Source organism: Bacteroidales bacterium (assembly GCA_012519055.1).
Lineage (GTDB): Bacteria > Bacteroidota > Bacteroidia > Bacteroidales > Salinivirgaceae > JAAYQU01.
Window position 1 is genome coordinate 57672 of the sequence record JAAYQU010000016.1, and the last position, 50939, is coordinate 108610.

Annotated in this window: 43 protein-coding genes (1 of these 43 only partly in view); 26 read left to right on the forward strand and 17 right to left on the reverse strand. The window is 34.2% G+C overall.

Annotated features, from left to right (window positions below; translation table 11 throughout):
- Positions 1-1521, reverse strand: partial view of a hypothetical protein gene (locus GX311_03445; protein ID NLK15432.1) — the 5' portion only. It extends 852 nt beyond the left edge of the window; 1521 of the gene's 2373 nt are visible here — the first part of the coding sequence; its start codon is at positions 1519-1521; the stop codon falls past the left edge of the window.
- Between the two features lie 246 nt (positions 1522-1767).
- Here GX311_03445 and GX311_03450 point away from each other — a divergent pair, with 246 nt between their 5' ends.
- Positions 1768-2151 carry an RNA-binding S4 domain-containing protein gene (locus GX311_03450; protein NLK15433.1) on the forward strand — a complete coding sequence of 128 codons (384 nt, stop codon included), beginning with the start codon at positions 1768-1770 and terminating at the stop codon, positions 2149-2151.
- A 17-nt stretch (positions 2152-2168) separates the two neighbouring features.
- Here the strand turns inward: GX311_03450 and GX311_03455 are convergent, their stop codons facing one another.
- The 5 genes from GX311_03455 to GX311_03475 form a co-directional block, all read right to left on the reverse strand.
- Positions 2169-2555, reverse strand: coding sequence for a DUF1987 domain-containing protein (locus GX311_03455; GenBank protein ID NLK15434.1), 387 nt, complete (start codon positions 2553-2555; stop codon positions 2169-2171).
- 22 nt (positions 2556-2577) lie between these two features.
- Positions 2578-3744 carry a sigma-54-dependent Fis family transcriptional regulator gene (locus GX311_03460; GenBank protein ID NLK15435.1) on the reverse strand — a complete coding sequence of 389 codons (1167 nt, stop codon included), beginning with the start codon at positions 3742-3744 and terminating at the stop codon, positions 2578-2580.
- Between the two features lie 189 nt (positions 3745-3933).
- Positions 3934-4926, reverse strand: coding sequence for an FAD:protein FMN transferase (locus GX311_03465; GenBank protein ID NLK15436.1), 993 nt, complete (start codon positions 4924-4926; stop codon positions 3934-3936).
- Between the two features lie 15 nt (positions 4927-4941).
- The gene (locus GX311_03470) at positions 4942-6270 is read right to left on the reverse strand and encodes a UDP-N-acetylmuramoyl-tripeptide--D-alanyl-D-alanine ligase (GenBank protein ID NLK15437.1); all 1329 of its coding nucleotides are present in this window, start codon (positions 6268-6270) and stop codon (positions 4942-4944) included.
- A gap of 37 nt (positions 6271-6307) precedes the next feature.
- Positions 6308-6763 carry a hypothetical protein gene (locus GX311_03475; GenBank protein ID NLK15438.1) on the reverse strand — a complete coding sequence of 152 codons (456 nt, stop codon included), beginning with the start codon at positions 6761-6763 and terminating at the stop codon, positions 6308-6310.
- 201 nt (positions 6764-6964) lie between these two features.
- Here GX311_03475 and GX311_03480 point away from each other — a divergent pair, with 201 nt between their 5' ends.
- Genes GX311_03480 through lpdA form a run of 4 tightly spaced genes read left to right on the forward strand, consistent with a single transcriptional unit; the run spans position 6965 to position 10897 of the window.
- Positions 6965-7897, forward strand: a complete 933-nt coding sequence (locus GX311_03480; GenBank protein NLK15439.1) for a zinc ABC transporter solute-binding protein — start codon at positions 6965-6967, stop codon at positions 7895-7897.
- A gap of 6 nt (positions 7898-7903) precedes the next feature.
- Positions 7904-8647, forward strand: a complete 744-nt coding sequence (locus GX311_03485; GenBank protein ID NLK15440.1) for an ABC transporter ATP-binding protein — start codon at positions 7904-7906, stop codon at positions 8645-8647.
- The gene (locus tag GX311_03490) at positions 8644-9456 is read left to right on the forward strand and encodes a metal ABC transporter permease (protein NLK15441.1); all 813 of its coding nucleotides are present in this window, start codon (positions 8644-8646) and stop codon (positions 9454-9456) included. The genes GX311_03485 and GX311_03490 overlap by 4 nt, the downstream gene beginning before the upstream one ends.
- Positions 9457-9505: 49 nt before the next feature.
- Positions 9506-10897 carry a dihydrolipoyl dehydrogenase gene (gene lpdA, locus GX311_03495; protein ID NLK15442.1) on the forward strand — a complete coding sequence of 464 codons (1392 nt, stop codon included), beginning with the start codon at positions 9506-9508 and terminating at the stop codon, positions 10895-10897.
- A gap of 92 nt (positions 10898-10989) precedes the next feature.
- On the opposite strand, the gene GX311_03500 is transcribed toward lpdA, so the two are convergent.
- Positions 10990-11502, reverse strand: coding sequence for a sigma-70 family RNA polymerase sigma factor (locus tag GX311_03500; protein ID NLK15443.1), 513 nt, complete (start codon positions 11500-11502; stop codon positions 10990-10992).
- Between the two features lie 265 nt (positions 11503-11767).
- Here GX311_03500 and GX311_03505 point away from each other — a divergent pair, with 265 nt between their 5' ends.
- From GX311_03505 to buk, 16 genes are all read left to right on the forward strand, one after another.
- Positions 11768-14572: a hypothetical protein gene (locus GX311_03505; GenBank protein ID NLK15444.1), complete on the forward strand. Its 2805-nt coding sequence runs from the start codon at positions 11768-11770 to the stop codon at positions 14570-14572.
- 513 nt (positions 14573-15085) lie between these two features.
- Positions 15086-15292 carry an rSAM-modified peptide gene (locus GX311_03510; protein ID NLK15445.1) on the forward strand — a complete coding sequence of 69 codons (207 nt, stop codon included), beginning with the start codon at positions 15086-15088 and terminating at the stop codon, positions 15290-15292.
- 892 nt (positions 15293-16184) lie between these two features.
- Positions 16185-17441: a radical SAM peptide maturase gene (locus GX311_03515; GenBank protein NLK15446.1), complete on the forward strand. Its 1257-nt coding sequence runs from the start codon at positions 16185-16187 to the stop codon at positions 17439-17441.
- 11 nt (positions 17442-17452) lie between these two features.
- Positions 17453-18697 carry a TIGR04150 pseudo-rSAM protein gene (locus GX311_03520; protein NLK15447.1) on the forward strand — a complete coding sequence of 415 codons (1245 nt, stop codon included), beginning with the start codon at positions 17453-17455 and terminating at the stop codon, positions 18695-18697.
- A 214-nt stretch (positions 18698-18911) separates the two neighbouring features.
- Positions 18912-21128 carry a peptidase domain-containing ABC transporter gene (locus GX311_03525; GenBank protein NLK15448.1) on the forward strand — a complete coding sequence of 739 codons (2217 nt, stop codon included), beginning with the start codon at positions 18912-18914 and terminating at the stop codon, positions 21126-21128.
- 15 nt (positions 21129-21143) lie between these two features.
- Positions 21144-22463: an HlyD family efflux transporter periplasmic adaptor subunit gene (locus GX311_03530; GenBank protein NLK15449.1), complete on the forward strand. Its 1320-nt coding sequence runs from the start codon at positions 21144-21146 to the stop codon at positions 22461-22463.
- A gap of 168 nt (positions 22464-22631) precedes the next feature.
- Positions 22632-24380, forward strand: a complete 1749-nt coding sequence (locus tag GX311_03535) for a hypothetical protein (GenBank protein NLK15450.1) — start codon at positions 22632-22634, stop codon at positions 24378-24380.
- Positions 24381-24407: 27 nt separating this feature from the next.
- Positions 24408-26204, forward strand: coding sequence for a SpoIIE family protein phosphatase (locus GX311_03540; protein NLK15451.1), 1797 nt, complete (start codon positions 24408-24410; stop codon positions 26202-26204).
- An 87-nt stretch (positions 26205-26291) separates the two neighbouring features.
- A complete protein-coding gene (locus tag GX311_03545) occupies positions 26292-26849 on the forward strand; it encodes a hypothetical protein (GenBank protein NLK15452.1) in 558 nt (185 codons plus the stop codon).
- Positions 26850-26895: 46 nt separating this feature from the next.
- Complete coding sequence (gene ppk1, locus GX311_03550; protein ID NLK15453.1) at positions 26896-28965, forward strand: polyphosphate kinase 1; 2070 nt, start codon at positions 26896-26898, stop codon at positions 28963-28965.
- Between the two features lie 21 nt (positions 28966-28986).
- Positions 28987-29898 carry an exopolyphosphatase gene (locus GX311_03555; GenBank protein NLK15454.1) on the forward strand — a complete coding sequence of 304 codons (912 nt, stop codon included), beginning with the start codon at positions 28987-28989 and terminating at the stop codon, positions 29896-29898.
- On the forward strand, positions 29882-30661 hold the full coding sequence (locus GX311_03560; protein ID NLK15455.1) for a class I SAM-dependent methyltransferase: 780 nt from the start codon (positions 29882-29884) through the stop codon (positions 30659-30661). The genes GX311_03555 and GX311_03560 overlap by 17 nt, the downstream gene beginning before the upstream one ends.
- Positions 30662-30952: 291 nt before the next feature.
- Positions 30953-32158: an acetate kinase gene (locus GX311_03565; GenBank protein NLK15456.1), complete on the forward strand. Its 1206-nt coding sequence runs from the start codon at positions 30953-30955 to the stop codon at positions 32156-32158.
- 25 nt (positions 32159-32183) lie between these two features.
- Positions 32184-33086: a phosphate butyryltransferase gene (locus tag GX311_03570; protein NLK15457.1), complete on the forward strand. Its 903-nt coding sequence runs from the start codon at positions 32184-32186 to the stop codon at positions 33084-33086.
- Positions 33087-33230: 144 nt separating this feature from the next.
- Entirely contained in the window at positions 33231-34139 is a 909-nt protein-coding gene (locus GX311_03575; GenBank protein ID NLK15458.1) for a phosphate acetyltransferase, read from the forward strand.
- A 37-nt stretch (positions 34140-34176) separates the two neighbouring features.
- The gene (gene buk / locus GX311_03580) at positions 34177-35253 is read left to right on the forward strand and encodes a butyrate kinase (protein ID NLK15459.1); all 1077 of its coding nucleotides are present in this window, start codon (positions 34177-34179) and stop codon (positions 35251-35253) included.
- 111 nt (positions 35254-35364) lie between these two features.
- Here the strand turns inward: buk and asnB are convergent, their stop codons facing one another.
- The 6 genes from asnB to GX311_03610 form a co-directional block, all read right to left on the reverse strand.
- Positions 35365-37221, reverse strand: coding sequence for an asparagine synthase (glutamine-hydrolyzing) (gene asnB / locus GX311_03585; protein ID NLK15460.1), 1857 nt, complete (start codon positions 37219-37221; stop codon positions 35365-35367).
- A gap of 165 nt (positions 37222-37386) precedes the next feature.
- The gene (locus GX311_03590) at positions 37387-38106 is read right to left on the reverse strand and encodes a 3'-5' exonuclease (protein ID NLK15461.1); all 720 of its coding nucleotides are present in this window, start codon (positions 38104-38106) and stop codon (positions 37387-37389) included.
- Positions 38107-38269: 163 nt separating this feature from the next.
- On the reverse strand, positions 38270-38824 hold the full coding sequence (rfbC, locus tag GX311_03595) for a dTDP-4-dehydrorhamnose 3,5-epimerase (GenBank protein NLK15462.1): 555 nt from the start codon (positions 38822-38824) through the stop codon (positions 38270-38272).
- Between the two features lie 27 nt (positions 38825-38851).
- Complete coding sequence (gene rfbA / locus GX311_03600; protein NLK15463.1) at positions 38852-39718, reverse strand: glucose-1-phosphate thymidylyltransferase RfbA; 867 nt, start codon at positions 39716-39718, stop codon at positions 38852-38854.
- A 98-nt stretch (positions 39719-39816) separates the two neighbouring features.
- The gene (locus tag GX311_03605) at positions 39817-40788 is read right to left on the reverse strand and encodes an SDR family oxidoreductase (GenBank protein ID NLK15464.1); all 972 of its coding nucleotides are present in this window, start codon (positions 40786-40788) and stop codon (positions 39817-39819) included.
- A gap of 86 nt (positions 40789-40874) precedes the next feature.
- The gene (locus GX311_03610; GenBank protein NLK15465.1) at positions 40875-42311 is read right to left on the reverse strand and encodes an AAA family ATPase; all 1437 of its coding nucleotides are present in this window, start codon (positions 42309-42311) and stop codon (positions 40875-40877) included.
- A 191-nt stretch (positions 42312-42502) separates the two neighbouring features.
- On the opposite strand from GX311_03610, the gene GX311_03615 reads away from it, so the two are divergent.
- The 3 genes from GX311_03615 to rsmD are packed head-to-tail and all read left to right on the forward strand — an operon-like array spanning position 42503 to position 44533.
- Complete coding sequence (locus tag GX311_03615; GenBank protein ID NLK15466.1) at positions 42503-43132, forward strand: hypothetical protein; 630 nt, start codon at positions 42503-42505, stop codon at positions 43130-43132.
- A gap of 4 nt (positions 43133-43136) precedes the next feature.
- Complete coding sequence (locus GX311_03620) at positions 43137-44000, forward strand: DUF3822 family protein (protein NLK15467.1); 864 nt, start codon at positions 43137-43139, stop codon at positions 43998-44000.
- Positions 43991-44533: a 16S rRNA (guanine(966)-N(2))-methyltransferase RsmD gene (gene rsmD / locus GX311_03625; protein NLK15468.1), complete on the forward strand. Its 543-nt coding sequence runs from the start codon at positions 43991-43993 to the stop codon at positions 44531-44533. The genes GX311_03620 and rsmD overlap by 10 nt, the downstream gene beginning before the upstream one ends.
- 120 nt (positions 44534-44653) lie before the next feature.
- On the opposite strand, the gene GX311_03630 is transcribed toward rsmD, so the two are convergent.
- Genes GX311_03630 through ribD form a run of 3 tightly spaced genes read right to left on the reverse strand, consistent with a single transcriptional unit; the run spans position 44654 to position 47342 of the window.
- Entirely contained in the window at positions 44654-45610 is a 957-nt protein-coding gene (locus GX311_03630; GenBank protein ID NLK15469.1) for a glycosyltransferase family 2 protein, read from the reverse strand.
- 21 nt (positions 45611-45631) lie between these two features.
- Positions 45632-46207, reverse strand: coding sequence for a DUF4199 domain-containing protein (locus GX311_03635; GenBank protein NLK15470.1), 576 nt, complete (start codon positions 46205-46207; stop codon positions 45632-45634).
- Positions 46208-46256: 49 nt separating this feature from the next.
- Complete coding sequence (gene ribD / locus GX311_03640) at positions 46257-47342, reverse strand: bifunctional diaminohydroxyphosphoribosylaminopyrimidine deaminase/5-amino-6-(5-phosphoribosylamino)uracil reductase RibD (GenBank protein ID NLK15471.1); 1086 nt, start codon at positions 47340-47342, stop codon at positions 46257-46259.
- On the opposite strand from ribD, the gene prmC reads away from it, so the two are divergent.
- Positions 47341-48195, forward strand: coding sequence for a peptide chain release factor N(5)-glutamine methyltransferase (prmC, locus tag GX311_03645; GenBank protein ID NLK15472.1), 855 nt, complete (start codon positions 47341-47343; stop codon positions 48193-48195). The two genes, ribD and prmC, sit on opposite strands and share 2 nt — an antisense overlap.
- Before the next feature lie 11 nt (positions 48196-48206).
- On the forward strand, positions 48207-48668 hold the full coding sequence (locus GX311_03650; protein NLK15473.1) for a RecX family transcriptional regulator: 462 nt from the start codon (positions 48207-48209) through the stop codon (positions 48666-48668).
- A 94-nt stretch (positions 48669-48762) separates the two neighbouring features.
- Here the strand turns inward: GX311_03650 and GX311_03655 are convergent.
- Positions 48763-50939, reverse strand: a 2177-nt coding sequence (locus tag GX311_03655; protein ID NLK15474.1) for a M6 family metalloprotease domain-containing protein, incomplete at its 5' end; no start/stop codon positions are given.

A 50939-nucleotide genomic window follows, 5' to 3' on the forward strand; every position in this document is an offset into this window, starting at 1 on the left:
TTCGTCGGCAATATCATTGATAACTTCTATATCAATCTGCGCATATCGATGATTTGACAAAATTGGTTCAAGCTCAATATTTAAGTTATGAGTTTTAATGTACTCCTGTGCTGCTTCAAGCGTTTCAGTAGCTAAAAAACTATAGTCGGTCGATAAAATGTCGACTTTAAACTGCTCCCAATTGGCTTTTGTTACTATTTCACTTATCAAGCCCTCTTTTTGTCGCCTCTTTAGTGCATCTACAACCGTTTCGGCACGCTTGCTTTGCAACATTTTATTCTCCTTTACATTGCCCTCTATCGATGAATACGCAGTAACCTTAACCCTTTTAACCACAGTATTAAATTCATCTAAATAGCTTAAGAGTTTGTCAATCTCGTCATCTTCATAGGAATATTCTTTCACTTTAAAAGGTATTCTAATATTACGTACAATTGTGTCAGAGACTGGATTATATGCAAAATCGGCGTTTATCGTTATCGTATCCGCCAAAAGTTGTAATTCCGATTTATAATCCCCTGAAATTTTTTCGATATAATACGGAGGAATAATAGCACAAGCAGTGCCGTTTTGTGTTAGAATAAGATTTAACTCATAGTTTCCACTTGGTAATGAAGGCATTTTCCCAAATGATATTTGCTCCAACACCGGGGGTTGACGCTTTTTTCCTTTTTTACTTGGGGTAGTACTTAGTTTTATCTCTTTCGTAAGATATCCCCTGCCCACTTCGGCGTAATCGACAATATTATATTGCGGATTTAAGAACTGTTCATACATAAAAACATCGACAACAACACCAGATTTTTCGTCACTAGCAAATGACTTAAAGTGTCTATTACTCGGAATATCAAATATTAATTCTCCGTTATCAATTTTCAAACTTTCGTAAATTTCGGGATAATAATCACTTAGCCTTTCTAATCGCTTACACTCCCTACTATCATACGGTTTTAGTTTTACACGATTTTTATATGGTTGATACGACAATTCCGAAATATGATTTACTCCCTTATTCTCAGACAGATAGCCACCTACAACTATGCAGTAAAGCAGTTGATTCCCATCATCTGACAACTCGCAAGCGACACCTGCTAATACGAAAGTTTTTTCTGATAATTGTTTGCTAATATTTGGTTTAATTAACTCTGAAACAACAATATTTGAAGCTAAGTTTTGATACGTTATGACACTGCTTCCTCTGTCAATTGTGGTGATACCACTAATCTCAAATCCAATACCCGACCCTCCATTCTTTATAAGTAAATCCCTTAAAGCTTCTTGTTGATTATAGCTTCTATTTTGTGCATTCTCTCTGTTTTTTTTAAAATTTAACAACTCTGTAGCCGCCGATTTTAAAAATTGGTTTTGCTGCAATGAGTCAAGTCTGCTTTTATTTCTAAATTCATTAAAACCACTTAGGATTAATTCTGATAACAAGCTGTCATTAAACGAATTATACACAACTATATCGTTAACGAGATTAGCTTTTAAAACATCCTGACCCTTAGTTGTAAAGGGCATGAATACAAATAGTAAAAGAACTATATGCCAATAATAATTATTAATAATTGAAGATCTGTTTAAGATATTTAGCATTTCTAAATGTTCAAATAGAGTTTACAAAATTACTTTATTTCAACCACTAATTTTAAGATGTTAAATTAAATTTTTGTTACCAATATGCTTCCAACATGTAACAAATATTTTCAAATCTGATACTTATTAACGATATTAATCAAATGTTATTACTTTTGTAAAAAAACTACCATGACAGAAGGAGTTAGAATAGATAAATGGTTGTGGGCTGTACGTATTTTTAAGACTAGATCCATTGCCATTGAAGAGATAAATAAGAATCGTGTTTTGATTAACGGTTATCCTGTAAAACCATCTAGATTAATAACAATTGGCGAAGAGTTAGAGGTAAAAAAACCTCCTATAATACGTTCCTACAAAGTACTGGGATTAATCGACAAACGCGTAGGAGCCAAATTGGCACCTCAATACGTTGAGGATATAACACCTGTTGAAGAGTTAAATAAATTAGAACTCGCAAGGTATAATAGATCAGGCGTTAGAGACAAAGGCAGCGGACGACCTACCAAAAAAGAGAGACGCGATCTGGACGTTTTTTTTAACGATAACAATTAATTTATCGATTTTATTATCTAATCCATCGCTTCATCTTCAAATACATATACCGGGATATCAAGTTTTGATGCATAAATTTCTCCTGCCTCTTGCATATCCTCATCTTCTGGACGATAATGCCAATGAATTGAAACATCATGTCCCATACGATATATTGCATCAAAATGTAACATCACATCTAACAACATTTTCGAAGATGCTGTGTTAAAATATGATATTTTAAATCTCACTTCTGTTTTAGGGTTGGGAGCCGATCCATATTGCTTAATCCATGCAATAATTGGTTCGTAGAAATGAAACGCATCTTCACACATTGATAATCCTTCAAACAAAAATTCGCCTTTTTCTTTATCTAAGACTACTTTGGGTAGATCAATTGTTGAGTCGCAAATTATTGGGTGCATAATCTCTATTATTTAATTATTTCTATTGAATTAACGGGTGTGCAAATTGAATTACATCACTTGCAGTAATATTTTTGTTGCACAATATAATCAATCTTTCGATTACATTTCTAAATTCGCGAATATTTCCTGTCCAAGGCAACTTTTGTAGTTCCACAATTGCGTCATCAGAAATTGTTACAGCTGGACACTTATACTCGCCACAAATATTTTCAATAAAGTGATTTGCCAACAAAGGGATATCTTCTTTACGTTCTATTAATGAAGGGACTTTTATTAATATTACACTTATGCGATGATATAAATCCTCACGAAAACGATTTTCTGCAATCTCCTTATTCATGTCTTTGTTTGTTGCAGCTAATATGCGGACGTCAACATCAATAAATTTATCAGAGCCAACCCGAGCAATTTTGCTTTCTTGCAAAGCTCTAAGCACTTTACTTTGAGCACTTAGACTCATGTCTCCTATTTCATCTAAAAAAAGAGTACCTCCATGTGCTTGTTCAAATTTTCCTTTCCGTTGTCTAAGAGCAGAAGTAAATGCCCCCTTTTCATGTCCAAACAACTCGCTTTCAATCAGTTCTGATGGTATTGCAGCACAGTTAACCTCAACAAAAGGACCAGAAGCTCTCATACTACCCATATGTAAATGTCTTGCCACTAGCTCCTTACCTGTTCCGTTATCGCCTGTTATTAAAACACGTGCTTCTGTTGGTGCAACCTTCTCTATAATTTCTTTAACGCGCATAATAGCGGGGCTTTCTCCTACTATTTCCCAATTTCTGGCTATCTTCCTTTTTAAAACCTTGGTTTCCTCAATTAAGGTGTTTTTATCTTGAGCATTTCGTATAGTAACCATTAAACGATTCAAATCCAATGGCTTTTCAATAAAATCATATGCACCTTTTTTAATTGCTTCAACCGCAGTATCGATGTTCCCGTGCCCACTTATCATGATAACAGGGACATCTGGATTAATTGCCATTATTTTTTCAAGCACCTCAATACCATCCATTCCCGGCATCTTAATATCACAAAGTATTGCATTGTACGTATTCTTTTCAACTAAATCTATAGCCTGCAAACCTTCTGATGCCAAATCAACTTTAAAATCCTCATATTCAAGGATCTCTTTTAAGGTGTTTCGTATGCTTTGTTCGTCGTCGATTACTAATATTTTTGCCATCACACGTTTAAATGAATATCCCAACAACTACATCTACAAATTTATGAATTATTTTTCACTATTGAGTTATAAAAACGAAATTGTTATGTTCAAAATGGGTTTATCTGTTTTTGAGATTGGTGTTGATCGATAGTTGTTGCTTCAAAAATCCCGCCCCATGTTGAAAGTGGCTTAACATTAGAAGCTATATTACTGCAACATTGCTTCAATGCCATTGGTGTAAAACACTTCGTATTCTTGTGATTTTTCTCCTACAATAAAATAAGCCTCCAACGAATCAGTACTTTCTACTATTCGGAGCGATGCTTCATATCCCAACACCATGAAAGCTGTGGCATAAGCATCAGCGGTCATACAGTCTGGTGCCCAAACTGTTACACTAAGTAAATCTTGTTGTACGGGATATCCAGTTTTGGGGTTAATCGTATGTGCGTATCGTTTGCCGTCTTTTATGTAAAATTGCCTGTAATTTCCACTGGTTGCAATTGAACCATAATTGAGGTGTAATATGGCTTGTAGTTCTCTGTCGTTATTAACAACGTGACTATCAGTTGGTTTATCGATACCTATTTTCCATCTCAGGCTGTCGGGATTGGAGCCTTTAACACGTACTTCTCCTCCTATCTCTACCATATATCGTGTAATGCCTTGTGATTCAAGAAATTGTCCTACACGATCAACGGAAAATCCTTTTGCGATTGCACTTGCATCGAGTTTAATACCACTATGTTTTTTTACAATGGAGGAGCCTGAACGACTGACTTTTTCGAAGCCTACGAAATTCATAATAGAGTCTATCGATTCTTGGGGATCCTCAAACCCTTTATCATAGCCAAATCCCCATGCATTTACCAACGGAGCTACGGTCATATCAAAAGCCCCTGACGTAGCTTCCCAAACCTCTTTACCCTTATCAAAAACTTGTATAAAAAGTGAATCTAGTATAACTGAGTCTTCGTCATTATTTAACCGCGATATTATTGAATTTGGAGAAAATGTTGACAGCGATTTATCTGTTTGATTTATAATCTGTTGTATTTCGTTTTGTAAATCATCTTTAAACAGGTAAGTTATATTATAAAACGTACCGTGAGCCATTCCTTTATTACGTTGCCACGTTTCATCAGATTGAGAACAACCTGAGAGTATAATCATCAAAACTAATACTACTATATTTTTCATATATTAAAATTGGATTTATAAATATGGTATTGCTTTTTCTAACATAATACCTCTCGAGCCTTTTACCAGTATTATGTGATTTTTAATAGGATTAGCTTCTAAGTATTTAATTAACTCATAAACATTTGTAAAATACTTACCATATTTTTTACATCTTTTGCTGAACTCATTACCAACGAAATATACATCTGTCAATCCTGCCCTTTCAATTATTTGCAATAAATACTCATGCTCAATATGGGAGTGTTCACCTAATTCGAGCATGTCACCTAATATCATTGCTTTATCACATTTATCTTTCCTAAATTTTGCAAAATCGGAAATTGCGTGTTTCATTGAAGTTGGATTAGCATTGTAACAATCGATTATTAATTTATTGTTGTCCGTTTTTACGTATTGTGATCTGTTGTTTTGAGGCACATAATTCTCAATAGCCTCCTTGATATAAATATCTTCAATTCCAAAAAAATCGCCAACGCAAATTGCTGCCAAAATATTTTCAAAATTGTATGAACCTACTAAATTAGATTTGATATACTTGTTACTATCTGTCCATATTTTATCACTTGCCTGATTTACAGACGTCTCAACAGAAATCCACGCAAGTTCAACATTGTCTGTGTTTTTAGTTAGTTTTCCTTGACAATGGGTAAATTTAGAAGCTCCATAATAAATCGTTTTCTTTGGCGGATTAAGATCTTCTAACACTTCGTTATCATAGTTGACAAAAGCTATACCATCACTATCATATAAGTATTGATAAAGTTCAGACTTTGCACGTGCAATATTTTCAAAAGATTCAAATGTCTCTAAATGAGCCTTTCCAATATTTGTTATTATACCACAATTTGGTTTCACCATAGAGCAAAGAAAAGCTATTTCGCCTATGGCACTTGCTCCCATTTCGATAACAGCAATTTGATGCTCTTTTCTCAATTCCAGCAGAGAGATTGGAACACCTATGTGATTATTAAGGTTTCCTTTTGTATAATATACATTGTTTTTGGTTGATAAAACTGCTGCAACAAGCTCTTTTGTAGTTGTTTTTCCATTCGTTCCAGTTATAGCAATTATTGGAATATCAAAGTGATCACGATGATACGATGCTAAGTCCTGAAGAGTATTGAGCACACTATCTACCAAAATATATCGATCGTCAATTGCAACTTCGGGATTATCAACAACAGCATAAGCATTTGTTTTAAGTGCAGATTCAGCAAAATTATTTCCGTCGAAATTTGGTCCTTTTAATGCAAAAAAAATCCCGTTTTGTCCGTCAATACGACTATCTGTATTGATCTTTGGATGATTTTCGAAAATTTTATAAAGGGAACGAATGGTCATATTATATTTTGGTTATTTTGTACCTTGTTTATTAATCCTAAGAGTCCTCTTCGTCTTCAAAAATTCCCAACTGTATTTCTGTCAAAAAATCATTTTCAAACCATAGGATTAATCCTAAATCATAAAAGCTCAATAATGTTACAGTTGTATCCTGGTCTTCTTCAACTGTTTCTTCTTCAAAATCGGTTATGTTCATTTTGTTAAGAATTTGAACAACCTCCGACTTTGTTTTATCGATTAATCTCTCGCCATTCAAAAGAGCATCAGGAGAGCTTATAGCGATAGAATCTAAGCTGCTATCCAAGTTTTTTTCAAATGAGATCGAAAAGTCGTATTTGTCGTAGTGCCACGTCTCAACTGTTTCGCCAGAATATGTAAAATCTTCTATCTCATCGGGTTTCCCAGCAACGTTAACAACCTCGTCGCGTGTCATGCTAAAACGTAATTTTCCAAAGCCTTCACCCGGTAAAATTGTTACAAAATCGTTATTCATAATTCTTCTGTTTTTATTTTTATTTACCAAGTCACAATTGTACGAAAAAAAGTTGTAGAACGACCCTTTTTCTACAATAAATTTGACGATAGGCAAGATTAAATATACAACTGAACAACAACCATACCTTATAATGTATGTAGAAGTCCATTTTTTATCTTTTAAACAAAAACTTTCCACAATTTTAATTGTTCAAAGCACATGAAAGCATTAAATTCGCGCGAAAAATATGATTTTATGAGAAATTTTGCAATTGCACTAAGCCTCATGCTGTTAGCTTCTTGCAATAATAATCAAAAAACTGACAAGCCAATTGTAACTGTTAGTTTATTAGCTCAAAAGTATTGGGTTGAACGCTTAGCTTTAGGTTTTGTCGAGGTTAACCCTATGTTAGTAGCTGGTTCAGATCACTCAACTTACGAGCCAGCACCTGAACAGATGCGAAAAATTTCAAAATCGGACATATATTTCAAAATCGGGCATATTGATTTTGAATATGCGTGGATTCCTAAATTTATCAACTCAAATCCAAAGATGAGAGTTGTTGACCTTTCAGAAAAATTAAATTTAACGTTAGCAGACTCCTTTTGCTGTAAACACTCCCTCAACAACGAAAATCACGGACACAAACATACGTCTAGAATTGACCCTCATATTTGGCTAAATCCACCTATGGTAAAAGAGATGGTTATGATAATGGCTGATGAATTATGTAAACTCGTACCTGCAAGTGCCGACTCTATTAGAAAAAACGAGGAACTGTTTTTGAAAGAGATTGACTCGTTGGACAATTATATAACTAAAAAATTATCCGGTTTTCAGAACAGAAAGTTTTTGCTTTTTCACCCTGCGCTGACTTGGTACGCACAGCAATACAACTTACAACAAATTGTTATTGAGATTGATGGCAAAGAACCAAGTCCCTCTAAAATGAAAGATATTATAGACGAGATAAAAAAAGAGAACATTAAAGTTATTTTAATCCAAAACGAGTTCCCTTTCGAAAGGGCTTCTGTTATTGCAAAAGAGACGAATGCAGAAATTGCTCAAATCAAACCATTAGACTACGACTGGTTAAGTATTATGTATGAAATAACAAATATTATAGAAAAGGCACTTAGAAAATCAGAATAATTTAAGATGAATTTACCGTTACTTAGCATAAAGAAACTGACCGTTGGTTATAGTGAAAAACCGATATTATCGGGCATTAACCTTGATGTCTTTATAGACGATTTTATTGGTATTGTTGGACCCAACGGTGGAGGTAAAACCACTCTTCTTAAAGCAATTGTGGGGTTAATAAAACCCATGGAGGGAGAAATAACTTTCAATACAAAAAAAACTATCGGATATTTGCCTCAAATGAACCAACACGACAACAGATTCCCAATACCTGTTAACGAAGTGGTTTTGAGTGGACTGTTTGGTAACAAAGGCATTTTTAAACGATTTACAAAAGCCGATACAGAAAAGGCTGAATATTGGCTAGAATTTGCTGGTGTAAAAGAGTTTACCAAGAAAAAATTCGGTAGCCTGTCTGGAGGAGAACGCCAACGCGTCCTGCTTTGCCGAGCACTTATCAGCGACCCCGATTTGCTGATTTTAGACGAACCCAACACATTTGTTGACAATAAATTTGAAGGCGAACTATACGAACTGCTTAAGCAATTAAATGAGACAAGGGCGATTATGGTTGTCTCGCACGATTTAGGAACTATTTCTGCCTATGTAAAAAGTATTGCATGCGTCAATCGAGATTTGCACCACCATAAATCGAATATCATAACACAAAAGCAGTTAGAGTCGTACAACTGTCCAATTCAACTAATTACCCATGGGACTGTTCCTCATACAGTTCTTTTAAATCACGATGAGTTATGATTAGCGCAATTTTCGAATATCGTTTTCTACTACATGCTGTTATTGCCTCTATATTGTCTGGTGTGGTTTGTGGAATAATAGGAACCTATATAGTAACTAATCGGATAGTTTTTTTAAGTGGGGGAATAGCTCATGCATCATTTGGTGGATTGGGATTAGCATGGTACTTAAACTTTAATCCAATATTAGGAGCCGCAATGTTTTCAGTTATGACAGCATTGGGTATAGAGTTTTTTACTGACAAAACGCGAGTTAGAAACGATTCTATAATCGGGATATGGTGGTCGATGGGAATGGCTCTGGGTATCTTTTTTATATACCTTACTCCCGGATATACGCCAAATCTTATGAACTACCTTTTTGGCTCAATCTTAACCATTGAAACCTTAGATTTATACTTAATTGGAGCATTGGCCCTTGTTACAATCACATTTTTTACAATATTTTACCGACCAATACTCTTTATTTCGTTCGATTCAGAATATGTAAAAACACATAAAATACCTGTAGCACTGTTCAAATATATTCTGATGTCATTAGTAGCGTTAGCAATTGTTTTCTCAATGAAAATAGCTGGTATTGTGCTAATTATATCACTACTAACGATTCCACAAGCTATTGCAAATCAGATTACTAATAATTTTAAACACATTATGTTTTTGTCTATTCTTTTTGCTATTTTAGGATCTTTACTTGGTTTAGCAATATCGTGGTATATCAATGTTCCATCTGGTGCAACCATAATTTTTTCGTTAATAATATTATTTGTATTAGTGAACATTGTTACTAAATTAATTAGAAAATCTTGACTACATTTGTCTTTATCAAAATAATAGATAATCATAAAAACTTAATAAAATGAAGTATCAAGTATTAGTAATTGGAAGCGGTCCGGGCGGATATGTGGCTGCTATCAGAGCATCACAATTGAACTTAAGTGTTGCTATAGTTGAACGCTCAGAGTTGGGCGGGATCTGCTTAAACTGGGGCTGTATCCCTACTAAATCTCTTTTAAAAAGTGGACAGGTGTTTGAATACGCAAAAAAATCTGCCGATTATGGAGTTGAAATAGACGGAGATATAAAACCAAACCTACCAAAAATGGTTGAACGCAGTCGCGGAGTTGCAGCAAATATGAGTAAAGGTGTTCAGTTTTTGCTCAAGAAAAACAAAATAGATGTAATTCAAGGATTTGGCAAACTTGCAGGAAACGGAAAAGTAGAAGTTACAGGCGAAGATGGCACAAAAACTATTATCGAGGCTGACCATATTATCCTTGCAACTGGCGCACGTTCGAAACAACTTCCAAATCTTCCGCAAGATGGTGTCAAAATTATTGGATACCGCAAAGCTTTAACTTTAGACAAACAACCCGAAAGCATGGTAGTTGTGGGCTCGGGAGCAATTGGTAGTGAATTTGCTTATTTTTACAGCTCTATTGGAACAAAGGTAACTTTGGTAGAATTCCTTCCTAACATTGTACCCAACGAAGATGAAGAAGTGTCAAAACAACTAGGCAGATCATTTAAAAGAATGGGTATTGACGTAATGACCGATTCTTCGGTTGAAAAAGTTGATACATCAGGAAATTTGTGCATAGTCATCATAAAAACGCCAAAAGGAGAAAAAACTGTCGAAGCCGAGATTGTTCTTTCTGCAGTCGGCGTAACTCCAAATATTGAGAATATTGGGTTAGAGGAAAATGGAATAGTTCTCGAAAAAGGAAAGATAAAAGTCGATGAATATTACCGCACCAACGTTAAAGGTGTATATGCCATTGGCGATATTGTTCATGGACCGGCTTTAGCGCACGTTTCATCTGCAGAAGCTATATGTTGTGTTGAAAAAATCGCAGGACTCTCGCCCGAACCAATCGACTATACAAATATTCCCGGCTGTACTTATACAACCCCAGAAGTAGCATCTGTTGGACTAACCGAGAAAAAAGCCATTGAGGCTGGATATGAAGTAAAAATCGGGAAGTTCCCATTTACAGCATCAGGGAAGGCTAACTCTGCCGGCAACAACACAGGATTTGTAAAACTGATATTCGATGCCAAAAATGACAAACTACTTGGCGCACACATGATAGGACTTAATGTTACCGAAATGATTGCCGAATTAATAATAGCAAAAAAGCTCGACGCAACAGCAATAGATTTTATAAAATCAATTCACCCACACCCGACCATGTCGGAGGCTGTTATGGAGGCTGCTGCTGCTGCACACGGCGAAGCAATACATACGTAAATCTTGTATAAAAATAAAAACCGAGACCCTAAAAAGTCTCGGTTTTTTCACTACATCTTTGTTTCCCTCAAACTCTCCCTATAAACACAATCTCAACTTCTTAAACTATATTCTTTTAACCTTGTCATTAATTTTCGACGTGCAATAAAAATTCTACTTTTAACAGAACCAATTGGGATATCCAATGCATCGGCTATCTCTTTATACTTATAGCCCTCTGTGTGCATATTAAAAGGAATCTTGTATTCATCGGAAAGTTCTGAAACAGCTTTTTGTATCTCCTTTACAGAATATGCACTATCAGGGTTCATTATTGCAGTCTCAATCTGCCTTTCCAAAAACGTTGTGTCTTTATTGAAATCAAGATTTTTTGCCAATCGTGAGTTTTTGCGATAATTGTTAATAAAAATATTCCTCATAATAGTGAATGTCCAAGAAAGAAGATTGGTATTTTCAGCAAAGCTATCACGATAACGAAGTGCCTTATAAATTGTCTCTTGAAGCAAATCGCCCGCATCATCTTTGTTCATAGTTAAACTTAAAGCGTAACGCTCTAAACTACTTCGTAAATTACATAATTGAGCTTCAAACTCCGCGTGCGACATAACAATTGATTTTACACTATGTAAATATGCAAATAAAAATGCATTTATATACACGTATGTGCATCTAATTTTACATTACCCAATAAAAAAGTTATTTCTATTATACCATGTTACAATAATTTAATCTCAAAAGTAAAAATGAAATTGAAACGAATCACGGTTTTTTGTTAACTTAGCAATTTATATACAGAGATAAAAACAGACCTTAAAGAAACATTTTACAGAAAGATTATCAGCCAGTTAACTGTTTTACAACAAACTACTAATGGTACAATTTTTAAAACTTGTAGCACAAGATATTTACGATAAATTTAAAAACAATTTTGAAGATAAGATAGTTGTTCTCCCTTCAAAACGACCTGAGTATTACCTATATAGGTATTTAAGCCAAATATCATCAAACGAGATATTGGCTCCAAAGGTTACAACACTTAATGAGCTTGTTGAAAGTTGGTCCAACCTAATAACTGTGAGCAATTTAGAATTAGTTTATCATCTGTATATAGTTTATAAAAAACATTTGCCAGGGAGTGAAACATTCGATGATTTCTATTTTTGGGGAGAGGTACTTCTGTCTGATTTTAATGATATCGACAAAGCATTGGCTAAACCCGAAGAAATATTTAGTCTGATAGAAAACATAAAACAGATTGAAGATACTTTCGACGACAAGGAACTTGCAAGTACTATCGAGCGTTTTTGGAAAACATTTTATTCCGATGAAAACACCGAAATAAAAGAGCGTTTTTTGGAATTTTGGAAAAATCTATTGCCTATCTACAAAGATTACAACAAATATTTATCAGAAAAAGGGATAGCATACCACGGGAAAAATATCAAAAACTCATTAGATAACCTGAAAAGTGGTAATGTTACCCTTCCTAACACCGATTTTATATTTGTAGGATTTGACTATCTGACAAATGCCGAGAAGTCAATCTTGCAATTTATAAAAAATAGCGGTAAAGCTCAATTTTATTGGGATTACGACGAGTTATATCTTGATAAAAAATATGAGGCTGGTTACCACATAAGAGAGAATTTAAAGCTATTCCCATCAGCTTTAGATAAATCTAATTTTGAAAATTTTGAGAGAAGTAAAAGTGTTGACATTTATGAAACACCGGGTATGTCGTCAGTAGCACAGTTAGCAATAAATTGTGCGACAGAAAAACATTTGTCTGATAACAGTAATCCCGATTTTACGGCAATTGTTCTAGCAGACACAAATATATTACAACCCATGCTTAGTAAACTGCCAAAATATAATGGCATAAACATAACCACAGGCTGGCCTGTCAAGTATTCAAGTTCAGCTGCTTTTGCTTCAAATTTTCTCAACCTATGGATACAACAAACAAACAGTAAAAACCAAAAAAGATTTTCGGTTGAATTATTACTAAGTTTAGCCAATAGCAAGGGAATTACTCATAACGACTCAGCATTAATAACTGAAAAGTGCAAAGGAAAAATTTTCGTTGATATTGACGAATTTCAATCATCTTCATGGTTATACAAAAGTCTTTTGTTTGAGAATGAAACGGTATCATCAAAACTATCTGATATCCTAAAAAATTATATCGCTGTTTGCAAAGAGAGTTGTGAAAACAAAACTGTACAAAACAGTTTTGATATTGAATCAGCGCAACATATTATTACTCACTTAAATCAATTCTCGAACGTCATTAAAAGCTTTGATATACAGTTAGAAATAAATGTACAAGCAAAGCTAATAGAACGGCTTATTAACAATTTAAGCGTACCCTTTGAGGGGTCTCCTGTTAGTGGCATTCAAATTACAAGCATTGCAGAAACCAAATGCCTTGATTTTGAAAATGTTATAATTGCAGGTGCTAACGAAGGAATGCTTCCGTCAACATCACGGCAAATTTCGCATATCCCCTACTCTATAAGAAAAAGTTACGGGCTTACCACATTTGAAGACAACATTAATATTACAGCCTATCATGTGTATAGACTAATGCAACGCTCGAAAAACATTACATTTATTGTTAATAGCGATGAACAAGAGATTGATAAAGCCGAGCCAACACGATTTCTACAACAGTTTATTGCCGAACAAAAGTGGGATTTTAAGCCAAAAAGAGCACATAGTTTCCAAATAGTTTCAAAACTACCACAACCAACCTTTTTCCCGTGGGACGAAAAGGTGTCGGCATATATGGAGGAAGTTCAAATAAAAGGGCTAAGTCCCACTGTAATAAACACATATATAGACTGCCCGTTGAAGTTTTATTTCAAATATCCGTGTAATTTGGAAGAGCCCGTTACCATTGAAAATGTTATAGATAACAGAGTGTTCGGAAACTTGCTACATAAAGCTATCGAGGATTTATACAAGGGTTTTATCGGTAAAACCATTTCAGCTACACATTTTGACAATCTTTTAAAGTCAAAAACTATTAAAGAGCGAGTTGAAAAAGTTGCTGCAAATCTAGAGGAGTTTAATATCCATTCGGGATATAACAAACTTTTACAGGAAATAGTAATTGAATATATAACCCAGATAATTGAAATTGATAAACTTAATGCACCTATACAAATCATAGACCTTGAAAAAAAGGTAAAAAGTAGTTTTCAAATATTCGAAGGAGAAAAAGCAAAACAAATACAACTAAAAGGAGATATAGATAGAATCGATAAAGTAGGCGACAAAACAAGAATACTTGACTACAAAACCGGAAACCCAAGTATAAACATTGCCAAGGACTTAACCAACTTGTTTGACAGTACCAGAAGCAGAAACAGAGAGGCACTACAAACACTTATCTACGCTATGCTTTATAGTTCTTATCCAAATGCACCAGCGCCAGATGATATCAAAATAGGACTAATAATAAGCAGAAAAATAACAGATAACAATTTCTCTTTTTTCCATCCTAACGGACAATCAAACAGCCCTATACATTTAAGTGATATTATTGAGCCTTTTAAAGAGAATTTAAAAACCGTATTAGAAAATTTGTTTAATGAAAACAACCGCTTTGACCAGACAGAAAATAGTAACACATGTGTATATTGTCCATATAAACAGATATGTCAACGCTGATTTTTGTGAAATATAAATTAACTATTGAATCTACACTGAAAAACTTTTTTAATAGTTTTACGTTTAAAATTATTTTTTTTAGAAAAAAATGTTACATTTGCAGAGTTGAGTTCGTTAGGTGAAAATTATTTGAAGTGCTAAACTACTTTATAAACATAATATTATTGTTTTCAGAAAGAAACATAACTCCCAAAACACTTGACTTCGTAGAGAGAGAGAGAGAGAGAGAGAGAGAGAGAGTAATACTCCACCTATTTTTCTTCACAAACCACAAATAATATACCCGCTTTATACAAGCATAAATATATTATGGTGTAATTACAATTCAATATTATATTTAAAATACAAAACCAACGTATGGTATTTGTGCAAAACAAACTTAAGCTAAAAAGCCTTTGCAGGCTTGAGTGATGTTGTCGGCAAAGGCTAAAGATGTTTGTGCACATATGTTTTATTAAAAACATCACAAATTATAATTTACTCTTTTCTAAACTAATTTAAATAACTAATATTATGAAATCACTTAAATTAAATAAGTTGAATAGTCAACTTTCAAAAGAACAGTTGAATTCGGTTAGAGGTGGAGCTGAACCTAAAAGATGCAGATGCTCGTGTGGCCTTGTGCCTGAAGAAGACTCACTTATTGCCAATGGACGGTCTAATGCAGCAAGAGGATTACGCCCTCCTATAGATGAAGGACCATCTTTTCCATATCCATAATTAAATTACAATAACAAGGTGCATGAACAATAATAATTGTTCATGCACCTTTAGTCAATTTTTAAACACAGTTTTGAGCAAAACTGTCATAAAAAAAATGAAAAATAAACTAACAATTTTTTTTACTTTTTTTAACTTATTTATTTCAAGTTAATTGTTCAGTTTGTGTTTTTTACTACAGTAAATTAGCTGTTATCAAGTGGTGGATTCAGGTAAATATATTATTATAAATATTCGTCTGATTTTGTTAGTGAATTTATAAACTAGCAGAAAAAGAGTCGAACATTATGTTACTTTAATGTGGTTAATAATATTTTAAAAGGACGAAATTACATCCAGTACATATTTGATTCTATCCATACTAATGTATTTAGCAAAGTGATTACTGCATTAGAAAAACACAAAAAATAATACTTCAGTTAGTAGTATTCAAAGACTATCCTAAATGGAAAATATCATTGGTACATTGGTCACCTTTTCACAAAGTTTCGTTTTTATAATGCATATAAGATGAGGCAAATTTTAATTGAACTATATATAAAGATACTAGGTTTATTATGTAAAAAAACACTTTTTAAAAGGTAGGGGGAGGAAAGTTCGATTTTAAGTAAAATCCATATTCTAGATGCTTTTTGTAAATTTCGCACTCTTATCGTGTTAATTCTTAGTATTTTCAATTATTAATGGCACTATTGCAAATGTTTTGGCATCGACTAAAAAAACATATATAAACTTTGGGATTGGAAACCGGAAAACATAACACTTAAAATTATTTTATAGAACCCGACTGGTTACATGAAAGTCACTAAACAAAAAATTACTTTTGTTAATAAATCAGAGGTAGAATCAATGAAAATCTCTTATCCTTTTAATCCTATCAAACTTTAATAAAATGAAAAATAAGGAATATATCAGTACAGAATTGGTAAAACATTCTTTGGCCAATACCCTGCAAATTACTTTTGAAATTACAGATGCATGCAACCTTAATTGCGCATATTGTGGCTATGGAAATCTTTATTCAGACTATGATGAAAGACTAAATAAAGAACTAGAATTTACAAAAGCTAAGTTGTTTCTTGAATACCTTACAGAACTTTGGAATTCATACTTAAATAGGTCTGTAAACAATGTTGTATATCTGAGCTTTTATGGTGGTGAACCTTTGTTAAACGTTCCGTTTATCGAAAAAGTGATTAATCACATTAAACACTCAGAAAAACTTTCAAAAAAATTTGCTTATAGCATGACAACGAACGGGTTACTGTTGGATAAACATATGGATTTTCTTGCCTCGAATGATTTTAGATTATTGATCAGTTTGGATGGAAATAAGTTCAATAATTCCTATAGAGTAAGCAAGTCAGGGCAAAGTAGCTACGATTGCGTTATTTATAACATTGACAAGTTAAAGTCAAGTTATCCTGAATATTTCAATAAAAAGGTAAGCTTCAATGCCGTATTGCATAATAGGAATTCTGTTTCAGAAATTTTTAATTTTTTTAAAAACAGATACAACAAGTTACCCCAAATCGGGGCACTTAATACTTCAGGAATCAAACCTGAAATGCAAAAGGAGTTTTTGAAAATGTATCAAGACGTTACTGATAGTTTATTTAAATCGGAAAACTACGGTGAAATAGAATCTGAAATGTTTTTGGCAGGCCCAACTTATCACTCTGCAACGGTTTTTTTAATGCAACACTCTGAGTTTAGTTATAAAAACTACTATGAACTTATTTATGGTAATTCTAAAAACAAACCTGTTTGCCCAACAGGAACATGCGTTCCATTTTCAAAAAAAGTGTTTATCACAGCAAATGGGAAAATACTTCCGTGCGAAAGAATAGGTCATCAATTTGCTTTGGGCGAAATTTCAGACAGTTCAGTAAATATTGATTTTGAACATATAGCTCAAAAGTATAATCATTACTTTGCCAAGTTGGATTCACAATGTTCACAGTGCTACATTTCAAAAAGTTGCATTCAGTGCATATTTAGTTTACATGATATTGAAAAAGACAAGTGTACATGTGACGGATTTATGAATGAGGAGATGTTCCATTCGCATAAAAATATGCAATTGAATTTTTTAGCACGTCATCCTGAAGCTTATTCTAGAATTATGAAAGAGGTGATGTTTCTATAAAAATATAAATCATGGAAATTAAGAAAAAAGAAATTTGGTTTACATTGTCAAAAGATGTTTACATTTCATTTAATTCACCAGAAAAGTTACTTCTATACAATACCTCAAATGGAAAATTTCTGGTTGTTACAAACTCAAAATGTATTGAACTGATAAATAAGGTATATGAACCATCTAATTTAGGAGTTGTTGATATTGAGACTATTGAACTTGATTCAAATATCTTGGATTTTTTGGACAAAGCTACTAGTTCGGGTATAGGTTTAACGACAAAGAAATCAGTTTGTCCTAATAAACCAATCAATTTATTACCCATATTAAACTTACAAAACGATATTGAAAAATTAAAACTAAACGGTAAAGAACATTTAATGGGGCATTATATTGCCGATTACCTTACCTCTCTCAACATTTTTATCACTACGGATTGCAAGCAAAACTGTGAATATTGCGACAGCTATTTTAAACAAACTTTATTTTGTACAAAATCAACTGAACAGCAGTACATTAAAATTGAAACCTTACAGAAAATTTTCTCTCAATCTGCTTCAACGAACGTAAATAAAATAAACATTCTTGGTGGTAATATAATGCTTTACCCCCAGTGGGATATGTTGATTGATCTTCTTAAAAAACAATCTTTTGATTTTCATTTATGGATTAACTTGGTTAATATTACTGATTATAGTTTTTTCACTAATATTCCATTTCACAAGGAAATATTGGTTAATTGTCCTGTCGATATTGAACGTTTGAAAAAAATAATCTCCTTTGCCGAAACACAAAATGACGTAACATTCAACTTTATTATTGAAAATGAGAACGTGTATGAGGGTGTAGTAAATTTAATCGATGAGTATAAACATTTAAAATATAAGTTAATACCTTTTTATAACGGCTCTAATATTGATTTTTTCAAAACTAATGTTTTTATGGAAGAGAGCGATATTCTCTCTGATTTAATAGAGATGAGAATTATTTTTCGTAATCAAAAACTTAATGCTAACTTCTTTGGACAGTTAACTTTTTTAGTAGACGGACAGGTAAGAGCAAATATGAATACCCTACCTATTGGGTATTTCCCTGATAAATCCATACTTGAATTGACCTATGAGGAGCTTATTCAAAACACTATATGGAGGAAGGTAAGAGATGGTGATACTTGTACCACTTGTATGTATAGATTTTTATGCCCTCCCCCTGGTAATCTTGAAACTGTTTTAGATAAACAAAATTTGTGTCATATTAAACCCTAATCTTGAAAAAACAGGTAAAACAAATTATATAATTGTCTATTTAGCTTGCAATAAGCAAGCCAAACATGGATATTAGTTCAACTCCAATTTTAAACAACTGTTTTCTTACAGGTTATTCTTTAAAAGTAAAATATTTACCATGGTTTAATTTCTTACAAAATGCAAAAAAGGAAGACGAAAACCAGTAGGGAGAACTAAATATGCAATTGTCAACGTGAATAAGTTTAAAACCTACCGTCAATTAGATAGTCGCGACTGTGGTCCTACATGCTTACGCATGATTGCAAAACACTATGGAAAAAACTATAGTTTGCAAGATTTACGACAAAGATGTTTTATTACACGCGAGGGAGTATCATTATTGGGTATCAGTGAAGCAGCTGAACAGATAGGCTTTCGCTCTACAGGAGTTCAAATAACATGGGAACAACTGCAAAATGAAATCACTTATCCGTGTATATTACACTGGAGACAGGATCATTTTGTTGTTCTGTACAAAATAACTAAAAAAAACCAAAAGCAAAAAATTTGGATTGCTGACCCCGCTCACGGTCTCGTAAAATACACTAAAGAGGAGTTTTTAAAAAACTGGATTAGCAATAAAAACCAAGGTAAAGATAGCGGTATTGCCTTATTATTAGAGCCGAGTCCTGATTTTTACTTAGCAGCAGACGAAAAACAAGACAAAACAAAATTCAAATTTTTGCTCAAATATTTAAGTCCGCATACAAGTTTTATTACACAGGTACTGCTTGCTATGTTAGTGGGTAGTTTACTGCAACTTATTGCCCCCTTCCTCACTCAAGCAGTAGTTGACAAAGGTATTAATACACAGAATATAAACTTTGTAACCTTAGTATTAATAGCTCAATTGGTGTTGATAATAAGCCGAACCTCAGTGGATTTTATACGAAACTGGCTATTGTTACATATAAGTACAAGAATAAATATTTCGCTTATTTCCGATTTCTTAATAAAGTTAATGCGGTTACCTATTGGTTTTTTTGACACAAAAATGATTGGAGATATTATGCAACGCATAGGCGACCACTCACGAATAGAGAGCTTTCTTACAGGCTCTTCACTAAACATTCTATTTTCAATGATTAATCTTTTGATATTTAGTATAGTACTGGCACTTTACGATATTAAAATATTGGGTGTTTTCTTGTTGGGTAGTGCTATATATTTTATTTGGGTTTGGCTTTTTCTAAAAAAGAGACGAGAGTTAGACTTCAAACGTTTTGCTCAATTATCGAGCAACCAAAGCAATCTATTCCAGTTAATAACTGGCATGCAAGAAATAAAGCTTAATAATTGTGAACGTCAAAAACGTTGGAAGTGGGAAAATATACAAGCACGCCTTTTTAAAGTTAATATACAGGGGTTAACATTAAGCCAATGGCAACAGGCAGGTGCAGTTTTCTTCAATGAATCGAAAAATATTTTAATAACCTTTATGTCTGCAATGGCAGTAATAAATGGCGATATGACTTTGGGTATGATGATGGCAGTGCAGTATATAATTGGTCAGCTTAACGCTCCTGTAGAACAGATGATAGGTTTTATGCGGGCTGCACAAGATGCTAAAATAAGCATGGAACGGTTGGGCGAAATTCACAACAAAGAGGATGAAGAGCCTGAAACGATGGTAAAAGTTCATAGTTTGCCATCCAATAAAACAATTTCAATAAATAATCTCTCGTTTCAATATGAGGGACCAAACAGCAATATGGTTTTAGAAGATTTAACTGTAACTATACCACAGGGCAAAACTACAGCAATAGTGGGTGAAAGCGGAAGTGGCAAAACAACTTTAGTTAAGCTTTTATTGGGTTTTTATAAACCTGATAAGGGGGAAATAAAAGTTGGCGGAACTTTGCTAAGTAATTATAGTAGCAGTTTTTGGCGTTCGCAATGCGGAGCAGTAATGCAAGACGGTTTTATTTTTTCCGACTCCATAGCAGAAAACATAGCTCCAAGCGATGATAATATTGATTACATAAAACTCAGAAATGCAACGAAAGTTGCTAATATTTCGGATTTTATAGACAATCTGCCATTAGGTTTTAACACTAAAATAGGTCAAGAGGGTAGTGGAATAAGTCAAGGGCAAAAACAGAGAATTTTAATTGCAAGAGCAGTGTATAAAAATCCAGAATATTTTTTCTTTGACGAGGCAACAAATGCCTTAGATGCGTATAACGAAAAGGTAATAGTTGAAAATTTAAACGAGTTTTTTAAAGGAAACGGAACAGATAAAAAAACTGTTGTAATAGTTGCCCATAGACTAAGTACGGTAAAAAATGCAGACCAAATTATTGTACTCGAAAAGGGTAAAATTATTGAAAAAGGAACACACGAAGAACTAACAAAACTAAAAGGTAAATATTACGAATTGGTAAAAAACCAGTTGGAACTAGGAAACTAACAATTGCAGTTAACAGTGGAAGCAAACACAGAGACAGAACGACAACAAGAAGACTCTATAAATATTCGTAGCAACGAAATAGACGATATTTTGGGGCGTAAACCTGCTTGGATTTTACGACGCGGTGTTGTTGTATTAACATTTATTGTTATTAGCTTACTTATTGCCAGTTGGTTATTCAAATATCCTGACATTGTTACTGCAACTGTAGTTATAACAATCTCTAATCCTCCTGAACAGATTATTGCCAAAACAAGCGGAAAAATTCAAACTTTACTTGTTACTGATAATCAGTTTGTAAAAAAAGGAGATTATTTGGCAATAATAGAGAACCCTGCTCAAATAGAAGAGGTAATAAAATTAAGGGAAATTATCGCACAATACGATACACTTGTTGACATTAATCTTATTGATAGCATAGAAATAACCAATATCGCCAACTTGGGTATGCTACAAAGTAATTACCAAGCATTTTTACAAGCAATTATTGATTTGAAACAGTATAACGAACTGTCGTTTAACAAGAAAATAATAGAGAAATTAAAAAATCAAGTTGTTCTAATCAAGGCTTACAATAAAAAGCTAAAAAGTCAAGAAAATTTGCAAAAAGAGATATTAAATATAGCAAATAAACAGTACAAAAGAGACTCTTTTTTGTTAGGTGGTGGGGCGGTGTCAGAGTCTGAATACGAGAATAGCAAAAAAATGATGTTGAGTAGTAAGTCTTCATACGAAGGAGCTTCAATAACATATATTAATTCACAGATACAGTTAAATCAGATAGAGCAACAAATATTAGAACTTAGTCTTACTTATGATCAAGAGGTTAAGCAATATAAAGACAATATCAATACTACTTATCGGCTGTTGCAAGCCTCTTTCAACGAGTGGGAATCGTTGTATGTGTTAAAAAGTAATTATACAGGCAGAGTTTCGTTAGGAAACTACTGGAGTACTGCCCAAAGTGTAAATGTTGGCGATGTTGTTATGAGCATAATAAGTGATGATATAACCCCACCATTTGGAAAAGTTGTTTTGCCTATGCAAAATTCAGGTAAGGTTAAAGTGGGACAAAAAGTGAACATTAAACTATTAAACTATCCCTATACCGAATATGGTGTATTAAAGGCAACTATAAAAAATATATCTCTTGCTCCAGAACAAGGAAACTACTACATAGAATTAAATTTAGATAATGGATTAACAACCTCTTACAATAAAAAATTAGACTTCTTGCAAGAGATGAGCGGTATCGCCGAAATAATAACAGAAGATATGCGCTTGTTAACACGTATCTTTGCTCCGATTAAAACAATAATTAAAGAAAACACGTAGTTAGAGTTGGTTTTAGCCAACAATTACAATTTGATGTTGCAAAAGTTAACTTTAAATTAAAGTTAAACATTTGCACATTTAAAAACGAATATTTATATTTATCGAAGTAATAAAAGCTTTAAAAACACTCATATAGCTAATCTTTCAACACATTAAAACTCACGACTTATGAACTTCTGTATTACAAAAAAAAATATTGCGTTTGTTGCTTTGTTCTCTCTATATTTTAGCACAACACTATTTTCGCAAGAACAGTTAAAGCACACTCCTAAAATGTATAAATCTTCTGATGGTAAATTATACATGAACAAAAGTCAGCCAATGTACCTGTGGATTTCCACCTCACCAGGCAACGAATCAGAAAAAATACGACTTGAAAGCGAAAAACATAAAAAATATAGTAATCCATTTTATTTCGATACAGAAGGATACAATTCAATAAGAACTCCTTGGTGTGTTGACACTACAACCAAACAGGTGATCTATCCATTAGAAGATATTATTTTTGAAGTTTATGCCGATAGTCGTCCCCCTGTATCCAAAATCACTTACGATAAATCAAAGGTATATTACAGAGATAAAAAGGCGTATGTTGCAGGTGAAGTCGTAATTAAAATATCTGCAAATGATGAGTTGTCGGGAGTAGAGAGAACATTGATAAGTATTAATAAAGAGCCTTTTAAAGACTTCACAGGCGAAATTAATTTAAAAGAGGAGAAAGAATATTTTATTCAATACTACTCAGTGGACAATGTTGGAAATATAGAAGAAATTAAAACACAGACAGTTGTGATAGATTTATCAAAACCTAAAACCTATATTGATGTCAAAAAAGATAAATACGAAAATATAGTTTCAGGCAAGACACATATTGAAATACTGGCCGAAGAGTCAGGCTCTGGCATTGAAAAAATATTTTACTCTATTGATAATGAACCAGAGAAAATATACAGCAAGCCCATACCAACAAGTTTACTCTCAGAAGGAGAACACACGATTAAATTCAGAGGGATTGATAGGGTTGGTAATCAGGAAGATAACAATACCTATGAGTTTTATGTTGATAAAACACCTCCACTTATTGTAGAAGAGATAATTGGCAACAAATTTATATCAAATAACATTGAATATAGCTCTGGAAGAAGCAAATATAAAATCAACGCAATGGACAACAAAGCTGGGATTAAAGAGATTTATTACTCCATAAACAACGGCGAAAAAAAGCTTTACACCGAGCCATTTTATCTTGAAGAGGGCAAAGGCAAAATAACTATACGCGCATTTGCCATTGACAATGTCAACAATGAATCTACAAGCGGACAGACAAGTCAAGCAAACTCCAAAATGTATGTTGACCTTGCTGGTCCTTCTCTAATTCATAAATTTGACGGTCCGTTCTTTTCAAATCGAGATACAGTATTTATTAGTGATAAAACAAAAATAACACTACAAGGCACAGATAAAGAGTCAGGTATGGATTATATAGAGTACAGTATCAACAACGAAACTATGAACAGATATACCGAACCATTTTCTATTGAAGATAACGGTTTAACCAACATACATTTCATTGGGTACGACAAGGTTGGCAATTCTAACAATTCAAACTTCTCTTTTTATGTTGACTCAATAGCTCCTGAAATCTTTGTACGATATAGCGTAAATCCAATTGGAAACAAAACAATCCTAGATAAAAAAATGGAAGTGTACCCAAACCATGTAATTGTTTTTCTGTCAGCCACAGACGATAAATCTGGACTAATGAATATCAAGTATAAAATTAATAATAGTGCACAAAAAATATACAGTGAACCAATAAGTAATTTATCGCCGGGAAGGGACTATAAAATAGAAGTTCTAGCTACAGATAAGCTTGGAAATATGAGTAATAAAGAAATAGAGTTTTCTGTTAATTAATTTCAATCACGGCAAACAGGTAATACAATGAGAAGACTTTCCTTTATAATATTGCTGATAATTCTATCGAAACCATTAACAACATTTTCACAGTCATTAAATGAACTTAAACAAAGCTATCAACAGGCTTTAGATGGTGGCGACAGGAACAACGCCATTTTTTATTTAAACAAAATAGCGTTCAACCAGTGGGATAACGGAAATATTTCAGAAGCCATAACATCATTTCAAGAACTATATAAACTTGCCGAATCGAACGGTAATCGCAATGCTATGAGGAATAGTTGTAGCAACTTAGGAATGATTTACTCCGATAAAAGCGAATATGCAAAAGCTGAAGAGTATATTCAAAAGGGATTACAAATAAATCGACAAATGGGAGATAAAGCCGGACAAGCAGCTGCATTAACAAACCTTGCAACGGCACAACAAAATCAAAATAAAAACAACGAAGCATTAAAATCAGCAGAAAGCGCACTTTCCCTGGCAATGGAGCTTAACAACATTTCGCTAATAAGAACATGTTATGGTCTATTATCAGAAATTCACAAAAAGTTAGGAAATAACGAAAAGACTTTAGAATATTTTAATCTTTATGCCTCTTTTGACCAAAAAATCAAACGTGAAGAGATGACACAAGTTCAACTCGAATCACAAAAAAAAGTTAGTGAGGCTGTATCTCAAAAACTATTAACAGAACAAGAGTTACAAGAAAAACATGAAATATTAAAACAAACACAAACTTCATTAGAAGAGGCTGAACAGCTAACAAGAGAACAAAAATATGAGTTAGAAATAGAAAGACTTAAACTAAAAGATGTCGAAGACAAAGCTAAAGCGGAAATCAAGCGACAAGAGATGATCCGAAATTTCATGCTTATAGTTATCGTTATAGTTGTAATGTTTTCGGGACTACTATTTTTCCAAATAGCTAAAACTAAAAAAGCCAACAAACTGTTAGAACAAAAAAACGTAGAAATACAAGAACAAAAGGACGAAATTGAGAAACAGTCTGAAAAAATTAAAGCCAGCATTCAATATGCCCAAAGAATTCAAGCAGCTGTATTGCCACCACAAGAATATATTACAAAGCTTTTACCCGACCACTTCGTGTTTTTTCAACCACGCGATATAGTTAGTGGTGACTTCTATTGGATTTCAGAAAAAGGCAAAAAAACAATTGTCGCAGTCGCTGATTGCACAGGACACGGTGTGCCGGGTGCTTTCATGAGCATGCTCGGAACAGCATTCCTAAATGAAATTATTAATAAAATTGTCGAAAACAATCATATATCTGAACTGCATCCAGGAAACATTCTTACCGAATTACGCAATTATATCATGGACTCACTACATCAGAGAGGTGATACAAGCGAAGCCAGAGATGGAATGGACATTGCACTTATTGTTATTGATTACAAAGAACAGAAAATAGAATACGCAGGAGCCAACAATCCTCTTTACGTTGTCAGCAACGGCGAGTTAACCGTTTATGAGCCTGACAACATGACTGTTAGTTATCAAAAAGAGATGTGTAAACAATTTAAAACAACAACTTTCAATTTTTTACCAGATGACACCCTATACCTGTGTACTGACGGATACGTTGATCAATTTGGTGGGTCACACGGCAGAAAGTTTATGGTTAAAAGATTTAAACAAATGCTTTTAGAAATAAACAAAATGTCAATGAGAAAACAACACGAAGTTTTTAGTAAAACTATTGTAGCTTGGAAAGGTGAACGCTTTCAAGTTGACGATATGTTAATAATGGGAATTAAACTAACTGCAGCCCAACCACAACATGAAAGTAAAGGAAGATAGTTGAAGATACAAATGCCAAATTACTTATATCACGTAATGATAATATTATATGATTATAACACAAGCAAATAGTTAAACAGTTTATCAATGATATTTAAAATTCTTACAATCATTATTATTGTCCTGTTATTTATAATGATAACAATAGTGGTATATTTTGCCAAAAATGGCATTTTTAAACGAATTAAACCCACTATAAAGAACACAGGAGGATTTGCTATAACCAAACAAACCTTTACAGGCAGTCAGGAAGATATTGTAACAGAGTTTGAAAAACAGATAGAGATTCTAAAATCATTCGATATTGGTTATGCACACCCGATATGCTCATACGAAGATATTCCGGGTAAAGACAATGTCCTCACAAATGCAGAAATTGGCTTTGTGTTATATAAGGGTACAGAAGAAAATTTAATTGAGCTTGGGAAACATATACCTCTCGGAACATTTGAAAAAAAAGAGCGCATTGTAGTCTATTTCCCTTTTAAAGGAGGGTTATCAATCCAACTTGGAATCGCAAAAACCTATCCTGCGTTAAAAAAATATGCAAAAAAACATAATATCAAGACAGGGAAAATCACCGAACTATACAATAGCATAAATAAACGCATAGAATATATGGTTGATTTTCAAAAACTTAAATAAATCATAATACAATTATAATTATCATACACATATTAATTTAAAAGCTATGCAATTACCAACCAACGAAAATATTTTGAACCGTGAGATCAGTTGGCTGTCGTTCAACGAAAGAGTATTGAACGAAGCCGCAGATAAACGAGTTCCTATGCTTGAAAGAGTAAGGTTTTTAGGTATTTTTTCAAACAATTTAGACGAGTTTTTTCGCGTAAGAGTAGCCAGCATGCGCAGATTGGTAGCACTAGGCAAGTCTCCCCGAGATTTTCCCGAACAAGACCCTGCAAGAATCTTGGAAAGTATCCAAAAAAAGGTCTTAAAGTTACAGAAAAAATTTTCCGATATCTACAATAAAATTCTCGAAGAACTAAAACATGAAGGCGTTCACGTAATTGGAGTAAAAGACATTACACCACAAGAGGGAGAATATATTCATAAATACTTTACCGATGTGGTTAGCGCGTATATTGTCCCACTAATATTGTCGCCAAAATTACCATTCCCATATTTACGCGAAAAAACTATTTACCTCGCTATTAAATTGGTTTCAAAAAAATCAAAACTGAAAGTAAAATATGCCATTATTGAAATACCAGTAAATCCTCGTATATCGAGGTTTGTTGTATTGCCAAACTTTGACGACTCTGATAATGTTCGCATACTAATTCTCGATGATTTAATTAGGTATTGTCTTGATGACATATTTTTCATGTTCGATTACGACTCTATTAAAGCCTATACCATAAAAATAACACGAGATGCAGAGCTAGACTTTGATGAAGATATATCAAAATCGCTGATGGAAAAGATGTCTCAAGGATTACTAAAAAGGCTGTCCGGTCGTCCCGTAAGATTTGTTTATGATCGCGAGATGGATAAAGATATGTTGGATTTCATATCATTAAAAATGGGCTTAACCAACCGCGACCCAATGATACCCGGTGGTAGATACCACAACTTCAAGGATTACATGAAGTTTCCATCGGTAAAACCATCGCTTGATAATGTGAATCCTCCCGTTTTGCTTCATCGCGATATCGACCCACACAGTAGCATTATAGATGTCGTTAAGAAAAAAGATATTATGCTACACTATCCATATCAATCGTTTAAACATTATATTGATCTTTTACGTGAGGCAGCTATCGATCCCGATGTTAAATCTATAAAAACTACTGTATATAGAGTAGCAGCACACTCTAAAGTTATAAATGCTTTAATTAATGCCGCAAAAAACGGGAAAGATGTAACCGTTGTTATTGAGCTTTTAGCGAGATTCGACGAGGAGGCTAATATAGAATGGTCAACCATTCTACAAGAAGCTGGGGTAAAAGTATTACACGGTATTCCTGGATTGAAAATCCATGCAAAAATGACACTAATTAAACGAGTTGTGAATAAAAAAGAGCAATTTTTCTCATATCTCGGCACAGGTAATTTTAACGAAGATACAGCCTCGACATATTGCGATGACGGGTTATTAACAGCAGACCAAGAAATTGGAAATGAAGTAGCTAAAGTGTTTGACTTTTTGGAACACAACTATAAACGCTACAACTACAGCCACTTAGTAGTCTCTCCCTATGGAATGAGAAAACATTTTTTAAAGTTAATTTCAAATGAGATTAAAAATAAGAAAGCTGGCAAAAAAGCATATATACACCTAAAAATGAACAGTTTGATCGACGAGACTTTAATAAAACAGCTATATGCAGCGGCCAAAGCTGGCGTAAGCATCAAATTAATTGTTCGCGGAATATGTACTGTACAAACTGATTTAAAAGAGAACAATGGAAACATAAAAGCTATAAGCATCGTTGACAAGTACCTTGAACACAGCCGTTTCTTTATTTTCGCAAACGGAGGCGACGAACTTTACTATATTTCAAGTGCCGACTGGATGATAAGAAATCTTGACCACAGAATAGAAGTTGCCTGCCCTGTGTATTCTAAAGAAGTTCAAAGCGAATTAAGAAATATTTTTGATATACAGTGGAACGATAATGTTAAAGCAAGAATATTAGACAGCGAAATGTCAAACAAATACAAACCTCAAAAAGGAGAAAAAGTTGTCAGAGCACAAATAGAAATATACGAATATTTAAAATCACTAGAATCATAACACAAATCAAATCAGCAATTTATGCTTGATATTATTACCTACGGAGCTATAGACATTGGTTCAAACGCAATTAGACTCATAATAACAGATGTCTATCAAATGCCCAACAGAATACAGTATAAAAAAATTACATTAGTAAGAGTACCCTTAAGACTTGGTGAAGATGTTTTTACATCAGGAAAAATCAGCGAAAGTAAACTTAACCTTTTAACAGAAGCGATATCAGGATTTTCACATTTAATAAAAGCCTACTCAGTTAAAATCTATAGGGCTTGCGCTACAAGTGCTATGAGAGAAGCACATAACAAAACTCATGTGGTTAATCATATCGAAAAACTAACAGGTATAAAAATAGAGATAATTTCTGGAGAGGAAGAGGCAAAACTAATTCACACCGGAGGTCTTGCCGAAATTATAAACGACAACAAAACATATCTTTACGTTGACGTTGGTGGTGGTAGCACCGAGTTTGTTTTATATTCAACCAATAAAAAAATAGCGACAAAATCATTCCCTATTGGTACGGTTAGAACAATATCAAACGCTGTTCAGCCCGATACTATTTCAAACATGACAAAATGGTTAAAAAAAACTCTGCAAAAATATCCTAAACCAACAATTATTGGTTCTGGCGGTAATATTAACCAATTTCAAAAAATAATTGGGAATAAGACTGGAAATCCTATTAAAACAAAAAGATTAAAAAATATTAGAGAAGAACTATCAAAACTTACTTTTAACGAAAGACTTATAAATGTAAATCTTAGTCCACACCGCGCAGACGTTATTATTCCGGCATTAGACATATTTATTGCTGTTATGAAAACAGTTGGAGCAAGAGAGTTGATTGTTCCGAAAATAGGTCTTGGCGATGGAATAATCAGGCAGTTACACCGCGACAACATTAATAACAACCATGCAAGAACGACATAAGAACCGAGAACTATACTTTAAGGAACAGGCAATAACCACTAAAAAATATGTGATTCCGTTTATAGAACGCTCAATATCAATAGACTCAAACACTTCAGTGTTGGAAATTGGGTGTGGCGAAGGTGGGAACTTGATACCATTTACAGAAATTGGGTGTAGAACGGTAGGCGTTGACTTAAACAAAAACAAAATAAACAACGCAAATAAATTCTATTCAACCAAAGAAAACAGTCCTGAATTTGTCTTAACCGATATTTACGAGTGGAAAACAGATGAAAAGTTTGATATTGTTATGTTACGCGATGTATTGGAGCATATTCATAATCAAAAGTATTTTCTGAATTTCGTAAAAAAATTTCTTAAACCAAACGGGAAACTGTTTTTAGGGTTCCCTCCGTGGCAAAACCCTTATGGTGGACATCAGCAAATATTCAACAAGTTTATATCAAGACTGCCATTCATACATTTACTACCAAATTTTATGTATGTAGGATTATTGAAATTGGCTAAAGAAGATGAAAAAGAGATTAAAGGAGCACTGGAAGTTAAAGAAACACGAATAACAATAGAGAGGTTTTTAAAAATCGTAAAAAGAGAAAATTATAAAATTGAGCTGTCTGATTACTATTTTATTAATCCTAATTATGAAATTAAATTTGGGTTAAAGCCAAGAAAGCAACTAAAAATTATTACCAAAATTCCTTGGATAAGAAATTTTTTAATAACTACTTGTTATATATTGCTTTCTGAACAAAAAGCATAGATAATTAACTGAAACTCAATCAACTTATTCAATAAAAACTATTTAAAGGAGATAAAGCTGTTAGTTCACAGAAATTATTTATAAATTTGTGTCATATTTTCACAAGCAGCTAACTTGCTGCCTTACAGCACATTAGTTACTTGTGATAAATGTAAGTCTTTTTAATTCTAGAAATAGTCGGCTTTTTGCCATTTTTTTGTAAATTATACATGAAAGTTTGCAATAAAACTGCAAAACATAGATAGACGGAATTAAAAATAATAATATATAAACACTTCAAAATTTAAATCAATGATTATACTTGTTTTAAACTGTGGCAGCTCATCAATCAAATTTCAGCTGCTTAACATGGCTGATAAAAAGTTGTTGGCAAAAGGACTTGTAGAACGCATCGGTATTAAAGATAGCGTGATTACACAAAAAACTCACAATGATAAAGAGTATCGCGAAGTAACTGATATTCCTAACCACACTATTGGTATAGATTTAATTCTTAAGGCTTTAACAAGCCCAAATCACGGCGTTATTAAATCTGTAAACGAAATAAATGCAGTTGGACACAGAGTTGCACACGGAGGAGAAAACTTTACACAAAGTGCTCTAATAACCAAAAAAGTTAAAGAGGATATTGAAAAATGTATCGAATTAGCACCACTACATAATCCTGCTAACTTAATGGGTATCAACTCAATGGAAAGCCTACTGCCAAACGTTAAACAAGTAGCAGTTTTTGACACATCTTTCCACCAAACAATGCCCGATAAAGCATACTTGTTTGCTGTTCCCTACGAATATTATGATAAGTACAAAATTCGCAGATACGGTTTCCACGGAACAAGCCATAAGTTTGTAGCGGAAAAATGTTGCAAAATGAAAGGTGTTGATTTTGAAAAAGTTAACATAATCACTTGTCACCTTGGCAACGGAGCTTCAATAGCTGCCATTAAGAAAGGAAAGTCGTTTGACACCTCAATGGGCTTCACACCTGTTGATGGATTAATGATGGGAACACGCTCTGGTTCAGTTGATCCGGGAGCACTGCTATTCCTAGCTGAAAAAGAGGGTTTGAATGTAAAACAACTCAATGATCTTATAAATAAAAAGAGTGGTTTATTAGGTATTTCAGGATTGTCATCGGATATGCGCGATCTTGAAAATGCAGCAAACAGTGGCAACAAAAGAGCAGCTCTTGCAATTCAAATGTTTGCATACAGAGTAAAAAAATTCATCGGTGGCTACGCTGCTGCTATGGGTGGAGTGGATTGCATAATCTTCACCGGTGGAATTGGCGAAAATGCTTGCGATTTCCGTCGCATGTGCTGCGAAGGACTTGAATTTTTAGGAGTTGATTTCGACGTTGAGAAAAACAAAAACCTAAGAGGCGTTGACGAAGAGATTAGTAAACCAAACTCAAAAGTTAAAGTATTCACTATAACAACCAACGAAGAGCTTGTAATAGCAACCGACACAGTAAGAATAGTATCAGAACTTAAATAACAACAATATTTTAAACCAGATTATTATGATAACCAAGTTAGATCAAATGTTTGCCGTTTTACAAGGCAAAACAAAGAAAAAAATTGTTGCCGTATGGGCAAATGACAACCACACAATATGTGCTGTTAGCGATGCAATTGACAAGGGTATTGTTGAAGGCATTTTGGTTGGCGACAAAAAAGAGATCGAGAAAACATGTAAACAGGAAAACATCAATATTTCTAAGTTTACAATTGTTGAAGCCAATTCCGATGTTCAAGCCGCTAACATAGGTGTAAAAATGGTTGCCGAAAAACAGGGCGACATTCTTATGAAAGGCTTAATAAGTACTGACAAATATATGCGTGCTATTTTAAATAAAGAGGTCGGCTTATTACCTCCAAAAGGTGTTCTTTCGCACGTAACAGTTATTGAAAACCCTAATTATCACAAACTTATGATTGTGGCTGACGTTGCAGTTATTCCTGCTCCCGATATCAAACAAAAAATCGTAATGACTAACTATTTGGTACAAGTCGCTAAAGCTCTTCAAATCGAAAAGCCAAAAGTGGCTATTATCGGAGCATCAGAACAAGTGTCTCCTGCAATAGAGTCATCTGTACATGCGACAATCATCAGTAAAATGGGTGATCGCGGACAAATTCCAGGTGCAATTATCGAAGGACCCTTGGCATTAGATCTTGCAGTTGACAAAGAATCGGCAGTTATTAAAAAATTAGATTCAGTCGTTGCTGGTGATGCTGACTGTATGCTATTCCCAAATATTGAAGCAGCAAACGTTTTCTATAAAGCAAACACAAAACTAAGTAAAGCCGAACTTGGTGCATTAGTAATGGGAGCAAAAGTTCCTTGCGTTCTCTCATCACGCGGAGACTCTACAAAAACAAAATTATACTCAATCGCTTTAGCAGCATTGATGGCTAAGTAATTTGTATTTTATATAAATGCTACCAATTAAATTGTTATTAATGTCTATATTTGTAGACATTTAAAACTATAGTTGGCAGCATTTTTTTTGAATTAACTCAAACTATTCAATAAGCTAAATCAGAACCAACACAATTACTCTAAAATGAATCGAATTACCAAATTAGACCAAATTTCAGAGCAATTAATAACAAAAAATACAAAAAAGAGAGTTGCGGTTGCATGGGCACAAGATCAAAATACTATTGGAGCACTTGCACGAGCCGTTGACGAGGGCTTTGTTGAAGCAATCATGGTTGGCGATAAGTCTCAAATTGAAAAAACAGCAATTGCAAAACAGATTGACCCAAATATTTTCACAATTATTCATAAAGAAACTGATTACGAGGCAACTGCAGAAGCTGTTAGATTAGTAAAATTGGATGAAGCTGATATATTAATGAAAGGATTGGTTGATACCAATAAATTTCTCAAAGCAGTCTTAGATAAGCAACTTGGTTTACTGCCAGAAAAAGCCATAATGAGCTATGTTGCAGTAATCGAAATTCCCAAATATCATAAACTACTGTTCGTTACCGACACTGCTGTAATACCATATCCCGATATAAAACAGAAGTCGGCAATGTTAAAGTATTCTGTCAATATGGCTAAAAAATTTGGGATTAAAATTCCAAAAGTTGCACTTATAGGCTCATCCGAAAAAGTAGCTATAAATCAACAATATACCATTGATTATGCCATTATGTGCAAAATGGTTGAACGCGGACAACTTCCTGAATGTATCATTGATGGACCATTAGACCTGTTTTTGGCTTGCGATCCCGAAAGTGTAAAGATAAAAAATGTAAAAACGCCTATCAACGGGGACGCTGATATACTGCTATTCCCATCACTTGAGGCCTGCAACAGCTTTTACAAAGGGTTAATGCTTTTCGGAGGTGGAGAGTTGGCTGGACTAATCCAAGGAACCTCCAAACCTGTTGTTGTAATGTCACGTAGCGAAAGTTCGAAATCAAAATTTTATTGTGTTGCACTTGCCTGTTTAATGGCTTAATAGTTTAATAAATTAATAATAAACAACTTATATAAATATGGAACATAAGCGTATTTTGGCAATTAATCCGGGGTCAACATCGACCAAAATTGCCGTATATGAAAATGAAAAAAACATCTTTTTAAAGACCCTGCGTCATCCAGCGGAAATGTTGTCGAAATATCCCAAAATTATCGACCAATTCGATTTTAGGAAAGAGGTTATATTTGAAGAGTTAGAGTCTGCACAAATAGATATTAATACCATTAATGCAGTTGTTGGAAGAGGTGGTTTGCTTAAACCTGTTGAGGGTGGAGTTTATGAAGTGAACCAACTAATGATTGACGACCTTAAAACAGGTGCAAATGGCGAACACGCAAGCAATCTTGGGGCTTTGATAGCATTTAACATTGCTCAATCAATTCCCGGTGCTGAAGCATTTATTGCTGACCCCGTTGTAGTTGACGAATTACAAGATGTTGCACGTTACACCGGACATCCAATGTTTGAGCGTCGCCCAATTTTCCATGCCCTAAACCAAAGAGCAATAGCACGTACTCATGCAAAAACATTGAATAAAAAGTACGAGGAGATAAATCTTATTATTGCACATCTTGGTGGTGGTATTTCAATTGGGGCACACTACAAAGGTCGCGTTATTGATGTTAACAACGCATTAGACGGCGAAGGGCCTTTCTCTCCCGAACGCACAGGAACACTTCCTGCAGGACCTTTAGCAAAATTGTGCTTTAGCGGCAACTACACACTCGACCAAGTTAAGAAAATGATTACCGGACAGGGCGGTCTTGTTGCTTATTTGGATACAAACGATGCTTACAAAGTACAAATGGAAGCAGAAGCCGGTGATACAAAATCTAAAGAGATTCAAGATGCTATGTCGTACCAAATTGGTAAAGCTATTGGAGAAATGGCAGCCGTATTGAAAGGCAAAGTTGACGGAATACTCCTGACAGGTGGTATTGCGCATAATAAAGTTTTAGTAGATTATGTTCGAGAGATGGTTGAATTTATAGCTCCTTTAACTGTTTATCCCGGTGAAGACGAAATGAAAGCATTAGCTGTCAACGGATTAATGGCTCTTGATAAAGAGATTGAAATTAAAGTCTACCAATAAGACAGGATTGGTAATTTATAACTAATTATAAAAAGTTATATTCAGTATTAAGAATCGACCAACTGTAACTAAGTTACAGTTGGTCGATTTTCAATATTTTGACATTGACCCCTAACTTATTTTTTCCATTTTAAAAGCTGATTGCTCCATCCACATATGGAGTGCTATAATCAACCACAGACGATTATATACGTAGTCGATATTTTGTTTGTAAAACATCTTTTTTAGTTGCTCAACACTTTGATAATTTACAATATCATACTTATTGATTATTTCGGTACTTAAATAATCCAAAAACATATCTTTTAAATCACCCCGCATCCACTCTTTCAATGGAATAGCAAATCCTCTTTTGGGTCTGTTAAACATATCAGAAGGAATATATTTTGATATCAACTCTCTAAGAATATATTTTCCTTTCTTATTTCTGATTTTTAAATTAGGATCAAGGTTTAACGACCACTCAACAATCCTATGATCAAGCAGTGGTATACGCGCTTCAAGACCAAATAGCATTCCTCCCCTGTCTATTTTGGTAAGCAAATCATCCGACAAATAGTTTTTTAAGTCATATAGTGCTTGCAGTTCGGCAGGAGTAAACTCACGTAGTGAATCTGGCAATTGTGGATCCCATGGGGTTAATGGTACTGTAATAAGTATTTCTCTTAACTCGTCATCAGAGAATAGATAATTTTCTTGTGAAAAAATATGAGCCTGTATATGTGGATTTGTATGAAACAACCACGACACCCTTTGCATTCTGCTGTTACCGAGAGTAAGTAATTGTCCAATAGTATTTTTAAAACTTTTGACAAATCTGTTGTTCAATCTCCCTGCCCAAAGGTGCGCTCCGTAACCATGAAATAATTCATCTCCACCATCTCCAGTTAAAACAAAAGGAAATTTCTCTGAAACGATTTTAGATGCGAACATCGTTGGGATTGCCGACGAATCGGCATATGGTTCATCATATTGAAAAATCATTTTTGGAATATACTCTATGGCTTCTTTTGAGCTGAATTTCAACTCATTATGTATTGACCCTATATGTTTTGATATTTTTTGTGCCCAGACACTTTCACTATTTTTATCATTATCAAATTTTACATAGAAAGTGTTTATGGGTTCTTCAGCGTGTTTGGCTGATATAGCTGATATTAGAGAAGAGTCTATTCCTCCGCTAAGCATTGCGCCAATTTTCTTATGGCCAGCCATGCGAAGTTTTACTGAATCGTTTAGTAAATCATCTAATTCTTGAATAGCCTGTTGTTCTTCATCTGTTGTGTAGTCAGTAAATTGCTTACTATTAATATCCCACCATTTATTTATTTCGAAGTCTGAAAAAGAGAATTTGATCATAGAGCCTTGCTCTAATTTATAAATATTCTGATAAATAGTTTGTGGAGACGGAATATACCCCAAATGTAAATAACGAGCTATTGAATCGTTGCTAATATTTAAGTTTTCCCTAACTTTAGGGATGGTGATAAGTGATTTTAACTCACTACCAAAAGCAAATGAGTCAAAATTTTGTATATAGTATAGAGGTTTTATTCCTATTCGGTCACGGTATAAAAACAACTCATAGTTTTTGCGATCATAAATTGCAAATGCAAAAGCTCCGTTAAGCTCTAGTATAAAGTCTGTACGGTTATTAATAAACAACTCAAGAATTACCTCTGCATCGTTATTTGTTGTTAATTTTAAATTATATCTTTTAGCCAGCTCGGCACAATTATAAACCTCTCCACTATAAACAATTACATAGCGTTTACAACTGCTGAACAACGGCTGTTTGGCTTGATGTTTCGATATTTTTTTTGAGTCATTATGTGCTAGTACAACATAATCATCTGTATAAAAACCTACATTATCATACCCTCTATGTTGCATTGATTCAACCATGCGATACGTTGTCACAATTTCTGAACTAAGAAAGTTACAATATATACCGCATATGCCGCCCATAGTTAAAAACTTTAATTAGTGACAAAGGTAATTATTTATCTCTGATACTAAAACAAATAGCTACGTAAGACGATAGCTACCATATGAATGATATAAGCTCCTAGATTAACAAATAGTAATAAGGCAAAAATAAAACTTATTGTTGATTTTGAAATCAGTTTGGGTTTATGTCAAATATATTATTTGATTTTTTTCAATTAATTGTTCGGAACGATATCTAAAAAAAAGATTTACAATGGCTACAACATCTTTTTGACAATATTTTACTATCCTTGGCAAATCGCCATCACTCCAATATACCGAGTGAACTTGACTGCCATCAATATCATCTTTAGGTGTTGGAATTTTAAATATGTATGTTAATAAATCCAAAGAAGTATAGTGTTTATAATCTCCAAATTTCCAAAGTTCCATTGTATCGAAATGCCTTACTTCCCACGGTTTCTTGCCCGCTATATTTAGAATTGCCGGTATTGTTAAACCGTTAATTAGCATTCGCCGTGCTATGTATGGAAAATCGAATTCCTTGCCATTGTGCGCACATAAGTACTTTGTATCATCATTAAAGGATTTGTTAAGCATCTCAGAAAAGTCGACAAGTAACTCTTTCTCAGTATCATTATAAAAGGATTTTATTCTTAGTGTTAAATCATCACCCTCTTTTGCAACTATTCCACAGCTAATGCATATTATTTTTCCAAATTCTGCATAAATTCCTGCTTTTGCAAATAGTGTTTCTGGATCTTCATCAGCTGATTTTGCTATCTGCGCCGCTTTTTTATCCCACAGAGCCTTACCTTTACTGTCAAGATGCTTATAATCAGGAACACATGGCACAGTTTCAATATCTAAAAATAAAATATTATTTAATGGTATATCATTCATACTTCTAATGTTTACTTTTAGGATATTTGTTGCAATTTAAAAATTAAATTTTGATACCCAAAATATTTTTTTGCAATGATTCGGTTGAATCTTTTCTGTCGTTGCTCGTGACGGAAACTATTAATTGTAAAAGTATAATGTTTTCAAACGCAATTATGGAAAATTATAAACGAAAATCGTGGATTGCTAAATCAAACATGGGCCAAACTTTATCTTTGTTTGATATAATGGCTTTATCAGTAGGGACTTTCCAATCAATATTCAATTTTGGGTCAAATATATTAACTCCTGCTTCAAATTGCGGATTGTAGTAATCATCGCACTTATATTGTACTATACAAGTTTCACTCAGAACCGAGTATCCGTGTGCAAATCCCTTAGGAACAAATATTTGTAAAAAATTGTCAGAAGTAAGCTCAATACTGAAATATCGTCCATAAGTAGGCGAACCTTTGCGTAAATCTACAACAACATCTAAAATAGCCCCTTCTACCACTCGCAATAGTTTTGATTGCGCATAAGGAGCTAATTGATAGTGAAGCCCTCGAATTACTCCATAACTCGATTTGGCTTGATTATCTTGTATAAACAAATTGTTGATACCATTGTCTGAGAACTCTCTATGATTATACGATTCGTAGAAATAACCCCGATCGTCTTTAAAAACCCTTGGTTCTATAACAAGCAGATTTGGAAAATCAGTTTTAATTATTTGCATATCTAATTTTTCTCTCCTGTATTAAATTTATTCTTCAGCTAATTTTAATAGATATTCTCCATACTCATTGTTTTTCAACTCATTAGCAAGAACAAGAAGTTGTTTCTTATCAATAAAACGTTTTTTATATGCAATCTCTTCGATACATGCAATTTTCAAACCTTGTCTGTGTTCAATTGTGGAAACATAGTTTGAAGCATTTAATAGGCTTTCATGAGTCCCTGTATCAAGCCATGCAAAACCTCGTCCAAGAATCTCGACATTTAGTTTGTCTTCATTTAAATAGATGCGATTCAAATCTGTTATTTCCAATTCGCCTCGTTTACTTGGTTTAAGTGACTTGGCTTTGGAGACAACAGTATTATCATAAAAATATAGTCCTGTTACAGCGTAATTACTTTTTGGATTTGCTGGTTTCTCTTCCAAACTGATAACTTTACCATCTTCATCAAATTCAGCAACTCCATATCGCTGTGGATCTCTAACCCAGTATCCGAAAACAACAGCACCGTCTGTGATACTTGCAGCACGTGACAAGCGTTTTGAGAAACCATGACCATAAAAAATATTGTCGCCTAATATAAGACAAACAGGATCGTTGGAGATAAACTCCTCGCCAATAATAAAAGCTTGTGCAAGTCCATCCGGAGAAGGTTGTATTGCATATTTAATATCCAAGCCTACCTGATGTCCATCGCCCAATAGGTCTTTATATAAGTGGATGTCTTTTGGTGTGCTAATTATAAGTATCTCCTGTATTCCTGCCAACATTAATACTGATAAAGGATAATAGATCATTGGCTTATCATAAACCGGAACAATCTGTTTTGAAATACTTTTAGTTATTGGATATAAACGCGTACCCGCACCGCCTGCTAAAATTATACCCTTCATGATATCACTATAGATTTTTTAGTTTATATTTCCTGTTCGACAATAATAATTAACTTCCAATATGAAAATATATTGCGTCTGTTTGTCTATTCTGGATTTTAGTTGTTGATTTTCCAATCATTCAAATTGGTAGTTTTCAGCAACTCATCAAAGTAACTAATGGTTTTAACTAATCCTTCTTCAAGAGCTACTTTGGGCTCCCAACCGTTCAACACCGATTTTGCCATTGAAATATCAGGTTTTCGTTGAACTGGATCGTCTGAAACTGGTGGCAGGTAAATAATTTTAGACCTACTTCCTGTTAGTTTAATTACTTTCTCTGCAAGCTCTTTTATAGTAAACTCGACGGGATTGCCAATATTTATGGGACCAGTAATTGTATTATCAGTTCCCATCATTCGAATCATTCCCTCAATCAGGTCATCAATATATTGGAAACTGCGCGTTTGCGAGCCTGTTCCGTATATAGTAATGTCTTTATTTTGAAGTGCTTGTATTATAAAATTACTCACTACTCTGCCATCATTTGGATGCATTCGAGGACCATAGGTATTAAAAATTCTTACTATTTTAATTTTAACATTGTTTTGCCTGTGATAATCCATAAACAAAGTTTCAGCACAACGTTTACCTTCATCATAACATGAACGAATTCCAATAGGGTTAACATTTCCCCAATATGACTCAACTTGTGGGTGAACTTTCGGGTCGCCATATACCTCAGAGGTTGATGCTTGAAGCACCTTAGCCCTAATTCGTTTTGCCAAACCTAACATGTTGATTGCACCCATAACCGATGTTTTTATGGTTTTTATTGGATTGTACTGATAATGTACAGGAGAGGCGGGACATGCCAAATTGTATATTTCATCAACCTCAATGAAAAGAGGGTGTGTGATGTCATGTCTAATTAATTCAAAATAAGGATTTTGCAGCAAGCGAACAACATTTCGTTTATCACCGGTAAAGTAATTATCCACAGCAACAACCTCACAATTTTCAGAAAGTAATCGTTCACATAAATGCGAACCGACAAACCCTGCTCCTCCTGTTACCAATACACGCTTCATATAGGTTTAGTTAAAAGTTAAAAACAATTAAAACTAAGAGACGGTAAAGTTAAGAGTTTTTCTCTAATAGGAGTAATTTTTTTTATCTATTCGAGTAGGTGTGTATGTTCAACAAAAAAACTATTTTTAAAATTAACTAAAAAGAGTTGTGACTTTGCGCGAGTGACAGCCGTGTAGAGCCAGCGAAGATACTCTAGGTTCAGCATTTCATCGGTAAAATATCCCTGATCTACAAAAACAGCATCCCACTGACCTCCCTGAGCCTTGTGACAAGTTATAGCATAGGCATATTTAACGCGCAATGCATTGAAATACGGATTTTTACGTATTTCTTGAAAGCGTTTGCGTCTGTTTTTAATATCAGCATACTCGCTTTCAACTGCACTGTACAGATTAGCACTCTGTTCATCTGTAATATCGGCAGCTGAACTATGTAATGTGTCTAGTAGTATAACAACGTCTAATTCAATATCTTTTGAGTCTAACAGAGCTATAGTCGCATCGGCAAATCGAAAACCGTATTTTTCTATTATTTTTCTGATTCGTTTTAGTTGTATTATATCTCCGTTTGCAATAAATTTTTGTTCCTCATTGTCTGAAGTCCAAAAGTAGTTGTTTCGGACCACCATAAGCATTTCTCCGGAAACTAACTCATCATCGTGCCACAGGACAGATTGCCGAATGCCCATATTATATATTAGTGCAGATTTATTGGTTCTTGTGATAACAGAAACCTGATCTCTACCAAACTTATTGTATGCAGACTCAATTTGTTCAACAAATTCAGAACCATTAACAGATTGAACATCAGAATGGTTTTTTAAACCAAAAAAAGGGGGAGAGTAATCTTTATTCGCCAATTTAGCACGTATATTAGTTGCATTTAGTAGAATGCCTGAATTTTCAGTTTGACGAATAACATCTCTTAAAACAGTAACTATTACACTTTTCCCGTATTTCTCTATCTCTTGTTCTTTCAAAGCTGGGCTAAGAATTGTCCCAACGGGTGGCAACTGTGCAACATCTCCCGACAATATTATCTTGCATTTAAAACCATTGTTAACAAATTCAATCAAATCGCCAAGAAGATTTCCTGAGCCAAAAAAATTGTTCTCTACCGAATGGTCACCAATCATAGAAGCCTCATCGATAATAAATATCGCATTCTTATGCAAATTAACATTCAACTCGAAACCGACATTATAATCCGAGCCACTTTTTTGACGATATATTTTTTTGTGAATTGTAGTGGCTGTTGTGTCTGAATATTGTGCCAAAACTTTAGCTGCACGTCCTGTAGGCGCGAGTAAAACAACTTGTTGGTTCATTTTTTTTAACACATTGACCAAGGCGGCAATCACAGTTGTTTTTCCTGTTCCGGCATAACCTCTTATCAGCAATACTTGATCATTACGTTCCGATACTATAAAACCACCAAGTTTCTCAATAACTATACTTTGATCATTTGTTGGAGGATATCCAAGCTCCTTTAAAATCAATCCCGACAAATGTTTATCAAGCATCTGCAAATTTTTTATTCTGTGCAATACAAAGATAGTTTTAATATTAATTTTGTCATAAAACAAACAAAGTTTAGCTAAAAATGAAAATAAAGTAATTTAAAGATGAAAAAACAGTTATGTAACAGGAAAATATTTTTAAATTTGCAATGTTTTGAAGTAATTAATAAAATCACATAAATCAAATTAAAACAATGAAAAGAGCCTTACAAATTTTCTTAATCCTTTTAATAGTTGGATTAGGTTATATTTTATTTGAAAGCATTATGAGTCCTATTCGATTCGATAGAGAAAAGAATTTTAGGTATGAAAGGGTAATATCACGCCTCAAAGAGATTCGTGAAGCGCAAGTGTTGTATAAGTCTGTAAACGGCAGATATACAGCTGGTTTTGATACGTTGATTACATTTATTAAAAACGGAGATGTTCCTGTAGTAAGAGCCATTGGAAATATACCTGAAGAGTTTATCGACTCGTTAAAAAGCCGTACAAAAGCAGAACAATTAGCTTTGAAACTTGGGCTTATTACTCGTGATACAATCAGAGTACCTGTTATGGATAGTTTATATAAAGACAATCCAACAGGACCCGATTCAATGCAATACATTCCATTTAGTGGTGGCAAAAAGTTCAACTTAGGAACAGCAGATGTTAAAGCTTCAGGATTGGTTGTTAACGTATTTGAATCTAGCGCATTGAATGAAGACATTCTAAGAGGATTGGACGAACAACTCATAATCAACCTTAATGACGGTAAACCATATCCTGGTCTAAGAGTAGGTTCACTCACCGAATCAAACAACAATGCAGGAAACTGGGAATAGTTAAATGTATCGCATAAAATCTAGCTTAGAGTATCCCGATCCGGTATTCGATATCGGGTTAACTACAGCTTACGAAATATCCATCCAGGCTTCGCCGGATGGATTTTCGTTTTGTATAGCAAACCCTATTAACTATCACATTCTATTCATTAAAGAGTATTGTTTTGTCGAAAAGCTTGCAATTGACGACATTGCACAACTCTTCAGTGAAATAAACTACTGGGACGACTTGCTACGCTTGCCCTATAAAAGAACCAAGTTAATGTATTCGTCACAGCAGGTCACACTTGTTCCCGATTCGCTTTTTAGTGCTCAAAAAGCACAAGAGTTATTAAATTCACTATATATGCCCTCGGCTTATAGTGAAAATGTTGTCGTAAATCATATTAAAACCTTGGATATTTGGAGTGTATCATCAATTCCAACTCCTATATACTCCACGTTAAACAATCATCAACCTACGGCAACTATATACAATTCGGTTGTACCAATATGCGAAAGAATGGTATCTGAAAGCTTTACAGGGGGGCAAACTCAAATCATAGTAAACAAAAACGGAACTTGGATAGACCTGTTTATTACCGAAAACGGCAGGTTAACACTGCATAATCAATATAACTATCTCAATCACACAGACATGTGTTATTTTGTAGCTAATGCAGTTGACCAACTAAGCATCGATGCTGACAAGCTTATAATAAGATTAATTGGAGATATTGACCAGCAATCTGAAGAGATACCACTGTTGAAAAAATATTTTCCAAATGTTGTGTTAGAAAAAAATCATTCCATATTTCATGGAAAAGTGATTGACAGAATACCATTGCACAGATATATCAACCTGATGAACCTACATTTATGCGTATAATAGGAGGAACATTAGGCGGCAGAATTATCAAGGTTCCCAACGATTTCAAGTCGAGACCAACCACCGACCTTGCCCGTGAAGCACTATTTAACATATTATCGAATAGATACGATTTCGAAGAGTTAACTGTATTAGACCTCTTTTCAGGAACTGGCAGCATACTGTATGAGTTTTATAGCCGTGGAGCAACAAAAATATCGGGTGTTGAGATTAATCCACGCTACGTTTCGTTTATTAAAAAGAATTTCGAAATCTTTGATATTCAGGGCATACAGATAATTTGTGCCGACAGTCTTAAATATATAAAGCGAGCACCAAAAGAGCATTTTGATTTAGTCTTTTATGATCCCCCGTTTGATTTTAAAGAGAGGTTGACAATTATTGATCAAATTTTTGATAACAATATTCTAAAACCCGATGGAGTAGCTATTTGTGAACACTCTCCAAACGACAACTATTCACAAAACCCATATTTCACAGAATCTAGGCACTACGGCAAAGTGAACTTTAGCTTTTTCAGTAAAGAACACTGATAACACGGATTTACACAGATTTCGGAAAGCTCACACATTGATATATAATAAATTGCATTTACTTCGATGGTTGTTGAGTTTATCGAAGTGACTATCAATGGTTTTTAGTGGTGGCTGCTGCTACTCAGAAGATATCTCTTTTTCAATTAAGTAATCATTTCTGTCTTTTGCCGAACGTGAAACCAATTCAGCAACGAATCCTGCCAGAAAGAGCTGTGTACCAATAATCATTGATGTTAAGGCAATATAAAAATATGGGCTTTCGGTAACACGTTCAGCACTAATTTGGTTAAAAACCATATATAACTTATGTGCTCCTAACCAAGCTGCTGCAATAAATCCAATCAAAAACATTAAAGTTCCCAATAAACCAAACAGGTGCATTGGTTTCTTGCCAAACCGTGTTATAAAAAGTATCGACATCAGGTCGAGAAAGCCATTTATAAATCTCTCTAATCCAAATTTTGTTACACCATATTTTCGTTTCTGGTGTTTTACAACTTTTTCACCAATATGAGTATAACCTGCCTGTTTAGCTATCACTGGGATATAACGGTGCATCTCTCCGTAAACCTCAATGTTTTTAACCACCTCTTTTTTATAAGCTTTTAATCCACAATTAAAATCGTGCAGTTTGATTTTTGTACAAACACGTGCTGTCCAATTAAACAATCGGCTTGGAATTGTTTTAGATAGTGGATCGTAACGTTTCTTTTTCCAGCCCGATACCAAATCATAATTCTGTTTGGTAATCATATTGTAAAGAGCTGGTATTTCATCGGGACTATCTTGTAGGTCGGCATCCATCGTAATAACAACATCACCCTCTGCAGCTTGAAAACCACAATGCAACGCTGCCGACTTTCCATAATTACGTTTAAACTTTATGCCTCGTACTGAACCATATTCCGTTGCTAATCTCTCTATCTCTTTCCACGATTTATCTGTACTACCATCGTCAACAAGAATTATTTCGTAGGTAAAGTTATTATCATACATTACTCGATTAATCCAGTCAACTAATTCGGGCAAGCTCTCTTCTTCGTTAAATAGTGGAACAACTACAGATATATTCATTTCGATTCTTTTGTATTGATTTTATTCAATTTCAGACATATCTTTATCGAAAGCTGATGTATCTTTCTGGATATTAGATTTTTTTGATTGTAAAAATGCTGCTATTATCAGCGAATATATGGCTACGCTGATAACTAATCCAAACAACATGCTAAATGCTAATACACCAGGCGTTAGAAATTTCTGTAAAAGAGACATTACTGACTCTAATTGGCCATCAGTATAAAGTCCTGTTTGAAGATAAGCATCTTGCGTTGCCAGCAAAAACTCATTGAGTGCATCTGGGCTAAATTTATAAAACAGATAATTGAAAAAAGCAACTATCAATGAAGAGTATAAGCCAATCAAGAAAGATGTTTTAAATGCAGTTCCGTAGGTAAAGATAATATTGGGATTACTGTTCCTGTACTGTCGTGTAAAGAAAAATAATCCAATAATTGTCATAACGGTATTTGCTGTTCCTGCATAGCTCTCAGAATCATTAATTTTACCTGTTGAAAAATAAAAAATAAATGTAAGGAGTATTAATACTGCTCCCACAATTGCACCATGTTTAGCACAGTAACTGTTTAAGGTATTTTTTTTATCGTTGACCATAATAAGTTTTTGATTTTTTATAGCACAAATATATACAAAGTTGATTAAATTATGACATTTGTTTATTAAAATAGAGATACAGCAAACTGCTTCCAACAAATATATGTTCATTGTGCTCGGCATGAATTTTTGGAGCTACAACCCCGTTCCCAAAATTGATAACTCCCACAAATCTTCGCGCCTCGTCCCACAAATCTTGTTTGATAAAACTATTTAATACTTGCAATCCACCCTCAACTATAATTGATTGTACTTTATGGTTGTACAATCGGCTTAAAATTTCCTGTAGTGATGTTTCAAAGTCAATCTGCTCAACTGTGATGTTTATTTTGTCGTAGTTTTTTGGTTGAGTTGTAAAGAGTATCGTTGGCTGAATCTCGTTAAATATATTTAAATTATGTGGCAGGTTACCCTGTTGATCTAAAACAACTCGCTGTGGATTTCTGCCAAAAGTAAACCTGACATTTAAAGAGGGATTATCCAACAATGCTGTGTTACTACCGATTAATATGGAATCTTCCTCTGTTCGCCAACGGTGCACCAATACGCGCGATTCATCGTTGGTAATCCATTGGGGTTTCTCGTTGGAGTTGGGAGTGCGCAACTTGTCTAAAAATCCGTCTGCCGTTTCAGCCCATTTCAAAATTATGTAAGGACGTTTTTTTTCATTATAAGTAAAGAACCTGCGATTCAGGAATCGACACTCTTTTTCCAAAACACCAACCTTGACATCAACACCAGCTGATTTTAACTTCTCCACTCCTCTCCCACTTACCTCGCTGTATGTATCTGTGGTTCCTATTACAACACGTTTTATACTGTTTTGGATAATCAAATCGGCGCAAGGAGGGGTTTTGCCATGATGCGAACATGGCTCAAGATTAACATACATAGTCGAATCAGAGAGTAATTCCCGTTGCTTAACCGACTGAATAGCATTAACTTCAGCATGCAACTTACCGTATTCCTGATGAAATCCCTCTCCAATTATTTTGTCGTTATGAGTTATTACCGAACCTACCATTGGGTTTGTACTAACGGAGCCTAAGCCTCGTTGTGCAAGATATAGGGCGCGGCGCATCATTTTTTCGTCAAAAAGATTTTGTTCCGGGGTTTCTTTATATTTTTGCGACATGAGTAATTTTACATTTAAAGAGCTAAAAAAACATTTTTCGGATTCGCTTGCGCAAATATACGAACAAAGCGAGATTGATGCACTTTTCTTTCGCTTATTTGAGGATATTTTCGATATCCAAAAGTTCCAAATACAGCTCGATTACAACAACAAAGTTCCCGAACAACAGTTAGAAATCTTGCTCAATTCGCTATCACGGCTACAAGCATCTGAACCTCTGCAATATATAACACAAAAAGCATACTTTTTAGATTTAGAGCTATATGTATCGCCATCGGTGTTGATACCACGCCCTGAAACTGAAGAGTTAGTAAAACATATTTTGCGTGAAAATAGGGAAAAACCAAGAATTATCGACATAGGAACAGGAAGTGGCTGTATATCAATATCTTTAGCTAAATTTATATACGATTCTGAGGTTGTTGCAATAGATATTTCAAAAAATGCTATCGACACTGCACAGCTTAATGCCACGAAATACGGGGTTAATATTGATTTCAAACAGCTCGATATTTTTGAAATATTGGACAGCGATTTTCCTCAAAAGTTTGATATTATTGTTAGCAATCCTCCTTATGTTACCGAATCTGATAAGGCAAATATGCAGAATAATGTTTTACTCTATGAACCTAAAAACGCTCTTTTTGTGCCGGATAGTAGTGCCCTGAAATATTACAATGCTATTGCCAAATTTGCCGAAACAAACCTTGCAAAAAAAGGTATTGTATGGGTTGAAATAAATGAAAGATTTGGCAATGAAACGTGCGATGTTTTCGCTCAATATTTTTCAAACGTCAAGCTATATAACGATTTTAGAGATAAATCCCGATTTGTTAGAGCTACCAACACATAAATCAACCTGCAATGAGCGAAAACGATTTTCAAAAATATCTGAACAGGGCTATGACATATTGTGCATACAAGGAAAAGTGCGAACACGATGTCAGAACTAAGCTCAAAGAATGGGGAGCCAAAGATGAAATGCATGATGTTATTATCGACTATCTTTCAGCAAACAAATTCGTTGACAATCAGCGCTATACAAATGCATATGTTAACGATGCAGTAAAACTAAAACTGTGGGGGCGAATAAAAATAAGGGCAATGCTGAAAATGAAAAATATTCCCGATTGGATTATCAATCAATCGTTCCGAGAGATTGACGAAACTGAATACCGCAAAGCTTTAACCAAACTACTGCAAACAAAAATAAAATCTAAGACGCTAACCGATATTGAAAAACAGAAAATTGTAAAGTCGATGTATAGCCGCGGTTATGAGCCTGAGATAGTGTTTGAGATGATTGACGTAATAGAAAGCAATTGATTAGAGACGGAGCATGCTCCGTCTCTAAAAGAACAAACAAAAAAGAGTCGTTCTTTTTCGAGACGACTCCTTTTAATATCCTTAATACTCCAAATTATTGTTTAATAAATCTATATACAGTAGTATTGTTAGTTTCTATTATCCTTATAAAATAAGCACCTGAATCCAAAGTTTCAACATCTATAGTAGTTGTTGTATTTTCTGTTTTAGTTGTGCCAACTAACATTCCACTAATATTGTATAGTTCAATAGCAGCTTTGTCGTCATTTTTGCGCTCTATAGTCAATGTACTTTTAACCGGGTTAGGATATATTCGTACAAGATTATCTACTGAGCCACATATTCCTATCATATTTAGTGGAATTGTCTGATCAGCACCACTTACCACGAGCGAACCTTCAAGAGTCGAATATCCTGATTTTGAAACTGTATAATTATATTCGCCATTTGCTAACTTAATCATTGCTTCGCCATTTGCATAGGTCGTAACCTCATAGTTATTGATTGTAACTAAAGCTCCTTCAAGAGGCTGCGCACCTGATTTTACAATAAATGTTACATAAAAACCTGATAAAACGGTAACAGAATCGGCATAAACTATTTCAGACGAGCCAGAAGAGTAAACTGATTGAACACCTATAGCGTAAACTCCGACTGGCAGATCTGCCAAAACACATTCAGTTGTTGTTAAATTTTCAGCCATTTTCCAACTATTGATATATACATCATATCCTATAAATCCTTTTGGATTATCAGCTTTAGAAACTTCATCTAAAATACCATCCTCTAAATTATTGTTGTAAATATCACCAAAGCTCTTAGGTGTATTATTCCAAGTTAATTTAACACTATTAACTCCAACAAGAGTAGCCATTACATTAAATGGTGGTATAATTTGATCGTGTAATGTCACAGTAAATGTAGCATTTTCACCATCAACAAAAACTTTTCCTGCTGCATCAACATAGCCATCCTTAGAAATTGAATAGGTATGTGCTCCATTTAGAAGTTGAAATGTTGCAACACCGACGACATTTGTGACCGATGTTTGTTGATTAACTACAATAGTTGCATCTTCAACTGGGTTGTTTTCGCCATCTACAACATTGAATGTTGTAGTATATAAAGTACCTCCTCCCATAAAATCAAAAGAGACGGTTTTAGCTGCTGTATTTATCTCTATATTGGTTATTGGTTTTTCTGTGTTATTGCCTGCCCATGATTTAGAGCTTGGAAGGGTCCAGTCTGTAAACGAAGTTTTATTATTATATGGCCAGGCACAACCCTGACTATTAATATTCCCATAAGATGATGGGTCTGACGTTGGATCCATTGTTGCAGAAGCACATACAGGATACATTCTTTGAGGATGCGTAGCATTAATTTGATTACCTACTTGATTTATTCCTGCGTGAACATGATATATAATCATACCATTACCTGGCACGTATGCATCAAACCCTTGTTGGTGACGATTTTCAATGAAAAAATACTCGCCATTGGTTGTTGTATTTATTTGATAAAAACTTGACTGATTGAAAGCTGCATGCCTTATAGTAACTGAAGCATTTTGATTTAAAACATTAACCGATGCCCAATTATATACTTTAGTTTTTGTATATCCATTATGATGTGCCGGTGTAGCTCCTCCATTATTCCATGAACCGCTTGCCATCATATCCCATTTGCCTGTACCTGAATATTGACCTCCTGTTGCATAGTTGGTGTCATAATAGTCGAGGGCACCTAAAACATGACCAAATTCGTGGCAAATAACACCTATATAGGTAATGTTTTGTCCAAAATTGCCACGTAACTCTGGTGAACAAGAGTATCTTTGAATATATACACCGTCTTTCATCACTGGAGAAGCTAAACTCCAGGCATGTGACCAAATTGTATTATCTCCCCCTCCTGCTTCTTGACCATAACCTGCAAAAATAATATAAACTCCATCAACCCAACCGTCATTATCGTTATCATACTCGGCAAAATTAACATGAGGATCGGCCAAGTTGATGGCCTCGGATACTAGTGCTCTTGGGTTAACATCATGACTACTTCCTGAAGGAGCACCATAATAAGCCATATTTTGGCTTGCTGTGTACGGTCCTGCTACATCGACTGTTAAGTTGAATTTATTATATGAGTTTTCCAAATAATAGTCTTTAACACTGCCCGTAGCTCCACCAGTAGTGTATCCCACCTCATTGAATAGAGCATTAAATTCAGCTTGAGTTTTTACAAAAGGTCTATCGGTATATCCAATTA

Excerpts from the sequence above, each read along its gene's own strand:
- GX311_03450 (NLK15433.1), top strand. The coding sequence starts at position 1,768 with ATGACAGAAGGAGTTAGAATAGATAAATGGTTGTGGGCTGTACGTATT.
- GX311_03455 (NLK15434.1), bottom strand. The coding sequence starts at position 2,555 with ATGCACCCAATAATTTGCGACTCAACAATTGATCTACCCAAAGTAGTC.
- GX311_03460 (NLK15435.1), bottom strand. The coding sequence starts at position 3,744 with ATGGCAAAAATATTAGTAATCGACGACGAACAAAGCATACGAAACACC.
- GX311_03465 (NLK15436.1), bottom strand. The coding sequence starts at position 4,926 with ATGAAAAATATAGTAGTATTAGTTTTGATGATTATACTCTCAGGTTGT.
- GX311_03470 (NLK15437.1), bottom strand. The coding sequence starts at position 6,270 with ATGACCATTCGTTCCCTTTATAAAATTTTCGAAAATCATCCAAAGATC.
- GX311_03475 (NLK15438.1), bottom strand. The coding sequence starts at position 6,763 with ATGAATAACGATTTTGTAACAATTTTACCGGGTGAAGGCTTTGGAAAA.
- GX311_03480 (NLK15439.1), top strand. The coding sequence starts at position 6,965 with ATGAAAGCATTAAATTCGCGCGAAAAATATGATTTTATGAGAAATTTT.
- GX311_03485 (NLK15440.1), top strand. The coding sequence starts at position 7,904 with ATGAATTTACCGTTACTTAGCATAAAGAAACTGACCGTTGGTTATAGT.
- GX311_03490 (NLK15441.1), top strand. The coding sequence starts at position 8,644 with ATGATTAGCGCAATTTTCGAATATCGTTTTCTACTACATGCTGTTATT.
- lpdA (NLK15442.1), top strand. The coding sequence starts at position 9,506 with ATGAAGTATCAAGTATTAGTAATTGGAAGCGGTCCGGGCGGATATGTG.
- GX311_03500 (NLK15443.1), bottom strand. The coding sequence starts at position 11,502 with ATGTCGCACGCGGAGTTTGAAGCTCAATTATGTAATTTACGAAGTAGT.
- GX311_03505 (NLK15444.1), top strand. The coding sequence starts at position 11,768 with ATGGTACAATTTTTAAAACTTGTAGCACAAGATATTTACGATAAATTT.
- GX311_03510 (NLK15445.1), top strand. The coding sequence starts at position 15,086 with ATGAAATCACTTAAATTAAATAAGTTGAATAGTCAACTTTCAAAAGAA.
- GX311_03515 (NLK15446.1), top strand. The coding sequence starts at position 16,185 with ATGAAAAATAAGGAATATATCAGTACAGAATTGGTAAAACATTCTTTG.
- GX311_03520 (NLK15447.1), top strand. The coding sequence starts at position 17,453 with ATGGAAATTAAGAAAAAAGAAATTTGGTTTACATTGTCAAAAGATGTT.
- GX311_03535 (NLK15450.1), top strand. The coding sequence starts at position 22,632 with ATGAACTTCTGTATTACAAAAAAAAATATTGCGTTTGTTGCTTTGTTC.
- GX311_03540 (NLK15451.1), top strand. The coding sequence starts at position 24,408 with ATGAGAAGACTTTCCTTTATAATATTGCTGATAATTCTATCGAAACCA.
- GX311_03545 (NLK15452.1), top strand. The coding sequence starts at position 26,292 with ATGATATTTAAAATTCTTACAATCATTATTATTGTCCTGTTATTTATA.
- ppk1 (NLK15453.1), top strand. The coding sequence starts at position 26,896 with ATGCAATTACCAACCAACGAAAATATTTTGAACCGTGAGATCAGTTGG.
- GX311_03555 (NLK15454.1), top strand. The coding sequence starts at position 28,987 with ATGCTTGATATTATTACCTACGGAGCTATAGACATTGGTTCAAACGCA.
- GX311_03560 (NLK15455.1), top strand. The coding sequence starts at position 29,882 with ATGCAAGAACGACATAAGAACCGAGAACTATACTTTAAGGAACAGGCA.
- GX311_03565 (NLK15456.1), top strand. The coding sequence starts at position 30,953 with ATGATTATACTTGTTTTAAACTGTGGCAGCTCATCAATCAAATTTCAG.
- GX311_03570 (NLK15457.1), top strand. The coding sequence starts at position 32,184 with ATGATAACCAAGTTAGATCAAATGTTTGCCGTTTTACAAGGCAAAACA.
- GX311_03575 (NLK15458.1), top strand. The coding sequence starts at position 33,231 with ATGAATCGAATTACCAAATTAGACCAAATTTCAGAGCAATTAATAACA.
- buk (NLK15459.1), top strand. The coding sequence starts at position 34,177 with ATGGAACATAAGCGTATTTTGGCAATTAATCCGGGGTCAACATCGACC.
- asnB (NLK15460.1), bottom strand. The coding sequence starts at position 37,221 with ATGGGCGGCATATGCGGTATATATTGTAACTTTCTTAGTTCAGAAATT.
- GX311_03590 (NLK15461.1), bottom strand. The coding sequence starts at position 38,106 with ATGAATGATATACCATTAAATAATATTTTATTTTTAGATATTGAAACT.
- rfbC (NLK15462.1), bottom strand. The coding sequence starts at position 38,824 with ATGCAAATAATTAAAACTGATTTTCCAAATCTGCTTGTTATAGAACCA.
- rfbA (NLK15463.1), bottom strand. The coding sequence starts at position 39,718 with ATGAAGGGTATAATTTTAGCAGGCGGTGCGGGTACGCGTTTATATCCA.
- GX311_03605 (NLK15464.1), bottom strand. The coding sequence starts at position 40,788 with ATGAAGCGTGTATTGGTAACAGGAGGAGCAGGGTTTGTCGGTTCGCAT.
- GX311_03610 (NLK15465.1), bottom strand. The coding sequence starts at position 42,311 with ATGCTTGATAAACATTTGTCGGGATTGATTTTAAAGGAGCTTGGATAT.
- GX311_03615 (NLK15466.1), top strand. The coding sequence starts at position 42,503 with ATGAAAAGAGCCTTACAAATTTTCTTAATCCTTTTAATAGTTGGATTA.
- GX311_03620 (NLK15467.1), top strand. The coding sequence starts at position 43,137 with ATGTATCGCATAAAATCTAGCTTAGAGTATCCCGATCCGGTATTCGAT.
- rsmD (NLK15468.1), top strand. The coding sequence starts at position 43,991 with ATGCGTATAATAGGAGGAACATTAGGCGGCAGAATTATCAAGGTTCCC.
- GX311_03630 (NLK15469.1), bottom strand. The coding sequence starts at position 45,610 with ATGAATATATCTGTAGTTGTTCCACTATTTAACGAAGAAGAGAGCTTG.
- GX311_03635 (NLK15470.1), bottom strand. The coding sequence starts at position 46,207 with ATGGTCAACGATAAAAAAAATACCTTAAACAGTTACTGTGCTAAACAT.
- prmC (NLK15472.1), top strand. The coding sequence starts at position 47,341 with ATGAGTAATTTTACATTTAAAGAGCTAAAAAAACATTTTTCGGATTCG.
- ribD (NLK15471.1), bottom strand. The coding sequence starts at position 47,342 with ATGTCGCAAAAATATAAAGAAACCCCGGAACAAAATCTTTTTGACGAA.
- GX311_03650 (NLK15473.1), top strand. The coding sequence starts at position 48,207 with ATGAGCGAAAACGATTTTCAAAAATATCTGAACAGGGCTATGACATAT.